This window comes from Streptosporangium sp. NPDC020145, assembly GCF_040631275.1.
Taxonomy (GTDB): Bacteria; Actinomycetota; Actinomycetes; order Streptosporangiales; family Streptosporangiaceae; genus Streptosporangium.
Window position 1 is genome coordinate 57431 of sequence record NZ_JBEXZT010000015.1, and the last position, 55751, is coordinate 113181.

At 70.6% G+C, this 55751-nt stretch carries 56 protein-coding genes and 4 pseudogenes (2 of these 60 running past the window's edge); 27 read left to right on the forward strand and 33 right to left on the reverse strand.

Annotated elements, in window-relative coordinates:
* A protein-coding gene (locus tag ABZ463_RS25290; protein WP_362779594.1) for an NAD(P)H-binding protein crosses the window boundary here: on the reverse strand, positions 1-299 show its 5' portion. It extends 529 nt beyond the left edge of the window; only the first 299 of its 828 coding nucleotides appear in the window; its start codon is at positions 297-299; the stop codon falls past the left edge of the window.
* A gap of 150 nt (positions 300-449) precedes the next feature.
* On the opposite strand from ABZ463_RS25290, the gene ABZ463_RS25295 reads away from it, so the two are divergent.
* Positions 450-1346, forward strand: a complete 897-nt coding sequence (locus tag ABZ463_RS25295) for a LysR family transcriptional regulator (RefSeq protein WP_352015026.1) — start codon at positions 450-452, stop codon at positions 1344-1346.
* Position 1347: 1 nt separating this feature from the next.
* Here the strand turns inward: ABZ463_RS25295 and ABZ463_RS25300 are convergent, their stop codons facing one another.
* Positions 1348-2028, reverse strand: coding sequence for an NAD(P)H-dependent oxidoreductase (locus ABZ463_RS25300; protein WP_362779597.1), 681 nt, complete (start codon positions 2026-2028; stop codon positions 1348-1350).
* 77 nt (positions 2029-2105) lie between these two features.
* Between ABZ463_RS25300 and ABZ463_RS25305 the strand changes: the two genes are divergently transcribed.
* The gene (locus ABZ463_RS25305; protein ID WP_362779599.1) at positions 2106-2996 is read left to right on the forward strand and encodes a sigma-70 family RNA polymerase sigma factor; all 891 of its coding nucleotides are present in this window, start codon (positions 2106-2108) and stop codon (positions 2994-2996) included.
* A gap of 434 nt (positions 2997-3430) precedes the next feature.
* A complete protein-coding gene (locus ABZ463_RS25310; RefSeq protein ID WP_362779602.1) occupies positions 3431-5026 on the forward strand; it encodes an RICIN domain-containing protein in 1596 nt (531 codons plus the stop codon).
* 155 nt (positions 5027-5181) lie between these two features.
* Here ABZ463_RS25310 and ABZ463_RS25315 read toward each other — a convergent pair whose 3' ends face one another.
* The 15 genes and pseudogenes from ABZ463_RS25315 to ABZ463_RS25385 all read right to left on the reverse strand — a co-directional run bounded on the left by ABZ463_RS25315 (position 5182) and on the right by ABZ463_RS25385 (position 23971).
* The gene (locus tag ABZ463_RS25315) at positions 5182-6285 is read right to left on the reverse strand and encodes a hypothetical protein (RefSeq protein ID WP_362779605.1); all 1104 of its coding nucleotides are present in this window, start codon (positions 6283-6285) and stop codon (positions 5182-5184) included.
* Positions 6286-6482: 197 nt separating this feature from the next.
* Entirely contained in the window at positions 6483-7661 is a 1179-nt protein-coding gene (locus ABZ463_RS25320) for an FAD-dependent monooxygenase (RefSeq protein WP_362779607.1), read from the reverse strand.
* Positions 7662-7892: 231 nt separating this feature from the next.
* Positions 7893-10895: a BTAD domain-containing putative transcriptional regulator gene (locus tag ABZ463_RS25325; protein ID WP_362779610.1), complete on the reverse strand. Its 3003-nt coding sequence runs from the start codon at positions 10893-10895 to the stop codon at positions 7893-7895.
* Between the two features lie 119 nt (positions 10896-11014).
* Positions 11015-11779 carry an SDR family oxidoreductase gene (locus ABZ463_RS25330; protein WP_362779612.1) on the reverse strand — a complete coding sequence of 255 codons (765 nt, stop codon included), beginning with the start codon at positions 11777-11779 and terminating at the stop codon, positions 11015-11017.
* 114 nt (positions 11780-11893) lie between these two features.
* The gene (locus ABZ463_RS25335) at positions 11894-13285 is read right to left on the reverse strand and encodes a hypothetical protein (protein WP_362779614.1); all 1392 of its coding nucleotides are present in this window, start codon (positions 13283-13285) and stop codon (positions 11894-11896) included.
* A gap of 76 nt (positions 13286-13361) precedes the next feature.
* On the reverse strand, positions 13362-14102 hold the full coding sequence (locus ABZ463_RS25340) for an alpha/beta hydrolase (protein WP_362779617.1): 741 nt from the start codon (positions 14100-14102) through the stop codon (positions 13362-13364).
* Positions 14103-14228: 126 nt separating this feature from the next.
* Positions 14229-15185 (reverse strand): UDP-glucuronic acid decarboxylase family protein, encoded by a 957-nt coding sequence (locus tag ABZ463_RS25345; protein ID WP_362779620.1) that lies wholly within the window; start codon positions 15183-15185, stop codon positions 14229-14231.
* Positions 15182-16204, reverse strand: a complete 1023-nt coding sequence (locus ABZ463_RS25350; protein ID WP_362779622.1) for a glycosyltransferase family 9 protein — start codon at positions 16202-16204, stop codon at positions 15182-15184. The genes ABZ463_RS25345 and ABZ463_RS25350 overlap by 4 nt, the downstream gene beginning before the upstream one ends.
* A 104-nt stretch (positions 16205-16308) precedes the next feature.
* The gene (locus tag ABZ463_RS25355) at positions 16309-16989 is read right to left on the reverse strand and encodes an SDR family oxidoreductase (RefSeq protein WP_352015014.1); all 681 of its coding nucleotides are present in this window, start codon (positions 16987-16989) and stop codon (positions 16309-16311) included.
* Positions 16990-17007: 18 nt separating this feature from the next.
* A complete protein-coding gene (rfaE2, locus tag ABZ463_RS25360) occupies positions 17008-18390 on the reverse strand; it encodes a D-glycero-beta-D-manno-heptose 1-phosphate adenylyltransferase (RefSeq protein WP_362779625.1) in 1383 nt (460 codons plus the stop codon).
* Positions 18387-18938, reverse strand: coding sequence for an SIS domain-containing protein (locus ABZ463_RS25365; RefSeq protein WP_352015012.1), 552 nt, complete (start codon positions 18936-18938; stop codon positions 18387-18389). Before ABZ463_RS25365 ends, rfaE2 begins: the two co-directional genes overlap by 4 nt.
* Before the next feature lie 6 nt (positions 18939-18944).
* Positions 18945-20138, reverse strand: a complete 1194-nt coding sequence (locus ABZ463_RS25370) for a glycosyltransferase (protein ID WP_352015011.1) — start codon at positions 20136-20138, stop codon at positions 18945-18947.
* Positions 20135-21280, reverse strand: a complete 1146-nt coding sequence (locus tag ABZ463_RS25375) for a glycosyltransferase family 9 protein (protein ID WP_362779628.1) — start codon at positions 21278-21280, stop codon at positions 20135-20137. Before ABZ463_RS25375 ends, ABZ463_RS25370 begins: the two co-directional genes overlap by 4 nt.
* A complete protein-coding gene (locus ABZ463_RS25380; protein ID WP_362779630.1) occupies positions 21277-22335 on the reverse strand; it encodes a glycosyltransferase in 1059 nt (352 codons plus the stop codon). Before ABZ463_RS25380 ends, ABZ463_RS25375 begins: the two co-directional genes overlap by 4 nt.
* Positions 22332-23971 (reverse strand): annotated as a pseudogene (locus tag ABZ463_RS25385) (carbamoyltransferase C-terminal domain-containing protein). The gene ABZ463_RS25380 and the pseudogene ABZ463_RS25385 overlap by 4 nt, the downstream one beginning before the upstream one ends.
* 252 nt (positions 23972-24223) lie before the next feature.
* Here ABZ463_RS25385 and ABZ463_RS25390 point away from each other — a divergent pair.
* The gene (locus ABZ463_RS25390) at positions 24224-24613 is read left to right on the forward strand and encodes a hypothetical protein (RefSeq protein WP_352015007.1); all 390 of its coding nucleotides are present in this window, start codon (positions 24224-24226) and stop codon (positions 24611-24613) included.
* Between the two features lie 93 nt (positions 24614-24706).
* Positions 24707-25381 (forward strand): DUF6766 family protein, encoded by a 675-nt coding sequence (locus tag ABZ463_RS25395; RefSeq protein ID WP_352015006.1) that lies wholly within the window; start codon positions 24707-24709, stop codon positions 25379-25381.
* Between the two features lie 5 nt (positions 25382-25386).
* On the opposite strand, the gene ABZ463_RS25400 is transcribed toward ABZ463_RS25395, so the two are convergent.
* From ABZ463_RS25400 to ABZ463_RS25410, 3 genes are all read right to left on the reverse strand, one after another.
* Entirely contained in the window at positions 25387-25545 is a 159-nt protein-coding gene (locus tag ABZ463_RS25400) for a hypothetical protein (RefSeq protein WP_352015005.1), read from the reverse strand.
* A 157-nt stretch (positions 25546-25702) separates the two neighbouring features.
* Positions 25703-26155: a DUF6789 family protein gene (locus tag ABZ463_RS25405; RefSeq protein WP_352015004.1), complete on the reverse strand. Its 453-nt coding sequence runs from the start codon at positions 26153-26155 to the stop codon at positions 25703-25705.
* The gene (locus tag ABZ463_RS25410; RefSeq protein ID WP_352015003.1) at positions 26152-27105 is read right to left on the reverse strand and encodes an LLM class F420-dependent oxidoreductase; all 954 of its coding nucleotides are present in this window, start codon (positions 27103-27105) and stop codon (positions 26152-26154) included. Before ABZ463_RS25410 ends, ABZ463_RS25405 begins: the two co-directional genes overlap by 4 nt.
* Before the next feature lie 85 nt (positions 27106-27190).
* On the opposite strand from ABZ463_RS25410, the pseudogene ABZ463_RS25415 reads away from it, so the two are divergent.
* The 3 genes and pseudogenes from ABZ463_RS25415 to ABZ463_RS25425 form a co-directional block, all read left to right on the forward strand.
* Positions 27191-27496: pseudogene (locus tag ABZ463_RS25415) on the forward strand (transcriptional regulator); the annotation flags it as partial.
* A gap of 31 nt (positions 27497-27527) precedes the next feature.
* Positions 27528-28084 (forward strand): annotated as a pseudogene (locus ABZ463_RS25420) (hypothetical protein).
* 111 nt (positions 28085-28195) lie between these two features.
* On the forward strand, positions 28196-28402 hold the full coding sequence (locus tag ABZ463_RS25425) for a cold-shock protein (RefSeq protein ID WP_352015001.1): 207 nt from the start codon (positions 28196-28198) through the stop codon (positions 28400-28402).
* An 85-nt stretch (positions 28403-28487) separates the two neighbouring features.
* Here the strand turns inward: ABZ463_RS25425 and ABZ463_RS25430 are convergent, their stop codons facing one another.
* The gene (locus tag ABZ463_RS25430) at positions 28488-29084 is read right to left on the reverse strand and encodes a CGNR zinc finger domain-containing protein (protein ID WP_362779636.1); all 597 of its coding nucleotides are present in this window, start codon (positions 29082-29084) and stop codon (positions 28488-28490) included.
* Between the two features lie 62 nt (positions 29085-29146).
* On the opposite strand from ABZ463_RS25430, the gene ABZ463_RS25435 reads away from it, so the two are divergent.
* Positions 29147-29536, forward strand: a complete 390-nt coding sequence (locus ABZ463_RS25435; protein ID WP_352014999.1) for a RidA family protein — start codon at positions 29147-29149, stop codon at positions 29534-29536.
* 6 nt (positions 29537-29542) lie between these two features.
* On the opposite strand, the gene ABZ463_RS25440 is transcribed toward ABZ463_RS25435, so the two are convergent.
* On the reverse strand, positions 29543-30310 hold the full coding sequence (locus ABZ463_RS25440) for a helix-turn-helix transcriptional regulator (protein WP_362779639.1): 768 nt from the start codon (positions 30308-30310) through the stop codon (positions 29543-29545).
* 89 nt (positions 30311-30399) lie between these two features.
* Here ABZ463_RS25440 and ABZ463_RS25445 point away from each other — a divergent pair, with 89 nt between their 5' ends.
* Complete coding sequence (locus tag ABZ463_RS25445) at positions 30400-30789, forward strand: nuclear transport factor 2 family protein (RefSeq protein ID WP_352014997.1); 390 nt, start codon at positions 30400-30402, stop codon at positions 30787-30789.
* Between the two features lie 159 nt (positions 30790-30948).
* On the opposite strand, the gene ABZ463_RS25450 is transcribed toward ABZ463_RS25445, so the two are convergent.
* Positions 30949-31788: an SAM-dependent methyltransferase gene (locus ABZ463_RS25450; RefSeq protein WP_352014996.1), complete on the reverse strand. Its 840-nt coding sequence runs from the start codon at positions 31786-31788 to the stop codon at positions 30949-30951.
* 293 nt (positions 31789-32081) lie between these two features.
* A complete protein-coding gene (locus ABZ463_RS25455) occupies positions 32082-32564 on the reverse strand; it encodes a cupin domain-containing protein (RefSeq protein ID WP_362779642.1) in 483 nt (160 codons plus the stop codon).
* Between the two features lie 131 nt (positions 32565-32695).
* Here ABZ463_RS25455 and ABZ463_RS25460 point away from each other — a divergent pair, with 131 nt between their 5' ends.
* Complete coding sequence (locus ABZ463_RS25460) at positions 32696-33595, forward strand: LysR family transcriptional regulator (protein ID WP_362779644.1); 900 nt, start codon at positions 32696-32698, stop codon at positions 33593-33595.
* 5 nt (positions 33596-33600) lie between these two features.
* Here ABZ463_RS25460 and ABZ463_RS25465 read toward each other — a convergent pair whose 3' ends face one another.
* The 8 genes from ABZ463_RS25465 to ABZ463_RS25500 form a co-directional block, all read right to left on the reverse strand.
* Positions 33601-34356, reverse strand: a complete 756-nt coding sequence (locus ABZ463_RS25465) for a PIG-L family deacetylase (RefSeq protein ID WP_362779646.1) — start codon at positions 34354-34356, stop codon at positions 33601-33603.
* 3 nt (positions 34357-34359) lie between these two features.
* Entirely contained in the window at positions 34360-35547 is a 1188-nt protein-coding gene (locus ABZ463_RS25470; protein WP_362779648.1) for an ROK family transcriptional regulator, read from the reverse strand.
* Entirely contained in the window at positions 35547-36377 is an 831-nt protein-coding gene (locus ABZ463_RS25475; protein ID WP_352014991.1) for a carbohydrate ABC transporter permease, read from the reverse strand. The genes ABZ463_RS25470 and ABZ463_RS25475 overlap by 1 nt, the downstream gene beginning before the upstream one ends.
* A 1-nt stretch (position 36378) precedes the next feature.
* On the reverse strand, positions 36379-37284 hold the full coding sequence (locus ABZ463_RS25480) for a sugar ABC transporter permease (RefSeq protein ID WP_362779651.1): 906 nt from the start codon (positions 37282-37284) through the stop codon (positions 36379-36381).
* Positions 37285-37287: 3 nt separating this feature from the next.
* Entirely contained in the window at positions 37288-38697 is a 1410-nt protein-coding gene (ngcE, locus tag ABZ463_RS25485; RefSeq protein WP_362779654.1) for an N-acetylglucosamine/diacetylchitobiose ABC transporter substrate-binding protein, read from the reverse strand.
* 85 nt (positions 38698-38782) lie between these two features.
* Complete coding sequence (locus ABZ463_RS25490; protein WP_362779656.1) at positions 38783-39733, reverse strand: BadF/BadG/BcrA/BcrD ATPase family protein; 951 nt, start codon at positions 39731-39733, stop codon at positions 38783-38785.
* Positions 39727-40986 carry a 6-phospho-beta-glucosidase gene (locus ABZ463_RS25495; protein WP_362779659.1) on the reverse strand — a complete coding sequence of 420 codons (1260 nt, stop codon included), beginning with the start codon at positions 40984-40986 and terminating at the stop codon, positions 39727-39729. Before ABZ463_RS25495 ends, ABZ463_RS25490 begins: the two co-directional genes overlap by 7 nt.
* Before the next feature lie 525 nt (positions 40987-41511).
* Complete coding sequence (locus ABZ463_RS25500; protein WP_362779661.1) at positions 41512-42039, reverse strand: SgcJ/EcaC family oxidoreductase; 528 nt, start codon at positions 42037-42039, stop codon at positions 41512-41514.
* Between the two features lie 66 nt (positions 42040-42105).
* Here ABZ463_RS25500 and ABZ463_RS25505 point away from each other — a divergent pair, with 66 nt between their 5' ends.
* The 12 genes and pseudogenes from ABZ463_RS25505 (at position 42106) to ABZ463_RS25560 (ending at position 52081) form a co-directional block, all read left to right on the forward strand.
* Positions 42106-42564, forward strand: coding sequence for a MarR family transcriptional regulator (locus ABZ463_RS25505; protein ID WP_362779664.1), 459 nt, complete (start codon positions 42106-42108; stop codon positions 42562-42564).
* A 138-nt stretch (positions 42565-42702) separates the two neighbouring features.
* Positions 42703-43266: a hypothetical protein gene (locus ABZ463_RS25510; RefSeq protein WP_352014984.1), complete on the forward strand. Its 564-nt coding sequence runs from the start codon at positions 42703-42705 to the stop codon at positions 43264-43266.
* Positions 43267-43506: 240 nt separating this feature from the next.
* Complete coding sequence (locus tag ABZ463_RS25515) at positions 43507-44082, forward strand: TetR/AcrR family transcriptional regulator (RefSeq protein ID WP_362779667.1); 576 nt, start codon at positions 43507-43509, stop codon at positions 44080-44082.
* A complete protein-coding gene (locus ABZ463_RS25520; protein WP_362779670.1) occupies positions 44082-45260 on the forward strand; it encodes an FAD-dependent oxidoreductase in 1179 nt (392 codons plus the stop codon). Before ABZ463_RS25515 ends, ABZ463_RS25520 begins: the two co-directional genes overlap by 1 nt.
* A 298-nt stretch (positions 45261-45558) precedes the next feature.
* Complete coding sequence (locus ABZ463_RS25525; RefSeq protein WP_362779673.1) at positions 45559-46476, forward strand: urea transporter; 918 nt, start codon at positions 45559-45561, stop codon at positions 46474-46476.
* A 28-nt stretch (positions 46477-46504) separates the two neighbouring features.
* Positions 46505-46813: an urease subunit gamma gene (gene ureA / locus ABZ463_RS25530; protein ID WP_362779676.1), complete on the forward strand. Its 309-nt coding sequence runs from the start codon at positions 46505-46507 to the stop codon at positions 46811-46813.
* Complete coding sequence (locus ABZ463_RS25535) at positions 46810-47562, forward strand: hypothetical protein (RefSeq protein ID WP_362779679.1); 753 nt, start codon at positions 46810-46812, stop codon at positions 47560-47562. Before ureA ends, ABZ463_RS25535 begins: the two co-directional genes overlap by 4 nt.
* Positions 47552-47854, forward strand: a pseudogene (gene ureB, locus ABZ463_RS25540) (urease subunit beta); the annotation flags it as partial. The gene ABZ463_RS25535 and the pseudogene ureB, both read left to right, overlap by 11 nt.
* A gap of 176 nt (positions 47855-48030) precedes the next feature.
* Positions 48031-49749 carry an urease subunit alpha gene (ureC, locus tag ABZ463_RS25545; RefSeq protein WP_362779682.1) on the forward strand — a complete coding sequence of 573 codons (1719 nt, stop codon included), beginning with the start codon at positions 48031-48033 and terminating at the stop codon, positions 49747-49749.
* Positions 49746-50468, forward strand: a complete 723-nt coding sequence (locus tag ABZ463_RS25550) for an urease accessory UreF family protein (protein ID WP_362779684.1) — start codon at positions 49746-49748, stop codon at positions 50466-50468. The genes ureC and ABZ463_RS25550 overlap by 4 nt, the downstream gene beginning before the upstream one ends.
* 24 nt (positions 50469-50492) lie before the next feature.
* Positions 50493-51128, forward strand: a complete 636-nt coding sequence (gene ureG / locus ABZ463_RS25555) for an urease accessory protein UreG (protein WP_362779687.1) — start codon at positions 50493-50495, stop codon at positions 51126-51128.
* Positions 51110-52081, forward strand: coding sequence for an urease accessory protein UreD (locus ABZ463_RS25560; RefSeq protein WP_362779689.1), 972 nt, complete (start codon positions 51110-51112; stop codon positions 52079-52081). Before ureG ends, ABZ463_RS25560 begins: the two co-directional genes overlap by 19 nt.
* A gap of 19 nt (positions 52082-52100) precedes the next feature.
* On the opposite strand, the gene ABZ463_RS25565 is transcribed toward ABZ463_RS25560, so the two are convergent.
* Positions 52101-53312 carry an ammonium transporter gene (locus ABZ463_RS25565; protein WP_362779692.1) on the reverse strand — a complete coding sequence of 404 codons (1212 nt, stop codon included), beginning with the start codon at positions 53310-53312 and terminating at the stop codon, positions 52101-52103.
* A gap of 666 nt (positions 53313-53978) precedes the next feature.
* On the opposite strand from ABZ463_RS25565, the gene ABZ463_RS25570 reads away from it, so the two are divergent.
* The 4 genes in view from ABZ463_RS25570 to ABZ463_RS25585 are tightly spaced (at most 9 nt apart) and all read left to right on the forward strand, a layout consistent with a single transcriptional unit that may run on beyond the window.
* A complete protein-coding gene (locus ABZ463_RS25570; RefSeq protein WP_352014981.1) occupies positions 53979-54308 on the forward strand; it encodes a PadR family transcriptional regulator in 330 nt (109 codons plus the stop codon).
* Positions 54309-54310: 2 nt separating this feature from the next.
* Positions 54311-54712 (forward strand): DUF1048 domain-containing protein, encoded by a 402-nt coding sequence (locus ABZ463_RS25575; RefSeq protein WP_362779694.1) that lies wholly within the window; start codon positions 54311-54313, stop codon positions 54710-54712.
* Entirely contained in the window at positions 54712-55476 is a 765-nt protein-coding gene (locus tag ABZ463_RS25580) for an ABC transporter ATP-binding protein (protein WP_352014979.1), read from the forward strand. Before ABZ463_RS25575 ends, ABZ463_RS25580 begins: the two co-directional genes overlap by 1 nt.
* A 9-nt stretch (positions 55477-55485) precedes the next feature.
* Positions 55486-55751, forward strand: partial view of an ABC transporter permease gene (locus tag ABZ463_RS25585; protein WP_352014978.1) — the 5' portion only. Its footprint extends 496 nt past the window's final position; the window shows 266 of its 762 coding nt (coding positions 1-266); it begins with the start codon at positions 55486-55488; its stop codon lies beyond the right edge, outside the window.

The following is a 55751-nucleotide window of genomic DNA, read 5'->3' on the forward strand; positions in this document are numbered from 1 at the left end:
TCGCCCCTGCCGGACAGCAGCACCAGCCGCCGCGCGCCCTGGGCGACCGCCAGTTCGGCGAAGGCGCCGACCGCCTCGGGCGCGCCTGGGGCCGCCAGGTCCGGGTGGTAGGACACGTAGACCGCCCGCACTCCCTGGAGCGCGGGAGCCCAGGTCTCCCGGTTCTCCCAGTCGAAGGGAACCCCACCGGAGCGGGAGCCGATCCGCACGGGCAGGTGGCGTTCCGTCAGCCGCCGCACGACGCGGCTGCCCGTCTTGCCCGTGCCGCCCAGCACCAGTGTCGGCGTGTGCTCTCCCATGTTCCCCGTCTCCCCGTGGTCTTTTCGGTCTTCCGAAACGTGCTGACCTCTTAAGGATCATTCACTCTGAAACCTGGAACAATGCCGTGTTACGCAACGTTCGTTAACACACAGGTTCACGAACGGGGGTTCGCGGTGGAGCGGCGGGACATGGAGATCTTCCTGGAGCTCGGCAGGGAGCTGCACTTCGGGCGGACGGCCGAGAACCTGCGGGTGTCCACGGCCAGGGTCAGTCAGACGATCAGGCAGCTGGAACGCCGCATCGGGGTCCGGCTGTTCGAACGGACCAGCCGCAGGGTCGAGCTGACCCCGGTCGGCCGTCGCCTGCACGAGGACCTGGCCCCCGCCTACCAGCAGATCCTGGACGGCGTGGCCAGGGCGGTCGCCGCGGGCCGGGGCCTCGACGGAGTGCTGACCGTCGGGTTCATCGGCACCGCCGTCGGCCGGTTCGTCTACGAGGTCGCCGACGTCTTCCACACCCGCAACCCCACCTGCCAGGTCCAGGTCAGGGAGAACGCCTACAGCGACGGCACGACCCTCCTCGACGAGGGGAGGATCGACCTCCTGGTCGCCGTGCTCTCGCCTCAGGAGGGCTCGGGGCTCAGCGCCAGCCCGGTCCTGTTCCGGGAGGAACCGCTGCTCGCGGTCTCCGCCCGCCATCCCCTCGCCCGCCGCGACGCGGTCACGCTCGACGACCTCGCCCACGAGAACGTCCTGCGTCCCCGCCTGCTGCCCGACTTCGCCGACGAGGCCCTGGTGCCGCGCCGTACACCCGGTGGCGCGCTCATCGAGCGCGGACCGGATTTCAGCACCATCCAGGAGATGTGCGCGCTCGTCGGCGCGGGCAAGGGCGTCTTCCCCGTCCCCACCCACGCCGCGGAGTACGACGCGCGACCGGACGTCGCCTACGTTCCGCTCACCGACGGGGCCGTCTTCGAGTGGCGGCTGCTGTGGCGTACCGGGGCGGAGACCAACCGCGTCCGCGCCTTCGTCCAGGCGGCCCAGGAGTACGTGGCCGGCAGGCGGGACCCGCTCATCAACCGGTGACTCAACCGGTGAGCAGGGTGGTCAGTGCGGCCGTGGCCCCGGCCAGGGACTTCTCCGCGAACGGCTGGAAGCGGGCCAGTTCCGGGAGCCTGTCCGCCAGCGTCATCTCGGCGCGGACGAGGTGCAGGTGCTCCCCGGCCACTCCGAGGTCGCCGAAATAGGCCCGCAGGTAGGGCTCCTGGAAGTCGAAGGCCTCCCTGGGCGTGCCCGGCCCGTAGGCGCCGCCCCGCGCGAGGACCACGACCACCCTCGTCCCTGCCAGGCTTCCCTCGGGGAAGGCGCCGGGGAAGGTGACCCGGTCGATCCACGCCTTCAGCGCGGCGGGAACGGCGAAGTTGTACATCGGCACGCCGAACAGCACCGTGTCGGCCGCCAGCACCTCGGTGATCAGCGGCAGCGTCAGCGCCCACTCCCGTTCCTCCTCCGCGTTCTCCACCAGGGCGCCGACCTCGGAGGGCGGGACGAGCCCCTTGACCTCGACCCGCCTGCCCAGGACGCAGTAGGCCGAGGAGATCGGCGGCACCGGCTCGACGGCCAGGTCCCGGTGGCGGTACCCGGCGGTGCCGTGCCGTTCGCACCACAGGTCGGTGAACAGCGTGGTCAGCCGCCTGCTGACGGACTCGCCGGAGTCGTCGGCACTTGAGTCGATCCGCAGCAGGGACGGTCGCGTGTTGACGGTCATCGGTTCTCCCCGTGTCACCTTGTTCGTGTCGTGTTCGTCATGGAACTGACGAGGGGGAGCGAGCGAAGGTGACCGGGATGGACAGGAACGACGAACTCGCGGAGCGGTTCGAGGCACACCGGGACCACCTGAGGGCCGTCGCCTACCGGATGCTCGGTTCGTCCGCGGAGGCGGACGACGCCGTCCAGGAGGCGTGGCTACGGCTCGTCCGTGTCGACGCCGGGGAGATCGGCAACCTCGCCGGATGGCTGACGACGGTCGTCTCCCGCGTCTGTCTCGACATGCTGCGCTCCCGCGCGGCCCGCAGGGAGGACCCGCTCGGACAGCCGGTTCTCGGACAGCCGGACGACGGGGGGAACGACCCCGAGCGGGAGGCTCTGCTGGCCGAGTCGGTCGGCCGGGCGCTGCTGGTGGTGCTGGACACCCTGGCCCCCGCGGAACGCGTCGCGTTCGTGCTCCACGACCTGTTCGCCGTGCCGTTCGACCGGATCGCGCCGGTCGTCGGGCGCACCACGGTCACCACGAAGAAGCTCGCCAGCCGGGCCCGCCACAAGGTTGCGCCGCCCAGGGCCTCCGGTTCGGCCTCTTCCGCCGACCGGCGGGTCGTCGAGGCGTTCCTGGCCGCCTCCCGTGAGGGGGACATGGAGGCGCTCCTTGCGGTGCTCGCCCCCGGGGTGGTGCGCCGCGCCGATCCCGCCACCCTGCCGCCGGGCGTCCCGGCCGTCTCCCGGGGCGCGCGGGCCGTCGCGGGGGAGGTCCTCGTCCTCGGCGGACGGGCCAGGTACGCCGAACCGGCCCTCGTGGACGGGACCGTGGGCGCGGTGGTCGCCCCGTACGGCCGTCTCCTGCTCGTTCTCACGTTCACGATCGAGGAAGAAATGATCACCGAATACGAGGTGATCACCGATCCCGCCCGTCTCCGCGCCCTGTCCCTCTCTCCATTTTTTTCGCAGAAACATGAAAAATAGAAGAAGGAAAGGTTTGCCCGATGGGAACAGTTCGTTTCGTACGTTGTGCGGTCGCGGTGGCTCACTTTCCCGATGCGCAGCGTGTTCAGGGGCGAAAAACGTTCTCTCGCGCCGCTGGATGTCCGGGATCAGGAGACTTTTGGCAGCTTGTTCGCTTGACAGTCTGAGGAGCCTGTGAATCGGGTCGCGTTTACCGTCCGTCACATTTTCCTCAGTTGTAAAGTTTCTTTTCCGTTACCGTTTGACGGTTCCCCAACGATCGGACGCGGGTTATCGTGGCGATCGCGCCAACAGGGCGAAATCCACCACAAAACGCGACCGGTGCGTCCGGCCAGGCGTCGATTTCATTCGCCATGGACACACGGGTGTCTTCGGCGTGCGCGAGGAACCACCGGAAGCCGCGGAGAGATTGAGGTCCGATGTCATCGAAGCGTGTGAGGCGAGGTTTATGGGCACGGGCGGTCGCCGTCGTGGTGCCCGCCCTCGTCATGGTAGGCCTGGCCCCCGCGACGCCCGCCGCGGCGAGCGTCCCCGTCATCTCGCAGGTGCACTGCGTCGGCGACGGAACCAGTGGTCACCGCGTCAAGCTGATCTACGCCTACGAGTCGGGTTCCAACCGGTTCACCGAGAAGGAACCGCTGATCCGGCAGGCCGCGTGGGTCACGCAGGAGAACGTGAACGACAGCGCCCGCCGGGACGGCGCCGAGCGCTGGGTCCGCTTCGAGACCACCGGCTCGACCGGCTGTGACGTGGACATCGACTCCGTCGAGGTTCCCACCGGCTCGTCCGACGGCGACTGGACCGGGGCCCTGAAGACCCTCGGGTACACCGACACCGACCACATCTACATCGCCTACTTCGAGAACAGCACCGGCTGCGGCGGCACGGTCAGCGACGGCCGGATCAACGACGACAACACCGCGGGAACCGGGAACCTCCACAACTCCTACGCCACCTGGATCAGCCTGTCGCCGGGCTGCTCCACCGGGCACGAGATGACCCACGAACTCGCGCACGCCCTGGGCGGAACCCTGCTGGGCTCCCCCAACCACACCTCCGGGGGTCACTGCACCGACTCCAACGAGACCCTCTGCCAGGGCGGCTCGACCGTGGTCTGCTCCGACCCGCTGGACGTCCGGCTGCTGGACTGCGGCAAGGATGACTACTTCGGCGTCGTCCCCGTGGGCACCTACCTGTCCACCCACTGGAACGCCGCCAAGGACAGCTCCTACCTGGAGCACGGCTCCACCGTCCCGGCCATCACCACGGTCCCGCCGCTGGCACCACAGTTGTTCTCGGCCGTGGACGTGGAGGGCACCGAGATCGTCTTCACCTACGTGCCGAGCACCCCGGTCTACGGTTCCGGCGTCACCCGTGAGGCCCAGGTGCTGCGCAACGGCACCGTGGTCGCCACCGTCCCGATCTGGCAGCGTTCGGTCCGGGTGACGGGTCTGCTGGCCAACACCAGCGCGACCTACACGATCCGGGAGAAGATCACCTACGGCGGCGTCTCCCGCACCTCCGCGCCGTCCGACGGGCTGATCGTCCTGACCGGTTCCGGCAGCAACCCCGCGGGCGCCGTCGACAACGGGATCACCACGGTCTTCACCAACGACGTCGTCGACTCCACCGGCCCGAACCAGGCCATGGACCTGTACTCCTTCAGCACCGCGGACAACGCCGCCATCGTGGAGTGGCCGCAGAACAGCCTGAAGAACCAGCAGTGGAAGCTGGACGCGGCGGGCGGCGGCTCCTACACGATCACCAGCGCGCACAGCGCCAAGTGCCTGAGCCCGCTGGCCGGCAGCGGCACCGCGGGGACGGCCATCGTCCAGGTCCCCTGCACCGGCGCGACCGCGCAGAAGTGGACGTTCCCCTCGATCTCCGGGATCACCTACCAGATCAAGGCGAGCGTCGGCACCAACCAGTGCGTCGCGGCGAGCGGCACCAGCGGCGGAACCGCCCTGGTCCTGGCCACCTGCAACACCTCCGACGCGACCCAGCGCTGGACCAGCAACCAGGTCGGCTGACCCTCCCCGACCGCTTCTCCCCGATCACCGAGCCGTACGACCAGCCCCCCGGTCGTACGGCTCGGCCATGCACACCTCGTCGAACCTGTGTACGAACCTGTGGAAACTGGGGATAACTCGTTCGAGGGCCAAGGTCCGTACGGACTTCGGACCTGTCAGGCGGCCCGCCTGAACCCGAAAGCATGGAGGTTGTGCCAGATCAGCGCGTAGCCATCGGTGCTGACCCCCAACGGCGCCGCGGGCAGGTCGCCGCCGAGCACCTTGCCGGTCCTGTCGTCCAGGGCCAGGTAGAGAGGCTCGGCTCCCGGCTCCTGCTTGACCTTGAGGTAGGCGATTCCGCCGAAGGCCGACTCGACCGACACCTCACGCTGGTTTTCCACAGCGGGGACGCGGAGCTCACCGGTCCTGGAGTCGATCAGCGTCAGTGGCCCGTCGCACAGCACGGTATCGCTGTCGGCGTCGAAGGCGGACGTCGCGCATCGCACACCCACCGAGTTCGAAACCTCGAACCCGCCCAACCGCTCACCCGTCATCAGGTCGTACAGCGAGTGCGTGGAGGACATCCCGTCCGACTGCCAGGTGAACAGGGAGTCGCCGACGACGGTTCTGCCCTGCACATCTCGCGGTAGCCGCCAGAGCAGGCTCCCGCCCTTGGACAGGTCGAAGCCGTGGACGACCGCCGCCTCATCGTCCAGGAGCGTCCCCCTCGGCCAGTACACCGCCTTGTCCTCGATGACGCCGAGCAGGGAGTTCTCCTCCTCGGCACCGATCGGCAGGGCGACAGCCTGCTCGCCCGCGAGGGTGGACAGCTTGGACACGTTGACAAGACCGGCTCCGTCCGCCTCGCCTTCGGCGACGTAGCCACCGACGAAGAAGGTGCCGCCCTCCGGCGAGCGCCAAACCTCCGCCCCCGTCTCGTCAACCACCAGGTCGGACATCTGGATGGACTCGGCGGTCAGCCCCGACGCGGCCAGTTGCCGCTTGTGCCGTACCACTGCCACCGGTTTGCCGTGATCGGTGTCCACGCGCAGGGTCGCGTCCTCGTCTTCGATCGGGATGCTCTTGAGCTCTTTGCCCGTGGCGGCGTCGATCACCTGGAGGGCGAGGGCGTCGGCGGCCCGCCCGAGTACGGCGAAGGACTTGCCGACGGCGACGGCGTCACGGATGGAGCCGAGGGGTATCGTCCACGCCTGCTCCGTCGCGAGGCCCGGCAGGGCGGGGCCCTCGTAGGCGGGTCCTGCCGGTGCGGGTTCCGCCACGGCCGGAGCGGATCCTTCCGGCGTGGGCGCTGAGCACGAACAGAGCAGGAGGACGAGCAGTGGAGCCAGTAATCGACTGGACATTCCTGGAACGTATGTCCAAGATCATCCCTTGTCAACGAGGTCAAGCCAGTTTGTCGGGTACGGAGTTCGGATCTTCGGGCCGGTCAAGGCGGCGCCGCGCAGGTGAGGACCGCCTAGTTCCCATAGTCACGGAGGACGACGTTCTCGGCGACCCTGCGCGTCTTCTTGACCATCATCTGCTTGCCCGGCAGGTACGGCATGACCTTGTAGTACCGGTGGAGGAACGCGGTCAGAAGGCGGCTCTCCGGGACCATGTACCCGGCCACGCCCTCTCCCATCTTCTGGCAGCCCTTGGCGTACTCCCGCATCGTCTCCTCGTAGCGGGCGAAGGCCGTCCTGTGGTCGCCGCGCGCGGCGGCCAGCTCACCGGCCAGGACGTACGCGCCGACGAGGGCGAGCCCGGAGCCCATGCCCGAGAGCGAGGAGGGGCAGTAGGCGGCGTCACCGACCAGGGCGACCCGGCTCTTGGTCCAGCGGTCCATGTGGACCTGGCCGACCGAGTCGAAGTAGAAGTCGGGAGCGTGACGCATCTCCCGCAGCAGCCGGTCACTCTCCCAGCCGTTGCCCGCGAAACGCTCGGCCAGCACGGCCTGCTGCCGCTCCACGTTCCTGCGGACGCCCTCCAGCAGCGGTGAGGCGAAGTAGAAGACGGCCCTGGCCTCGGCGTTGCCGTTGGAGCTGTACATCGCCACCAGCTTGCCCGAGGTCAGGTAGGCGTGCCCGGTGCGGTCGAGGCCCAGGTGGTTGCCGGTGGTGAAGATCGCGCAGTAGACGCCCAGGTGCTTGACGTAGTCCTCCTCCGGCCCGAAGGCCAGGCGGCGGGTGTTCGAGTGCAGCCCGTCGGCGCCGATGACCAGGTCGAACCTGCGCGGCGCGCCACGCTCGAAGGTCACGTCGACCCCGTGGCCGTTCTCGGTCAGCGAGGTGATGGAGTCCCCGAAGACGTACTCGGCCCGGTCCCTGGTCGCCTCGTAGAGGATGCGGGCCAGGTCACCGCGGAGGATCTCGACGTCCCCGGAGAACAGGTCGTCGGGCATCCTGGTCTGCGGCCTGCCCGTGCCGTCGACGTACCACGTGGAGGTGATGTCGGTCTGGACGGCTTCGAGGTCGGTGAGCACCCCCATCCGGCGCAGGATCGACAGGTGCGCCTTCCCGCGGAAGTCAACGGCGTAACCCCCCTCACGCAGCGCCGGGGCACGCTCGACGATCGTGACCTTGAAACCGTGGTGGGAGAGCCAGTAGGCGAGCGCGGGACCGGCGACCGAGGCGCCGGAGACCAGGACGTTTCTCATGCCGCACAGCTTCACGCGACACGCTCACCGCGGGCTCACCGCGAACTCACCGCCTCCGTCCCGAGGCTCACACGACGTTTCCGGGAGCCGCCTTGGCCCCGGGTCATGCGGTGTCCGTCTTCGCTCCGGGAGCCGCCATGGGTTCTTCGGAGCCCACACGGTGTTCGTCCTCGTTCCGGGAGCCGTCCTGAGCCTGCCGGCCTGGTTCCGAGGCCCGCATGACCACAGAGGTCACACCGCCCTGGCCCCGGAGCTCACCGCTTCGACAAGGCTCTCCGGCAGGCCGATCAGGCGCAGCGCGTCCGCCCCGGGGGCCCCGGTCACGGCCGTCGCGGACTCGGCGGCCTGCCGGAAACGCGCCCTGGCCGTGGCCCGGTCGCCACGCGTCTCGGCGAGGCTGCCGAGTCCGGCGAGCAGCCGTACCCGGTTGCCCACGCTCCTGATCCAGAGCGGGTCGATCAGCTCAAGCGCCTCGGTGTAGTGGCTCTCCGCCTCGGCGAGGTGGCCGTCCCGCAGGGCGATGTCCCCAAGCCCGCGCAGGGCGGCCCCGACGTAGTTCGAACTGCCCGCCCTCCGGGCCAGGGCGGCGGCCCTGTCGTAGTCGGCGCGGGCCGCGGCCAGGTCGGTCTCGACGAGCTGGTCACCCCGGTTGACCAGCAGGTCGGCGGCGTCCTCCAGGGCTCCGAGCTGGTCGGTGAGGTCGAGTGCCTCGTCGATCAACGCGACCGCCCGGGTACGGTCGCCACGCGCGACCGCCAGACCGGCGAGCGCGTCCAGGGCCAGCGCGGTACCCCACCGGTCGCCGAACGCGCGGAACTCCTCGACGGCCCCCTCCCAGACACGCGCGGCCTCCGCCATACCGGGCAGGCCGCTCTCCCCGAGGGAGTCGCCCTCGCCGAAGAACTCCCCCAGAGCCCCGAACCCCAGCACGTACCGGGCGACCGCCCGCGCCCACCCGTGAGGGCAGTCACGTTGGGCGGTGACCAGCGCGAACGTCTCCAGCGCGCCCTCCCCGCCCGTGTTGTGCATCATCCACAGCAGCAGGACGGCCGGATACCGCCCCGGCCGGTCGCCCGGCCACGCGGCGGCCAGCGCCCGCCCCGCCGCGGCGCGGTGCCGCCGCCACACCTCCCGGCCCCCGGGACCGGAGGCGGCCAGCAGCACGCACACCGCGTACTCCTCGCCGAGCCCGGCGGGCGGCCGTTCACCCATCACGTCGAGCAGCGCGACGGCGTACGGCGCGACCGAGAGGGAGACGCCGCGAATCCACAGGTAGGCCGAGGCCGTGGCGAGCAGCTCAAGGCCCACGGCCGTGTCCGAGGACTCGACGGCCCAGCGCACCGCCGCGGGCAGGTCGCCGTGCTCACGCGCCAGGACTCCCAGCCACTCCAGCTGCCGTGTCCGCAGCAGGTGCGGGGCGGCGGTCCTGAACAGGTCGAGGACGGCACGCGCGTGGGCACGCCGTACGGGCTCGGCCTCCCCGGCCGCGTCGAGCTGTTCCGCACCGTAGGCGCGGATGGTCTCCAACATCCGGTAACGCCCGCCGACGACCTCAAGAAGAGACTTGTCGACCAGGGATTCCAGCGTCTCGCCGTCGATGCCGCACACCCGTGACGCGGCCTCGGCGCTCGCACCCCCGGTGAAGACGGTGAAACGCCGCGCGGCCCGCTGTTCGGCCTCCGGCAGCAGGTCCCAGCTCCACGCCACCACCGACCGCAGGGTCCTGTGCCGCTCCTGGGCGGTACGGCTGCCGCGTGCCGCGACGGCGAGCCGGTCGTCGAGCCGCCCCGCGAGGTCGTCGAGTTCCAGGGTGCGCAGCCTGGCCGCCGTGAGCTCGATGGCCAACGGCAGATTGTCGAGGGCCGCGCAGATCCGCCGCACGACCCGTTCGGTACCACCGTCGGCGGTGCCGACGGCCGGGGCGACGGCGAAGCCACGCCGTACGGCACGGGCCCGGTCGGTGAACAGCCGCACGGCCGCCTCGTCGTCGAGGGGCCGTACCTGCCACAGGTGCTCCCCGGTGATCCCGAGCGGTTCCCTGCTCGTCGCCAGCACCCGCAGCCGGGGGCAGGCGGCCAGCAGCCGGGCCGCCAGCGGAGCCACCTCCTCCACGAGGTGCTCGCAGTTGTCCAGGACGAGCAGGAGCACCCGGTCGGCGAGCGCCGCGATCAGGCGGTCGACCGGCCGTCGCTCACCGACCTCCAGACGCAGGCCGTTCTCCCGCAGGCCGAGCGCGCCCAGCAACGCCTGCGGCAGCTCGGCGCCGTCCCGCAGCGCGGCGAGCTCGACGAAGCACACGTCGTCGGCGGCCCTCCCCGAGGACCTGGCGTCCGCGGCGGGTCCGGCGACCCCCGGAGCCCCGGCGACCTCGACCGAGAGCCGTGTCTTGCCGACGCCGCCGGGACCGACCAGGGTGACCAGCCGGGCCGTCCGCAGCAGCTCGGCGACCTCGGCCACCTCCCTGGCCCGGCCGACGAAGGACGTCAGCTGGGCGGGCGGCGCGACGGGCGGGGGAGACGGGTCGGCGGCCAGCAGTTCCCGGTGCAGCGCGAGAAGTTCGGCCGAGGGGTCGGCGCCCAGCTCGTCGGCCAGGTGCCTCCTGGTCTCCTCGAACGCCGCCAGCGCCGCGGCCTGCCCGCCCTCGGTGAACAGCGCGCGCATCAGCAGCCCCGCCAGCCGTTCCCGCAGCGGGTGACGGCCGACCAGTTCCCGCAGCTCGGGCACGAGCGCGCGGTGCCCGCCGAGCCGCAGCTCGCCCTCCATCCGGTCCTCAAGCGCCGTGAGCCGTAGCTCCTCAAGACGGACGGCGGCCGGACCGCCGGTGAGGTCGGCCAGCGCGGGCCCCCGCCACAGCGCCAGCGCCTCCCGAAGGAGTGCCACCGCGCGTTCGGCGTCCTCCTCCCGCAGCGCGGCCCGCCCCTCACGTGCCAGCCGTTCGAACCGGAAGGCGTCCACGTCGTCGTGGGGAACCACGATCCGGTAGCCCGCCCCGGCCCGTTCGATGGTCGCCGCCGTGCCGAGAGCCGTACGCAACCGGGACATCTGCGACTGCAGGGCGTGCGCGGACAGCGCCTCGTCGGGGTTGACCTCGTCGGCCAGCCGATCGGCGGAGACCACCTCACCGGGGTTCACCAGCAACAGCGCGAGCAACCCGCGACGGGCGGGACCTCCGAGCGGAATCTCACTCCCGTCATCGCGCCACGCACAGGTCTGCCCAAGGAGCCCAAACCGCATATAAGCGATTATCCCCGTTGCCGGTCTCCCGATCACGCGGGACCACGGCTGGAGAACAGGCCGGTCATCACGGTGCCTCCTGGGAGACGACCCGGGCCGCGACCGGCGCCGAAGGACGGTCACCCGATGGGACCGAGGTAGGTCCCTCCGGAGACGTCGATGGTCTGCCCGGTCACCCAGCGGCCCTGGGGGCTCGCCAGGAAGGCGACGACGTCGGCGACGTCCTCGGGCTCGCCGAGCCGTCCCAGCGCGGTGATGGCCTCGAACGCGGTGACCACCTCGGGGATGGACGTGTGACCCGCGGTCATGTCGGTCCGCACCACACCGGGCGCGACCGTGTTCACCGTGATCCCGCGCCCGCCCAGCTCGTTGGCCAGGGACGGCGCCATCGCCTCGATCGCCGCCTTGCTGACGGTGTAGCCGATCTGCATGGGGACCGCGATCCTGGTGGCCGTCGAACCCATGTTGACGACGCGGCCCCCGTCGTTCAGCAGCGGCAGCGCGCGCTGGATCACGAAGAACGGCGTGCTCACGTTGATCGCGAGCAGCCGTTCGAACTCCTCGGGGGTGACCTGGGAGATCGGGTTGATCGACGCGATGCCCGCGTTGTTGACCAGGATGTCGAGGCCACGCCCGGCCAGCCCCTCGGTCAGCCCCTCGAAGAGCAGGTCGATCGCGCCCGGCTCACCGAACCTGGCCCGTACGGCGAACGCCCGGCCGCCCTCCTTCTCGATCCGCGCCACCGTCTCGCGGGCCGCCGCGTCGTCACCGCCGTAGTGGACGGCGACCAGGGCCCCCTCGGCCGCCAGCCGTACCGCGACCGCCCTGCCGATGCCCCGCGAACCACCCGTGACCAGCGCAGTCTTGTCGGCGAGAACACCCATCAGAACTCCTCGATCTCGGCCGGCCCTCGGTGTGGCCCGGCGACCCCCCAACCATGAAGCCCGCCCCTCACCGCGCCCTCACCACGGGCTCACCGCTCCTCCCCTGATACCGGGTCACTCATCGTCCTGGAGGGATCCCAGCCGGGCTGTCAGGAAGGCCTCGGCGTCGGGCCAGGGGAGGGGTGGGGGGATCGGGTACGTCGTCCTGATTCTGCTGAGTTCCCGGTGGGCGCGGGCCAGGCCGGCGAAGTCGCGTGGGTGGGCCCGGGGGTCGCCGCCGGTGAACACGCCCACCTTCTCCGCCCGTGCCAGGACCTGACGCCACTGCTCGATCGAGGCCAGCCCGACGGACTCGACCCCGTGGGAGAACAGCAACAGCCTGATCTCGGCGAAGGGGTCGGAGCGGTCGAGATAGCCGGTCAGGCTCGCGAGTGAGGGCTCGGTGTTGAAGACCATCCAGTACGGCACCGACCCGCTGCGCAGCGTCCACCACGGTTCGAGGAGCAGGAAGCACTCGGCGAGCAGCCGGTCGGCGGGCAGGTCACGCCGTCGGTACCGGTCCCGGTAGAGGTCGGCGACCACGGGGCTGAGCTCCTCCGGCTCCGTGAAACGCAGCCGCAGCAGCCGCCAGCCGTTGCGGGCGGCCAGCTCCCGCAGGTCGGGAAGCAGTGAGGGCTCGAACCCCCATTCGGCCTCCGGGCTCTCCTCGTCAACCGGCGGGTAGTCCCACCCGCGATGCGGAGAGCCGTAGCGGCGTAGGTAGTCGGCGACGCGGGGGCCGCCCTCCTCGTACTCCCGTGGCGTCGCCCCGCCGAGCGCGCCGTGCTGGAAGACATGGCGGGGGCCGACCCGTGTCACCGGCCTGCGCAGGCCGCATTCGACGACCACCAGGGTCGCGCCGGGCTCCAGGCTCGCCTCAAGGAAACGCCGGTAGGCCTCGGGCAGACGCCGCCACTTGACCCGGAAGTAGGTCATCCCCGCGATCATCAGCCGGTCCTGGTTGGCGTCGTGCATCTGGTGCAGGACGAGGTCCGGGTTCGCGCTGGTCAGAGCGTTTCCGGCCTCCTGGGTGGCGAGGAGGTCCCGGCGGGGTTCGTCCGGATGGACGCCGCGACGCCGTACCGGGATCAGGAGGGTCTGCGGCAGCCAGGGGGCGGCCACGGCGGCGGCCAGGTGGACCAGGGCGCCGTTGGACGACCCGACGAAGGCCACCTGGCCACGGCGCCGGGGGTAGTGGCCGGTGACCCACCGCGCCAGGTCGTCCGACCTGATGTCGCCGACCCGGTTGGGTGGTACGGCCTCGGCCCAACCACTGGCGGCGTAGGCCTTTTCCTGGAGCGGACGCGGAAGCCTGTTGGCCAGGCCGAGTACGGCGGAGGCCCACGGCTCCGCCCACGCGGGCCCCTGCCCGATGAGCGGCACGTCACGGCCGTGCAGGAAACGGGAGAGCGCGCGCAGCATGCCGGTCGCCGAGTCGAACGACGCCACGACCTTGCCCGGTTTCACGGCCCGACCTCCCTCGGAAGGTTCGTCACGGCCCGGCCGGGGAGAGGGCTGACAGGCGTCAGCCGGTGGGGCGCTCTCACGTTCGCACCTCCGCCAGGAAGTCCGTCACGATCCGGGCGAGACCCCGAGGGTCGCGGTAGGGCGTCATGTGGGGCAGCCCTTCCATGATCACCAGGCGTCCCCGTGGCAGCAGCCTGGTCGCCTCCTCCGCCCAGGGCTGGGGCACGAGCCTGTCGTACTCTCCCCGCACGACCAGGGTGGGAACGGTGACGAGGGGCAGTTTGTCCTCGATCCGGTCGCGGATCGACTCACCGAACGTCCCCAGCACCCGTCGTAGCCCCGCGTCGCGGTAGTCGGCCACGTTCAACGGCACCATCCGAGGGTCCTCCCGTACGGAGTTGCGCAGCCACTGACCGGCGAGCCGTACCGGGGAGCGGGAGTGCGGATCGACCGTGGGACCGGCCAGCACCAGGGCCGAGACCAGCTCGGGATGACGGACGGCGATGTCGACCACCACCTGGCAGCCGAAGGAGCCACCGAGCAGGCAGGGCCGTTCCAGTCCCGTCTCGGTGACCCAGGCGGCGACGACGTCGGCCAGAGTGGGCAGGGTCAGCGGGCGGGACGGCTTGGTGCTCGCCCCGAAACCGGGCAGGTCGAGGGCCCACGTGTCGTGCCGCTCCCCGAGCGCGTCGACGAAGGGCAGCAGTTCCCTGCTGGACACCCCGGCCCCGTGGACACAGACGACGGCACCACCGGGACCCCGCCGACGGTGACCGGCGACGGTGAGCCCGTCGACGACGAGGTCCCGCCGGTTCACCCGCACCCGCACTCCCCTCCCCGAACCTTGTGGGCCCCAAGGGCCTTCGAGCCTTTGTGAGTCCCGAGTTCCCGAGGCACTACCCCCGGTTCCGGCGGTGAATCGGTGGGACGCAGGCCCCGGAGCCTAGCTACGGGTGAGTTCCTCGGGGCGGTGGAGTTGGGCGGTGAACCAGTCGATGGTCCGGCGTAGTCCCTCGGCCGCCGGGACGGTGGCCTGCCAGCCCAGCCGGGCGGCGGCCAGGCCGGTGTCCGGGCGGCGCACGGCCGGGTCGTCGGTCGGGCGGGGGACGAAGACGATCGGTGAGGACGACCCGGCCAGGTCACGGATGGTGTGGGCCAGTTCGAGCATGGTCACCTCGGCGGGGTTGCCGATGTTGACCGGGCCCGCGAAGTCACTGTCGGCCAGGGCCAGGATGCCGGCGACGGTGTCGTCGACGTAGCAGATGGAGCGGGTCTGGGAGCCGTCGCCGGTCACGGTGATCGGCTCGCCGTGCAGGGCCTGGCGGATGAAGGTGGGGATGGCGCGGCCGTCGTACGGACGCATCCGGGGACCGTAGGTGTTGAAGATCCGCACGATCGCGGTGTCGGTGCCCGCGGCGTTGCGGTAGGCGGTGGCCAGGGACTCGGCGAAACGTTTGGCCTCGTCGTAGACACTGCGCGGGCCGACGGGGTTGACGTTGCCCCAGTAGGTCTCGCTCTGCGGGTGTTGCAGGGGGTCGCCGTAGACCTCGCTGGTTGAGGTCAGCACGAAACGGGCGTGCTTCTCCTTGGCCAGGCCCAGGGCGTGCAGGGTGCCCAGGCTGCCGACCTTGAGGGTGTCGATGGGGTGGCGCAGGTAGTCGACGGGGGAGGCGGCCGAGGCCAGGTGAAGGACGAGGTCCACGGCACCGGGAACATGGACAAAGCCGGTCAGATCGGTCTCGATGAGCCGGAAGGCGGGCCGGCCCATGAGGTGTTCGACGTTGCCGGGCGATCCGGTCAGGAAGTTGTCCATGCAGATCACCTCGTTGCCACGGGCCAGGAGGCGTTCGCACAGGTGGGAGCCGAGGAATCCGGCTCCTCCGGTGACCAGGACTCTCATGATGGGCTCCTTTCCTCTGCGGTCGGCAGGGTGGCGATGGCGGCCAGGACGTCGGCGGGGCTGATGGTCAGCAGACCGGGGTCGGGCCGGGTCGCGAAGGGGTCGCCGGTGCGGCCGCGCCAGAGCACCACGTGGTGCCCTCTCCCGGGCGGGGGACCCCAGCGGGCGGGCGGGGTGGGGCCGAAGAGCACGACAGAGGGGGTGGACAGCGCGGTGGCCAGGTGCGCGACCCCGGTGTCCCCGCACACCACCAGCCGTGCCGTCCCGACCAGCGCCGCCAGCCGCTCCAGTCCGGTACGGCCCGCGAGCACGGCTTCGCGGGGCAGCCCGGCGAGGGCGGCCACGGTGTGGGCGAGGTCGCGTTCGGCGGCGTCCCCGGTGATGAGAACGCGGTGGCCGTCACCGGCGAGGGCGGCGGCGACCTGGGCGAACCGGTCGGGGGGCCAGCGGCGGGCGGGAAAGGCCGCCCCGGGGTGAACGATCACATGCCCCGGCCTTTCGGCCTCCCCGGCCCATCCGGCGTTCACGGCCGTGCCCGCCGACCCGGCGACTTCGACGCCTCCGGTGAGCCCGGCCGGTTCGGCCTCCCCGGTCGTCTCGACGGACGGAACGGGCAGTGCCAGGTCGGTGGGGTCGGCGGCGATGCCGTACCACTCAAGCAGGGCGCACCAGCGCCCCACCTCGTGCCGGTCGTCCCGCCAGGCGGGGCCGGACACCTCCGGCAGGGCGGGATGGGAGTGGGTGAGCAACCGGCCGGGGGCGGTGCGCAGCAGCGCCGTGGTGCTCTGCGGTCCCGCGCCGTGCAGGTTGACCGCCACCTCGGCTCCGAGGAAGGGGACGGGCCCGGGGCCGTGGACGTTCAGGACCTCGTCGACGGCGCCGGTCAGCCGGGCCAGCCCGGCCAGTACGGCGGGCGCGGCCAGCACGATCCGGTGCCGGGGCCAGGCACGGCGCAGGCCGCGCAACGCCGGTACGGCGGTCAGCAGGTCGCCAAGGCCCAGGCCCCGCAGCACCAGCACCGTCGGCTCCCCCGCGTGCCGCGGCCCGGGAACCCCGGTGCCCGAAGGTCCCGGGACGGACGGCGGTGCGCCTGCCGGGAGCCGGCTCCGGGGATCGGGGGCGGTCACGGCCAGGAGGCCTCGGTCGAGGGGCACACGACCAGTTCCCTGACCTCGCATCCCGGCGGCTGGGACAGCGCGAACAGCACGGTGGCGGCCACGTCCTCCGGCGGGTTGAGCAGGGTGTCGGGACCCGGTTTGTACTGCTCGGTGCGGCCGTCGAAGAACGGGGTGCGCATCCCGCCGGGCACCAGCAGCGTCACCCCGACCCGTCCGGCCAGTTCCGCGGCCAGGGCGCGGGTGAACCCGACCACCCCGAACTTGGAGGCGCAGTAGGCGGTCGCGTCGCTGAGCGCCCGCAGCCCCAGCGTGGAGGCGCAGGTCACCACCCGTCCCCGGGAGGCGGTCAGGTACGGCAGCGCGGCCCGGACGACCGTGGCGGTGCCGATCAGGTTGACCTGGACGACCCGTTCCCAGGCGTCGGCGGGCACGTCCTCCAGCCGCCCGCAGGCGTCGATCCCGGCGGCGGTGACGACCCCGTCCAGACCTCCGGCGTGGTCGGCCAGCTCGGCCACGGCCCGTTCGGTCTGGGCGCGGTCGGTCAGGTCGGCGATCACGTGGTCGAAGCCGTTCTCCGGCGGGTTGACGTCCACGACCAGAGGACTGCCGCCCTCCTTGGCGACCGCGACGGCCACCGCCCGACCAAGCCCGGACGCTCCACCGGTTATCAGGATATTTCCAAGCATGTGAACCTCTTCTCAATGTCAGGAACGAGTGGTGCGCAGGGCGGTGATCAGCCCGGTGGTCGAGTAGCCGGGCACGGTCGGCAGGATCACGACGTCGCCGCCGCAGCGTCGTACGGTGTCGGCCTCGGGAAGGTCGGCCTCGGTGTAGTCGCCGCCCTTGACCCACACCTCGGGCCGGAGCCGTTCGACGACGGCGGAGGGCGTGTCCTCGTCGAAGACGACGACCGCGTCGACGCACTCCAGCGCCCGCAGCACCTCGACACGGTCCTGCTGGGCGATGACGGGACGGCCGGAGCCCTTCAGACGCCGTACCGACGCGTCGGAGTTGACGCACACGACCAGCGCGTCCCCGAGGGCCCTGGCACGGCGGAGCAGGCTGACGTGACCGGCGTGCAGCAGGTCGAAGCACCCCCCGGTCGCCACGAGCCTGCCACCGGAGGCCCGGACGAGGGCGGCCGCGTCCGCGCCGTTCGCCGACACGCGGGGTGGGGGGACGCCGGCGGGGGAGACGGACCGGACCGCCGCCGCCCCTCCGGCCTTCACGAACCGGGTGGCCTCGCCGACCGCCGCGGTGACCGCCTCCTCGACGGGCACGCCGCCCGCCAGGGCGAGGGTCGCGGAGACGGCGAACCTGTCGCCCGCGCCGCACGGGTCACGCCCGCAGGCCACGTCGGGCGGGGCGATACGGACGTGCCTGCCGTCCCGGCGCGCCAGCACGGCTCCCCGGTCTCCCAGGGTGACGGCCACCGCCCCCACCCCGAGTTCACCGGCCAGCCGCAGGGCGACGTCCTCCGGCGTCGCGTACGGCCGCCCGCACAGCCTGGTGGCCTCGGCCTCGTTCGGCGTGGTGAGGGCGCAGCCCGGCAGCGGGACGGCGCCGCGCGGATGCGGATCCCACACGATCGGGGCGTGGAGACCCTCAAGAAGGAGGTCCTCCAGCAGGGGACGGCACACCTCGGCGACACCGCGCCCGTAGTCGGAGACCAGGACCGCCCGCGCGCCGCGCAGCACCGCCGACAGGCGCCGCCGGAGCACCCGGTCCGTTCCGATCCTGGCCAGGCCGTCGCCCGAGTCGATCCTGACCAGGGTCTGGCCACCCGCCCTGACCCGGGTCTTGCGGACGGTGGCGCCCCGCAGCGGCAGCCGTACCACCCGAACGCCCTCGGGGAGCAGACCCGTCAGGTGACGGCCCGAGGTGTCGTCCGCGAGGGCGGTGACCAGGGTCACCTCGGCGCCGTCGCGGGCGGCGAGCAGCGCGGCGAGCCCGGCCCCGCCAGGACGCCGGTGCTCCACACGCACGTCGACGACGGGAGCCGGAGCCTCAGGGCAGAGCCGTTCCGCGCTGCCCTCGATGTCCACGTCGAGCAGGCAGTCGCCGACGATCACGATCGGGCCCGTCACGAGTGGTCCTCCTCGATCACGTCGCAGAGCATGTGGATCACCGCGAGGTGCACCTCCTGCACGGTGGCCACGTCCTGGACCGGGACCGCCAGCGTCTCGTCGCACAGCTCGGCCAGCGGGTTGGGGGCCGGGCCCGTCAGCGCCCACGTGGTCAGCCCGCACTCCCGCCCGGCCTGCGCCGCGGCCAGCACGTTGCCGCTGGCGCCGCTGGTCGACAGGCACATCAGCACGTCCCCCGGCCTGCCGTGCGCGCGCACCTGGCGGGCGTAGGCCTCCTGGGTGCCGAAGTCGTTGGCGATCGCGGTGAGGCTTGAGGTGTCGGCGTGCAGCGGGATCGCCGCGTACGGCCGCCGGTCGGCGCGGTAGCGGCCGACCAGTTCGGCGCTCAGATGCTGCGCCTCCGCGGCGGAACCGCCGTTTCCGCAGGTCAGCAACCGGCCTCCGCCGTTGAGCACCGCGGCGAGCTTGCTGCCCCACGCCTGGATTCTGGAGGTCTCCCGGTCGACGGAGACCAGGGTCGTGCTCAGCCGGAACAGATGAGGATGCATGTCCGCTCAACCTTCCGCGACGGCGAGCCGGTCGAGCCGGCCGCTGATCAGAGCCTGGTAGACCGACTCGGTCTGGGCCGCGATCCGCGGCCATCCGTACCGCTCCCTGGCCCGCCGTACCCCGGCGGCGGCGAGCCGTTCGCGCAGGCCCTGGCGGGCCAGCAGGTCGTTCAGGGCACGGGCCAGGGCGTACGGCCTGCGCGGCGGCACCAGCAGCCCGCATCCGGCCACCGTGTCCAGGTGTCCGCCGACCGCCGAGGCGATCACCGGAACCCCGCACGCCATCGCCTCGACCGGCACGATGCCGAACGGCTCGTACCACGGCACGGTCACCAGCACGTCGGCCGAGCGCAGCAGCGCGGGCACCTCTCCCCGGCTCACGCTGCCGACCAGGCGGACCCGCCCGGCCAGCCCGTACCCGGCGACCAGGAGCCGCAGCCGCCCGACCTCCTCGTCGTCGGGGGAGCCGCCGACGATCACCAGTTCGGCGTCGGGCACCCGGCGCAGCGCGCGGATGACCGTGTCGACGCCCTTGCGGGCGACCATCCGGCCGATGCTCAGCACGCGTGGACGCCCACCGGCCGGGGCGGCGGGACCGTCGGGGTGGAAGCGTTCCAGATCGACCCCGCACGGTACGACCGTGACCTTCCTGTCCGGGATCCCCATCGCCCGCAGTTCGGTGACCTCGTCGGAACAGGTGGCCACGATCGCCGCGGCCCGCCGTCCGATGTCGGTCTCCGTCGCGATCCGCTCGGGCGGGCTGGTGTCGGCGGCGCCCTGCCAGCGTCGCTTGACGGTGCCCAGCGCGTGGAAGGTCTGCACCACGGGAACCCCGGCCTCACCGGCGGCCGTCAGCGTGGCCATGCCGCTCATCCAGAAGTGCGCGTGCGCCACGTCCGGCGGTTCGGCGGTCCAGCGGCGCGTCAGGTGGGCCGCGAAGGCGGGCATGTGCGGTGGCAGGTCGTCCTTGGGGATCGGCCTGGCCGGTCCGGCGCTCACGTGTTCGACACTCACCCCGGGCGCCATGACCACCGTTTCCGGCAGGCCGGGGGCGTCCCGGCGGGTGTAGACGACGACCTCGTGGCCGCGACCGGCCAGGGCGGTGGCCAGGGCCGCGACGTGGACGTTCTGCCCACCGGCGTCCACGCCGCCGATCGTCGCCAGTGGGCTGGCGTGCTCGGAGACCAGGGCGATCCTCATGACGCCTCCTCCTTCACCGTCAGACGGCGTGCCGTGTACTCGTCGTCCTCTTCGTCCTCGCCCTCCTCCACCCAGTCCTGCGGCGCCGCCAACCGGCGTACCGCGTCGACGACCTGGGCCGGGGTCACCGAGGACAGGCACGGGTGCCCGGCGACCGGGCAGACCTGGGCCCGGCTGCCCCGGCAGGGCGCGTGCTGGTCCCCGAGCAGGGTCACCGCCACCCCGTAGGGCGCCCACCGGGCGGCGGGGACGGTCGGGGCGAACAGGCTGACCACCGGGGTCGCGACCGCGGCGGCCAGGTGCGCGGGCCCGGTGTTGGCGACCACCACCGCCTCCGCCCCGGCCAGCACCCCGGCGAGCTCCGCCAGCGAGGTCCTGCCGCCCAGGTCCACGGCGTGCGATCCGGCGACCCGCGCGGTGAGCGCCGTCTCACCGGGGGTTCCGGTGACCACGACCCGGTACCCGGCCGCGGCCAGGTGCCGCACCGCCCGCTCGCAGTGGTCGGCCGGCCAGGCGCGGGCCGGTACCGAGGCCCCCGGGTGCACGACCACGTACCCGGCGGGCCCGGTCAGGTGCCCGACCGGGGGCAGCGGATGCCGTACGGCCAGCCGCCCGTCGTCGCCGGGAGGCAGCTCGAACCCGGCGGCACGGGCCAGGGCGAGCATCCGTTCGGCCTCGGGGACGTCCACCTCCTCGTCGACCGTGTGCCGCACGTCCAGCAGGGAGCCGGGGTAGTCGTTGCTGATCGCGGCGATCCTGGGCACCCCGGCCAGTCGCAGCAGCGCCGCCAGCGGCAGCGCCGACTGGTGGAAGGAGGTGAGGATCAACGCCTGCCGCGGCGCCACCCGCCGGACGGCCTCGATCAGCCGGGCGGCGTGCTCGCCGGTCAGGGGCGGCGGGGCCGGGTCGATCCACGGGGTGCGCCACCGGATCACCTGGTCGACCCCGGGCAGCAGTTCGGCCGCGGCCTGCCCGTTCGGTCCGGCCAGCATGACCACCCTGGCGGCGTGGTTGGCCACCGTCCGGATCGCGGGACCGGCCAGCAGCACGTCCCCCGCGTTGTCCGTCCGCGCCACCAGGACCGTCCCGGTCCGCGACCACGGAGCCGAGAGCGCCTTCGCGGCGGAGGACGAGGCGGTCATCGGCGCACCCGCCGTTCACCGTGGACCCGCTGTCCACCGGGCGCCTGTCGTTCGCCGTGGACCCGTCCTTCGCGGCGCACCCGCCATTCACCGCGCAGCCGATGGGCGCACGCGGCCGGCGGGATGAGCACGCTCGTGACCGTCATCCGCCTGATCTCCTCGCCGGTGCGCGGCCCCGGGGCGATCCGCGCCCAGGCGAACTCGGCGGTCAACGCCAGCCACCCGGCCCCGGCCAGTACCGCGCCGCCCCGCAGGGCGCGGGCGGCGCGGCCGTCGCTCCCCAGGGCGAGCGCGCCCGCCAGCAGGCCCACCAGTCCGAGGCCGGTGGTCAGCGCGTGCCTGCCGAGCCGTCCCCCGCCCTCGCCGACGGCCGTCCGCCAGCCGGGGCCGTGCACCCGGCGCATCAACGCGTCGTCGGCGTTGCCCCGCTGACGGCGCAGGCTGGCCCACGGCCCGTCGTCACGGACCGGGTGCCGCACCAGCCGTTCGCCCCGCACCAGCAGCCAGCCCGCCGTACGCAGCCGCAACGCCAGGTCGGCGTCCTCGCGGTAGGCCCGTGGGAAGCGTTCGTCGAAGCCGTTGACCTTCTCCAGCGCCGCCCGCCGGTAGGCCATGTCGGCGGTGATCCACGCGGCCCCCGCCAGGCCGGCGGTGTTGCGTTCGTCGTCGGTCGGCGCCCTGCCCTGCGGCAACGGCACCTCGACCCGGCCCTGGCTGCCGGCCGCCTCCTCGGGCAGACCGGCCAGGTCGGCCGTCACCGCCCGCGCCCAGCCGGGCGCCGGGACCACGTCGTCGTCGAGGAACACCACCCACGGCGTCCCGGCCGCCCGCCACCCGGCGTTGCGCGCCGCCGCGGGGCCCCGGCCTCCCGAACGCACCACCCGCACCCGGTTCGACCCGACCCCCGGCAGTTCGCCCATGGCCGTAGGGGGACGGTCGTCGACCACGACGACCGCCACGTCCGCGTCAAGCGCGGCCAGTGTCGTGGCCAGGCTGGGACGGCCGATCGTGGGAATCACCACCGTGAATTCGCCGGGAGTCTCCGAAGCGCTCATGTGGCGAACACCGCCTCCCTGCGCACGAGGTACGGCCCCAGCACCAGCACGTCCACCGGCGCCGAGCCGAAGCACTCAAGGGCGTCGCGGGGATCGTCGACCATCGGCCTGCCCGCGGTGTTCAGGCTCGTGTTCACCACCACCGGCACCCCGGTCCGGTTCGCGAACTCCTCAAGCATCCGCGCGAGCAGCGGTTCGGTCTCCCGCTCCACGGTCTGCACCCGGGCCGTGCCGTCCACGTGCACGACCGCCGGGATCCGCTCCCGCCACACCGGGTCCACGTCGTGCACGAACAGCATGTACGGACTCGGCAGCGGCCCCCGGGTGAAGATCTCCCCGGCTCGTTCGGCCAGCACCATCGGCGCCACGGGCCGGAACTGCTCACGGCCCTTGACCTCGTTCAACCGTTCGGTGTTGCCCGCCCTGCCCGGGTGCGCCAGCAGCGAGCGCCGTCCCAGCGCCCGTGGGCCGTACTCGCTGCGGCCCTGGAACCACGCCACGATCCGGTCGGCGGCCAGCTCGGCCGCGACCGTCGCCGCCACGTCCGCCGGCTCCTCGTACGGCACGTGCGCCGCCCGCAGCCAGGCCGCCAGCTCCGCGTCCGACCACTCGCGGCCCAGGTCCGCCCCCGGCATCGGCGCGGCCGGTTCGCCGAACTCCCGCGCCAGGTGCAACGCCCCGCCCAGGGCGGTTCCCGCGTCCCCGGCGGCGGGCTGCACCCACACCCGTTCGAACGGGCCCCGTTCGGCCAGGTAGGTGTTGGCCACGCAGTTCAGCGCCACCCCACCGGCCATCGTCAGCACGCGCCGCCCGGTCCGTTCGTGCAGCCAGCAGGCCAGTTCGAGCAGCACCTCCTCAAGCCGGGTCTGCACACTGGCCGCCAGGTCCGCGTGCTCCTCGCCCCAGTCGTGTCCCGGCCGCAACGCCTTGGCGTACGCCGCCCAGTCGATCGGCTCGACGCGGAACCCGCCGTCCCCGGTGGTGTAGATCAGCTCCCGCAGCTCGTCCAGGAAACGGGGCGCGCCGTAGGAGGCGAGCGCCATCACCTTGTACTCGTCGCTGGAGCGCATGAACCCCAGGTGCTCGGTGACCGCCTCGTACATCAGCCCCAGCGAGTGCGGCAGTTCCTGGGCGGCGAGCACCCGCAGCCGCCCGTCCTCGTACACTCCGGCCAGGTGCGAGAGGGCCTCTCCCCGCCCGTCGCACACCAGCACCGCCGCGTCCTCGTACGGCGCGGCCAGCCCGGCGGAGGCCGCATGCGCCACGTGGTGGGGCACGTACCGCACCTGTGCCGCGTCCAGTCCCGGCAGCACTCCCGCCAGGAACGCCGGGGCCCGCCGCGCGTACGTGGTGCGCAGTTCCTCCCACCGCTCGTCCAGTCCGGCCTGACCCGGCCGTACCAGGTTCGGGTCGTAGGAGTGGCGACCGCGTCCAGGTCCTCCGGGCGCAGCCCCGCCCGTTCCAGGCACCAGGCCGCCGCCTTTTCGGGCAGCTCCCACGCCGAGAACGGCACCGGCCGTTTACCGTGTTTGCGCCGGCTGAACCGTTCCTCCTCCGCCGCGGCGACCACCTCACCGTCGACGATCAACGCCGCCGCCGGATCATGAAAGATCGCATTGATCCCGAGAAATCTCATAGGTCCACCTCTCCTACGCACCGGATAACTACCGACGAAGTCCTCCTCAAAACCGGCAAATCAAGAAAAATCATGAAAATGATCGGATATTAGATATATGTGGATTTCTATAGTTAATCGAGGTTTACTGTCGGAAATGGCGAACGACAAGGCGTTCTTCGGGAAAGCATCGGGAATGATCACCCGCGTCGGACGGTGATCGCAGCCGGGGGCGACGGGTGAGGTACGGGAAAGCTCGGGTAGGGGGGTCGGGTGAACGTCCGAGCCGTACCGGTGATCGCGCTGGCCCTCACGCTGGGCCTGTCGGGATGCGCCACAGAGGGAAAGAGCGCCGCGGAGCGGACCGTCGAGCGCTTCTACACCGCCGTCCGCGACCACGACGGGCAGCGCGCCTGCACCCTGCTGGCCCCCGAGGCGGTCGAGGGGCTGCGCACCGGCGGTGAGGTCTGCGCCAAGGCCGTCCTCGGCCTCGACCTGCCCGGCGGGCAGGTGCGCGAGACCGCCGTCTGGGGAGACGAGGCCCAGGTACGGCTCACGCACGACACCGTCTTCCTGCACCGCTTCCCCCTGGGCTGGCTGGTGCGGGCGGCCGGGTGCAGGTCACGGGGTGACCTGCCGTACAGCTGTGAGGTGAAGACCTGAGATGCGCGCCATGTTCGTCGTCACGATGACCGTCATCACGGCCGGGCTGGTCTACTTCTTCGCCATCGGCCTGCTGCAGCGTTAGGGGGCGCCGTGAGACGTTTCGTGCGGGACAACGCGTTGAGCCTGTTCTTCCTGGTGGCCTTCCTGCTGGCGGTCGTCGGGCAGTCCGTCGCGGGGGTGGCGGACGCCAACGCCGACCAGCTCGCCAACGGCGGGTCGGCCGTCTCCTGGTGGCAGTACGTCACCTCCTCCGACTTCGCCGTCGACGTGGCGGAGAACTGGCAGTCGGAGTACCTCCAGTTCCTGCTGTTCATCGTCATCACCGTCTGGCTGGTGCAGCGGGGCTCACCCGAGTCGAAGAAACCGGGTGAGGAGGGCACGGGAAGCGACGCCGAGCAGAAGGTCGGGCGGCACACCGTGCCCGGCAGTCCCGAATGGGCCGGGGCGACCGGGCTGCGCCAGACGCTGTACGGGAACTCCCTCGGCCTGCTGATGGGGGCGATCTTCGTGCTGTCCTGGCTGGCCCAGGCGGTCGCGGGCACCGCGAGTTACAACCGCCGCCAGTTGTCACAGCTGCAGGACCCGGTGAGCCTGGGAGGGTACGTCGCCTCCCCGGACTTCTGGAACCGTACGCTGCAGAACTGGCAGTCGGAGCTGCTGGCCGTACTGTCGATGGTGGTGCTCTCGATCTACCTGCGTCAGCGTGGCTCACCGGAGTCCAAGCCCGTCGGCACCCCGCACGAGGAGACCTCAACGGAGAACTGAGCGTCTCAGGGCTTGGGCGTGTCCTTCCGGTCGTCGGGGACGTTCGGCTCGGGGCCTTCTGGGTCGATGCCGACGGGGGCGTCCGCTCCCGCGGCGTTCTCCCGGTCGTCCGGCACCTGGGCCGGAGGCTGTGGCGAGGTGTCCTCGGGGTCCGTCTCGGTCATCGTGATTTCTCCGTTCCGCTTTGCGGCCTTCCATTGCCGGGCGATCGAAATTTTGTCCGGTGGTCGATCTCCGGAATTGTCGATGGTGCGGCCCAGCCATCGATACCCCGACATATACGCATTTCGCATATGCCGCTATGAAATAATGGGAAAAGTTCTACCGATCGTGTCGGTCACGGAACCTGTTCAGCACCGCCGCGAGGGTGATGCCGTAGACCACGTGCCCGACGGCCATGACCGCCGGACGCCCCGGCCGGTCCGCGGAGATCGGCGGCAGGGCCGTCACCCCCGGTACCCACCCCTGGTAACTGGCCAGCCAGATCGCCAGGCCGTACCCGATCCCGACCGGCACCGGAGTCCGGTGCCCCCTGCTGACCAGGCGGAACAGCGCCCCCGCCGTCATCCCGAAGCCGAAGTGGGCCAGGGCGCCCAGCACGCCCTCACCCGGTTTCCTGCGGTGCGGGTGGCCGGGCAGGACGGCGCGGGCGATGTGCTTGGGCGGCTGGTCCGCCATCAGCCCCGCCCGGCTCCCCGCCAGCATCACCGCGCTCATCGCGGCGGTGGCCAGCGCGCCGCCGACCCCGCCTTCGAGCAGCCCCCGCCCGTTCATGTCAGCTCCGGCAGGACCTGGGCGGCGTAGAAGTCGAAGAAGGCGTCCTGGTCGGGGCCGATCTGGTTGACGTAGACCTCGTCGAACCCGGCGTCGACGTACTGGCGGATGGCGGCCAGATGCCGCCGCGGGTCGGGACCGCAGGGGGAGGAGGCGACCGCGTCGTCCTCCCCGACCATCTCGGCGAGCTGCGCGAAGTGCCGGGGCAGCGGCAACAGCTGCGACGCCTCCCCCTTGATGCCCTGCGTCGGCCACAGCCGGTGCACGTGCGAGCGCGCCTGCGCCTCGTCGGAGGCGTAACAGACCTTCAGCCCGCCCTGCGTCGTCTTGCCCGCGCCACCCGACTTGTGGAACGTCTCCACCAGTTCGGCGCTGGGACCGGTGGTGATGAAGCCGTCACCGATCCGCCCGGCCAGCTCGGCGGAGTGCTCGCCGAGACCGGACACGTAGATCTCGGGGGGCTCGTCGGGCAGGGTGTAGAGCCTGGCGGTGTCCACCTCGTAGTACTGGCCGCGATGGGTGACCAGCTCGCCGCTCCACAGCCACCGCATGAGCTCGACGGCCTCGGCGAGCATCTCCATCCGTACGGCCGCCGGCGGCCACCGGTCGCCGAGGATGTGCTCGTTGAGCGCCTCGCCGGTCCCCACCCCGAGCCGGAACCGGCCCTCGGTGAGCACGGCGCTGGTGGCGGCGGCCTGGGCGACGACCGCCGGGTGGATCCGCACCAGGGGACAGGTGACGGCGGTGGTGATGGGCAGCGAGACGGCCTGGGAGAGGGCGCCGATCACGCTCCACACGAACGGGCTCTGACCTTGCTCGTCGAGCCACGGGTGATAGTGGTCGGAGATCCACAGGGCCTGGAACCCGGCCTGTTCGGCCAGCTTGGCCTGCCGTACCAGCTCCTTCGGATCGTGTTCCTCACAGCTCAGGAAATAGCCGAACCTGGTCATCGTCGGCTCCCTTCGACGGGGTGGTCCTTCCCCTACCCCGCCCGTCGGGGTGAAACAGATCAGCCGGTGAATAGCCTCTGGAGGCATGTACCCGAGTTCCGCTCTTGGTGAGTTCCTCCGTTCACGTCGGGCCAGGCTCAGGCCGCAGGACGTGGGGCTGAGCGCCGGAGTGAGGAACCGGCGGGTCGAGGGGCTGCGCAGCGAGGAGGTCGCCCACCTGCACCGGCTGGCCAGGGCCTCCCGGGGCGGGGAGCGGGCCGGGCCGGAACGGCTGCGCCCCGGGGTGCGGCTCATGGTGGACTCCCTCACCGAGATGCCCGCCATCGCGGTGGGCAGGCGGGGCGACACCCTGGCGTGGAACCGCCTGGCGCACGCCCTGCTCGCGCCGCACCGGCCGTTCGAGGGGAGGAGAAGTCATCGACTTGCTGGAGACCGAGTTCTCCCGTGGGCTCTACGTCGGCTGGGAGCAGAAGGCCCGCGACGACATCGCCTATCTGCAGGGGGCGCTGAGCAGGTTCCCCGGCGACGAGGGGTTGATCGCGCTGATCGAGGAGCTGACGGCGGTCAGCCCGGAGTTCCGCGCCCTGTGGGCCGAGCTCCGGTGAGCCACTGCGCCTCCGTCACCCGCGACTACCGTCACCCCGAGGTGGGCGTGCTGACCCTCACCGCCGGGCTGCTGCGCACGCCCGACGACGAGGGCCAGGGGGTGACGATCTTCCAGGCCGAGGCCGGTTCCCCGTCGCGGGAACGGCTGCGCCGCCTGGCCGGTCGGGCCGGACGACGACGGCCGACCGGTGGTCCAGATCCCCGTCCCCAGCGGCCCGAGGGCCGCGGCCGGGGGACGCGGACCGTCCGCTGCTCGACACCCGGGGATCGTGTCCACCCCGAGTACGCGGACCATCCCCACGGCTGTGATACGTTGATGGTAGTTGCAGTTTTGGTACCCATGACGAACTTGTGTGCACCTGACGGTTTGTAGCGTCGGGTGCATTTTTTGTTTACCGGTCTTCTCCGGTGTGGGCTTATCACGGCGACGCGAAATTCGTGTCAGTACGGATTTCGGCTCTACACCTACCAAGAGGAGATCAATATGGCTTCCGGCACCGTGAAGTGGTTCAACGCGGAAAAGGGCTTCGGCTTCATCGAGCAGGACGGCGGCGGCGCCGACGTCTTCGCCCACTACTCCAACATCGTCGGCCAGGGCGGCTACCGCGAGCTGCGCGAGGGCCAGAAGGTGACCTTCGACGTCACGCAGGGCCAGAAGGGCCCGCAGGCCGAGAACATCGTCGCCTCCTGACGACGAACACCGGGATCAGGGCCCGCGCCTTCACGGCGCGGGCCCTTTTTCCTTTTCACCAACGGAATCGCGTCTCCCACCGAGGTCACGGGGTACGGCGGGCACGCAGGGCCCGGACCTTGTGGCGGTTGCCACAGCGCTCCATCGAGCACCAGCGCCGGGCACCGGGCCGGGAGGAGTCGACGAAGACCAGCGGGCAGGTCTCGCTGGCGCACTCACGGAAGCGCTCGGCCAGCGGCCCGGACAGCAGCTCGATCATCTCCCGGGCCATCGTGGACAGCGCCTGGGACGCCAGAACCGGCGCCGCCCACTCGGTGGCCGTGCCGTTCCCGGTGAGTTCGGGGACCAGCGGCGGTGAGGCGGCGGCCCGGTTGACGGCCGCGACCGCCTCGGTGGGCAGCGGGCGGTACGCCGCCCTGGCCCGTGCCGCCTCCCAGATCGCCTGGCGGAGGGTCTTGGCCGCGACCAGGTCGTCGGCTGTCACGGGGGCCGTGACGACCGCGTCCAACGGCGGCTGGGCCAGCCATTCGACCAGGTCGGTCGGCTCATGGAGGGTCTCGAACACCGCGTAGCGGCCTTCGCCCCCGGTGTAGGCGAAATCCAGGCAGACGGCGCCCGCGTCGAAGCGGAAGGAGCCGCCCTTGGGGTCGTGGAGCACCCGTCCGGTTGCGTTCGTGCGCATGTAACCACTATAACTGGTGTCAGTCGAAACCGGTATTACCGGTGTCATGCAGGAGGAAACACATGGGCGTCCGGCACATCAACCCCGAGGGTCTCCACCGCAGCCCGGCCTTCAGCCAGGCCGTCGTGGTCGAGCAGCCGACGAAGACCATCTACATCGGCGGCCAGAACGGCGTCGGCCCCGACGGCAAGGTCGTCGGCCCCACGGTCGGGGAGCAGGCCGCGCAGATCTTCCACAACCTCTCGACCATCCTGGAGAGCGAGGGGGCGACCCTGGCGAACATCGTGCACTGGACCATCGCCGTGGTCGACGGCCACTCCTTCGACGAGGGCGTGGCGGCCTTCCGTCAGGTCTGGAACTTCGCCGCCCCGCCGCCCGCCATCACGCTCCACATCGTCGCCGGTCTCAACCCCGGATGCCTCGTGGAGATCGACGCCGTCGCCGTCGTGTGACCCCGGTCAGAGGTCGAGCCCGGTGAAGTAGGCGGCGGTCTCCGCGTCCGCCGGGTAGTACGACTCGATCGAGACCTCCTCCAGTGTGATGTCCAGCGGGGTGCCGAACGTGGTGACGGTCGAGAACAGCCGCAGCTCCCGGCCGTCGAAACGGAAGATCATCGGAGTCGCGACCTCGGACCCGGCCCGATGGACCACCTCCGCACCCCCGGGGGCCAGCAGTTCCTCGTGGAGCGCGGCCAACCCGGGGTCGGGGGCGACCGCGAGCTGACGGGAGATCCGGACACGCAGCAGCGAGCGCACCTCCGCCAGGTTCACGATAAACGGGGCGAGTCCACGCGGATCAAGCCCCAGCCGCACCATGTTGACCGGCGGGCGGAGCAGCTCGGGGGCGACGCGCGCGAGAAACGGGGCGACGGCGCGGTTGGTCAGCACGATGTCCCACCGGCGGTCGACGACCAGCGCGGGGTACGGCTCGTGCGCGCGCAACACCCTTTCGATCGCCTCCCGGGCCGCGGGCAGCGCGTCCCCGTCGAGCGGCCGTTCCGGGTAACGGGGGGCGAAACCGGCGGCGAGCAGTAGCCGGTTGCGCTCACGCAACGGCACGTCGAGCTGCTCGGCGAGCCGGATGACCATGTCGGCGCTCGGGCGGGACCTCCCGGTCTCCACCAGACTGACGTGCCGGGCCGAGACGTCGGCGGCGATCGACAGATCGAGCTGGCTGAGCCCGCGGCGGTGCCGCCACCGCCGCAACAGTTCCCCGACCGTGCGCATGGCCGCCGACACTAGCCCTCCTGCGGGCCGTACGCCATGAAACGGCATTTCATCGACAACCCCGGCGGGGGTGGGAACACTGGCGACCCATGACCACAGGGAACAAAGGTGTCGTGGAACGGGCGCTGACGGCCCTGGTCGCGACCGGAGACGTCGACGCGCTCGCGCCACTGCTGAGCGACGGCTTCGTCCACCACCGGCCGGACGCGACCTCGAAGAACAAGACGGAGTGGCTCGCCGCAGTCGGCGCCGCGCTCGGCCCGCTCACCGGCATGCGGGTCGAGGTACGGCACCTGCTGGAATCCGGCGACCACGTCGTGATGCACTCGCTGCGCCGGCTTCCCGGAACCGGGCCGGAGATCGCCGTCGTCGACATCTGGCGCCTCGACGACGGGCTGATCGCCGAGGCGTGGGAGATCATCGAACCGGTGTCCCAGGCTGCGGCCAACCTGACCTGGTGGGCGCCGACCGGCCGCTGACCCGGCCTACGCGGGCTGCCGGGCCGTACAGCAGGCGGTATGGGGAGCGCCGGGCCGTACGCGGGGGCCAGGGGAGCGCCGGGTGGACCGGAGAACGGAGTCGCGAGTTCGCACGGCGAGCCGTCGCCGTACGAGTCGGCACCGTCAGCCGGTGTCCGGTCAGGGCTTGCGGCCCACCGCGGCGTACATGTTGGTCGCGGTGTCCGGGAGGGGCTGCTCGCCGGGGGTGGGGTGCCAGCGCGGCATCGGGACGATCCCCGGGTCGAGCAGTTCAAGGCCGGAGAACAACCGTTCGACCTCGGCGCGGCCGCGCAGATACATGGGGATGCCGCGCTCGGTGTACTCGCGGGCGAGCCGTTCGGACTCGGGGGCCAGCTCGCCGGTCGGGATGGTGATGGCGAGGTGGCTGCCCGGGGCGAGCGGTTCGAGGAGCGACTCCACCACCCCCTGGGCGTCCTCGACGAACTGGAGCATCGCGATCAGGGTGAGCGCGACCGGCTGGGAGAAGTCGATCACCTCGTGGAGTGTGGCGTCACCGAGAAGCGCCTCGGGGGTGCGCATGTCGGCCTGGATGTAGGCGATGCGCCCCTCGGGCGTGCCGGTCAGCAGGGCACGCGCGTGCAACAGCACGATGAGGTCGTTGTCGACGTAGACGACACGCGCGTCCGGCGCGGTCTCCTGGACCACCTGGTGCAGGTTCGGCGAGGAGGGGATGCCGGTGCCGATGTCGACGAACTGCCGTACGCCCAGGCCGGTGAGGTGACGGGCCATCCGGTGCATGCAGGCCCGGTTGGCCAGCATCGAGGTGCGCAGCCCGGGCCAGTCGGCCAGCACCTTGGCCGCGGTCTCCCGGTCAGGGGCGAAGTTGTCCTTGCCTCCCATGATGTAGTCGTAGACCCGGGCCGAGTGCGGCCGGTTGGTCTGCAGATCGACCGAGGCGATCCGGTCCTGGGGGGCGTCCGACATCTGTGACCACTGCCTTCCACTCGCTCCTGCCATAGTGTCATGATCGCGCACGCAAGATCGTCTTTCGTCCACGAATCACGGTTCACCCCTTCGTATCCCACCTTTCCCTCCCCCTGGGAAGGGGAATTCGGGTGAAGATCGAATGACGAAGGCCAGAGCCGCGGCGACCAGTGGAAAGACCGCGACGGCCACCAGCGCGCCGCCTGCCCTCCGGCCGCGAGCACGAAAACCACCGCGAGCGCGGCGACGGCGGGGGCCGGGGTGCCGACCTCCGAGCCGGAGAGCCGTCGACAGCGTCCCGAACCGCGGCCCGGCCACGAGGGTGCTCATCGGACGTCCCTGCCGGTTTCGTCGACGAAGTGGACGTCGTAGCGTTCCTGCTCGGACAACAGGCCGTCGAAGGGTTCCAGCCCGTGCTGGACGCGGCCCAGCCGCCGGAAGTATCCGAAGCGTTCGACCCCCGGCGTCAGAACGGACAGCACGTCGGCCTCGGAGCCGGGCGCCGCGCCGAACGCGTGGGGCAGCCACGGCGGCACGACGACCAGCCCGCCCGCGGAGACCGTCACCCGCTCATCCCCCAGGAGGAACTCCATGTCCCCGGCCAGGACGTGGAACAGCTCGGTGGAGCGGGAGTGGAAATGGAGGCGGGCGCCGTCGCGTCCCCTCCCCAGCCTCAGCCGGTTGGCGCCGAGCGCGCCCGCGGTGTGACTCGCGTCGGCGAGCAGCGTGAACGCGCCACCCGCGGGGAGGTCGACGACCTCCGCGGCGTCGGCGGGCATGACGAAGGCGGGTGAACCGGTGACGGTCATGTGGACTCCTGATGAGTTCTCCCGGAAACAGGGACCGGGATCGGAACCCATTGGAGTCCAGGAAGAAGCCGTGAACCAGAAGCGGTTATGACGTGCAGTGATCACCGATCGAGATGAATCAGAGGGCACGGATGGAGCTGCGGCAGCTGGAGTACTTCGTTGCGGTCGCTGAGGAGGGCGGGTTCGGCCGGGCGGCCGAACGGCTCAGCATCGTGCAGTCGGCGGTCAGCCAGCAGATCCGCCGCCTCGAACGCGAACTCGGTGTGCCGCTGTTCGACCGCTCGACCCGGCACGTGCACCTGTCCGGCGCCGGTGAACGCCTGCTGCCCGAGGCGCGCGCCGTACTCGCCGCCGTGCGCCGCACACGTCAGGTGGCCGCCGACATCGGCGCGGGCATCGACGGCGTCCTGCGCCTCGGGATCGTGCAGGGCCCCGGCGACCGGGTCTTCCGCACCCTGAACGAGCTGGCCGCCGTCGCGCCGCGGCTACAGGTCCGGCTGCGCCGGCTCCCCCTGCTCGCCCGTCTGTCCGCGGTCCGCACCGGCGAGCTCGACGCCGCCCTGGTCAGGGCGCTCACCGAGGCGCCCGGCCTCGAACTGCTTCCCGTCTGGACGGATCCGCTGTACGTGGCGCTGCCCGCCGCGCATCGGCTGGCGCGCTCGGCCGAGCCGAGGCTCCAGGACCTGGCGAGACTTCCGCTCCGGCTCGCCGCGCGTGAGGAAAATCCGCCCTTCCACGACCTGGTCACCGGAGCCTGCCGGGACGCCGGGGTGGCACCGCCGCCGGGACCGCCGTTCACCACCCTCCAGGAGACCCTCGCCCACATCGGAGCCGGAGCCCCGTCCTGGACCGTCTTCTACGAGGTGGCGGGGCTGCCGGAGTTCCCCAGGGTCGCCATCCGCCCGCTGGCCGGACCACGGCTGACCACCTCGCTGGCCGTCCCCCCTGGCTCACCGACTCCCGCCCTGCGCCACCTGCTGCACAGCCTGACCCGCGTCGCACACGACGAGAGGCCGGACGACGCCGGTTGAACGGGTCAGAGGTTCTGGACGAACGGCAGCAACCGCCGCAGTTCGGCCGCGTCGGCCCGCCTGCCGTACGGGGCGAACTGGAAGGTCTCCGTCGACAGGTGGCCCGGCCAGTACTCGCCGACGAAGGCCCGGCAGGCGTCCACGTCGTCGGCCGGAGGAACCCGGTCCAGAAGACCGCGCTGGAACGGGCCGAACTCCAGGAACTGGGAGGCGTGCGCGAGGCAGGCGTCCACCTTGGCCTGCGCGACCGGCGTCACGCCCACCACCACGTCGTCCCGGTGCACCGGGTCGGAGGCGTAGTCGGTCATCAGCAGGCAGACCGGCTGCCGCTCAAGCGGGGGCTTGCCGCACTCGACGTTGCGCACGGTGACAAGTTCGACGGCCTGCTCGACCAGCTTCCCGGCGGCCCGGTTGTCCGGGTGGCCGGAGCCGTCGGCGTGCAGGGCGATCACCAGGTCGGGCCGCCAGGCACGGATCTCCCGCATCACCTGAAGGCGCAGCTCAACGGTCGGCTCAAGAAGGCCGTCATGCACGTCGAAGATCTCGTAGTTGACCACGCCGAGGGCGTCGGCCGCACGCCAGCCCTCCTCCGCCCTGCGGCGGGCCAGCGGAGCCCGTTCGAGCTCGTGGTGTCCGGCGTCGCCGTTGGTGAGCGTCAGGAACTTCACCGCGTGCCCGGCCTTGGACAGCAGTGCGGAGATGCCACCGGCGTAGAGCTCGGGTTCGTCGGGGTGGGCGGCGATCACCAGGGTGCGCAACATTTCTCAGCTTTCGTTGACGGGTCCGGTACGGCCTGCCGTACCGGCGTGGAAGACCTGCTCACGAGCCAGGTCGAGGGCGTGACGGACGGCGCCTTCCAGTACGGCGTTGCCGCTGACGCGGCTGACGGCGACGGTGACGGGCGCCAGACCGGTGGGGACCAGGAGGTCGGCGACGCGGGAGCGCAGCGCTTCCCCGGCCGCCGTGCAGACAGGGCCGCCGAGGACGACGTAGCCGGGGTCGAGTACGCCGACGGCCGCGGTCACGCCGAGCGCGACCCGCCTGGCGACGTCGTCGAGGAATTCGGCGGGGGGTTCGGCGCGGAGCAGCTCGGTGACCGCGCGCAGGGTGGGTTCGACCTCAAGCCCGTGCGCTGCGGCCAGTTCGGCGAGCGGGGCCGTACCGAGCAGCGCGCCGAGCGGGCCGCCGTCGGGGCCGTAGAGCCGCCCGCGGCTGACCGGGTCGGGCACGGTCACCGAGCCGACCTCACCGCCGCGCCCGGTGACGCCGCGCCACAGGACGTCGTTGAGCACGACTCCGGCGCCGACTCCGCTTCCCACCCAGAACAGGACGAAGCTACTGCCCTTGTGCTCCTCAAGCTCGCGGATCGCGACCAGGTTGACGTCGTTCTCCAGCCGGAAGCGTTCGGTGCCCAGCTGTTCGCGCAGGTCACCGAGGTCGTCGAGGTGCGACCAGCCGGACAGCTGCACCGCCTGGCTCAGCCGGTGGCCCCCGGCCTCGACGACGCCGGGGACACCCAGCACGATCTGGTCGAGGTCGTCAAGGGTGACCCCGGCGTCGTGGGCCGCGGCCTGCACGGCCTCGGTCAGGAACGCCACCGCGTCGGTGCCCTCGCCGGGGGCCTCGGCCTGGTGGCCGCCCCGGACCTCACCCGTGAGGTCCGAGACCGACACCTCGACGGCGCGTGCCGTCAGGTCCAGGCCCGCGACCCAGGAGGCCGAGCCGTTCAGCTCCCAGAGCTGGGCGGCGGGGCCCGCGTTGCCGGGCTTGGTGCCGGCCTTGCGCGCCAGGCGCCCGTTCTCCAGGCGGCGCAGCACCTCGGCGGCGGAGGCCTTGGAGAGCCCGGTGTGGAACTCCAGCTCGGCGCGGGTGAGGGAGCCGTGCCGCAGCAGCAGCTCCAGGGCCGCCCGTTCGTTGAGGGTTCTGAAGACGGTGGGGTTCCCGGTGGACACTACTTCACTGCTCCTGACGTCAGCCCGGACTGGATGTGCCGCTGGAAGACGATATAGGCCACGACCACCGGCAGAACGGTCATGCTGAGCGCCGCGAACAGGGCCGGCCAGTCCGCCTCATATCCGGCGATGGTGGAGATGTCGGCGATGCCCTGGGTGATGACCCAGTTGCTCTTGTCTCCGGGAAGCAGCACCAGGGGTAGGAGGTACTGGTTCCACTGGCCGAGCACGTTGAAGATGGTCAGGCTGACCATCCCCGGCTTGGCCATCGGCAGCATGACCTGGAAGAAGGTCCGGGTGTAGGAGGCGCCGTCGATCATCGCCGCCTCGGCGACCGCGTCGGGCAGCCCTCGGAAGAAGGAGGTGAGGAAGAAGATCGTGAAGGGCAGCGAGTAGGCGATGTAGACCAGGACCAGCCCGACGTGCGTGTTGAGCAGCCCGAGCCCGTCGACCACGAAGAACAGCGGCACCAGGGCGAGGAAGACCGGGAAGGCCATGCCCGAAACGAACAGGAAGTAGATCAGCCGGTTGCCGGGGAACTTGAACCTCGCCAGCACGTAGGCGGCCATGGAGCTGAGCAACATGGTGCCCGCGACGCCGAAGAAGACGACGATCACCGTGTTGAGCAGGTACCGGCCGACGTTGGCCCGCTCCCAGGCCCGCGCCCAGTTGTCCCAGCGCAGCTCGCCCGGCAGTTGGAGGGCGTCGCCGAAGATCTCGCCGTTGCTCTTGAAGGAGGCCAGCAGCGTCCAGATCAGCGGAGCGATGATGAGCAGGGCCCACACCGCGAGGATGGCCTGCGAAAGACCTCCGAAGAGTTTGCGGCCCATGTCAGTAGACGATCCTCTCGCGCCTGGTGACCCGCATCGTCAGTGCGGCGAAGGTGAGGGTCAGGAAGAACAGCGCCACACCGAGCGCCGAGGCGTAGCCGAACCGCGAGTAGCCGAAGGCGTTCTTGTAGATCTCCGTGGCCAGCACCGTGGTCGCGCCGTCCGGCCCGCCCTGCTCGATGGAGAGCACGTTGACCAGGGCGAAGCCGTCGAAGGCCGCGATCCCGAGATAGATCCAGCCGACCTGGACGGTGTCCCAGAGCAGCGGCAGGGTGATGGAGAAGAACAGCCGGGTACGGCTGGCGCCGTCCAGGGAGGCCGCCTCGAAGACGTCCTTCGGGATGGCGGCCATCCCCGCCGAGAAGAGGACGACGTAGAAACCGACCGCCTGCCAGACCATCACGGCGATGATCGACCAGAGCGCGAGTCTCTGGTCGGTCAGCCACCCGATCGGTTCCATGCCCAGCTTGACGAGGGCGCCGTTGACCACGCCACTGGCGTCGGGGCGGTAGACGGCCTTGAACAGCACGCCGACCACCGCCACCGCGAGCACCTGCGGCAGGAAGAAGACGACCCGGTAGAAACCGGAGCCCTTGACCCCGGTCATCGTGCCGCCGCGTGAGCCACCCGCCACGTTCAGCAGGTAGGCGAACAGCAGCGCGAGGAGAACCGTGACCAGCGGCATGGCGACGAGCAGGACCGCGTGGTTGCGGATCGCCTGCCAGAAGGTCTCGTTGCCGAACATCCGCCGGAAGTTGTCCAGCCCGACGAAGTTGAGCTTGGCCGAGACTCCCCGCCAGTCGGTCAGCGCGATCTGGAACGCCTGCACGTACGGGCTGATGACGAAGATGCCGTAGAGAACGACGGGAAGGAGCAGGAATCCCGCGACGAAGCCGTGCCGCCTCATCGGTCAGACGGTCCGGTTCTGCTTGGCGATGGAGGAGTCGGCCTTGAGCTCGTCCGCCTTCTTCTGCATGTTCTCGCAGAACTGGTCGGCGGTGATGCGACCGGCCATGACCGAGTTGGTCTGGGTCTGGCCGTGGTCGAACAGCTCCTTGTACCAGGTCTCGAAGCGGGCGTCGGTGATGGTGTTCTTCCCGGCGGCCTCCTGGGCCTTGGCGGCGCTGTTGACCGCCGAGGTGAGCTGCAGACCGTCCACCAGGCCGTTGACGATGGTGAGGTTCTTGGTCATCTCGGTGTAGCCGCGCGCGCCCTCCCTGGAGAGCATCATGCGCAGGTAGTCCAGGCCGCCCTGCGGGTTCTTGCCCTTGGCCGCGACGAAGAAGGCCTCGGAGACCCCGATCATGATCGCCTCGTACGGCAGGGCGTCCGCGGCGGTGATGCTCGGCACCGGGGCGATGGCGTACTCGAAGGTGTCCGGCTTGTCCTTGGCCATCTCGTTCTCCAGCCAGGAGCCGCACGGGTAGAACAGGACCTTGTCCTGCAGGTGCTTGATCTGGGTCTGGGTGTGGTCGAGACCGAAGTAGGCCTTGTCGCCGTAGTCCTTCTGGATCTGCGCCCAGGCGGCGACGGCCTGCCGGACCGGCTCGGCGGTCCAGGCGCCGTCGGCCAGGTTGTCGATGTCGATGATGACCTTGTTGCCGCCGACCTTGGCGGCGCTGTAGACGAGGTTCCACAGCTGGTAGAACGGGCCGACCTGGCCGGGGTAGGCGAACAGGGTGATCCCGGCCTTCTTCGCCTCCTCGCCGAGGGTGTTGAACTCCGCCCAGGTCTTGGGAACGGTCCAGCCCTTGGACTCGAAGAGCTTGGCGTTGTACCACAGGGCGCGGTGGGCCACGGTGTACTGCAGGACCCTCGGCACGCCGTCGATCAGCGAGTTCTCGTAGGCGCCGCCGACGAGGGTGTCCTTGACCTTCTTGTCGGGGAAGGCCAGGGAGGGGGCCTCGAAGAGCGGGGTGAGGTCGGCCAGGTGTCCCTCCTGGACCAGCGACTGCAGGTCGAGCGCCTCGGGGCCCGAGTTGTTGACCACGTCGGGCACGTCACCGGCGATGAAGCGGGGGCGCAGCTGGGTGCCGACCTTCTGCGTGGCGACGTGCTTGAGCTCGGCCTTCGGGTACGCCTTGCGGTAGGCGGCCTCGTGCAGGTCCACGGCGTACTTGTCGCCGTTGCCGCCGCTGAAGATGACGACTTCCAGCCGCCGGGTGGCGTCCACGCCGAGCGGGTTGTTCGTTGAGGTCGCGGCGGCGGAGGCGGTGGGGCTGGGGGCGGCTTCGCGACCGGCGGTCGCGCAGGCGGCGAGAGGGGTGGCGAGCGCGGCGAGACCGAGCCCGCGCAGGACTTCGCGGCGGCTGAGGGACATGCTTCCTCCTGGCGCTAACCGTCCGGATACCTTCCAGACGGTTAGCGGCCGACTATAGGTCGCCTCTCCTCAACCCGTCAAGAGTTCAGAACCGCCCGAGCAGCCGGGCTTTCGCGTCCTCACCTGCGCCGATGTGATCCAGGGCGCTCAACGCCGCGCCCACGACGGGCGGCAGTTCGGCGACGACCCGCTCCGCCAGCGGCATGCGGGCCGCGAACCGTTCGTCGAGCAGCGTGGTGAGCAGCGGATCGCGGGCCCGCAGCACGCCCCCGCCCAGGACCACCTCGGTCGGCGTACCGAGCAGGTCGAGCCGGGTGAGGCAGACCTGGGCCATCGTGGCGATCTCGTCGGCCAGCCGCGAGACCAGCCCACGGGCGATCTCGTCGCCGTCCGCGGCCACCCTGAACAGCCCCGGCGTCAGCTCAAGCAGCCGTTCCCGTCCCAGGACGCCGAGGTGCAGGTCGATCACCACCCGCTCGACCGTGTCCGCGCCGAAGTGCGACCTGACCAGCTCGGCGAGCCCGGTCGGGGCTCCCCTGCCGTCCTCGGCGCGGGCCGCGTGCCAGAGCGTCTCCGACGACAGGCCGAGACCGCCGCCCCAGTCGCCGCTGATCGCCCCCAGGGACAGGAACCGGGCGACCCGCCCCGACGGCGCGACGCCGACCGCGTTGATCCCCGCGCCGCAGACCACCGCGACCCCCCACGGGCCGGACGCCCCCGACCGCAGGAGGGCGAAGGTGTCGTTGCGCACCACGACGTCCCTGGCCAGCGCGCGCCCCGAGATCTCGGCCTCGATCGCCCGCTCCTCCTCGGGCAGGTCAACCCCGGCCAGGAAGGTGACCAGGTGGTCGGCCCGGCCGGTGAACCCGATCTCCTGCCGTACCACCCTCTCGATGACGTCGGTCGCGGGCCCGACCCCCTCGCTCTGCGGCGCGAAGGGGCCACCCCGGCCACGGGCGAGGATCTCGCCGAGCTCGTTCAGCAGCACCACGTCGGTCTTGCTGTTGCCGCCGTCGACGGCCAGCACGTTCACCACGACAGGTACCCGCTGTTCTTCTCCAGCAGCAGCTCGGTCAGTTCGGCGGCGATCGCCTCCTGCCCGACCAGCGGGTGCGCGAGAAGCGCGTTGCGCACCCGGTCCGCCCCGCCGTACAGCGCCGCCTGCAGGGCCAGCTCCTCGTAGGCGGACACGCCCGCGATCAGGCCCGCGTAGAGCGGCTCGACCGGCTCGACCGGCTCGACCGGCAACGGTACGGCTCCCGCCGCGGTGACCTTCGCGGGCACCTCGACGACCGCGTCGTCGGACAGGAAGGGCAGCGTGCCGTTGTTGCGGGTGTTGACCACCTGCACGTCACCGCGGTCGCCGAGCAGCGAGGCGATGAGCGCCACGGCCGCCTCGGAGTAGAAGGCCCCGCCGCGCTTGGCCAGCTGCTCGGGCTTGGTGTCGACGGAGGGGTCGGCGTAGAGCCTGAGCAGCTGCTCCTCAAGCGCCGCGACCTCCGAGGCCCGGGAGGGCCGGGTCCGCTGCTCCTCGACCACCAGGTCGTGGGCGTAGAAGTAACGCAGGTAGTAGGAGGGCACGACCTGGAGACGCTCGATGAGCTCCAGCGGCAGGCGCAGGTCGTCGGCGATGGCCTGCCCGTGCTCGGCGATCAACCTGGGCAGCACGTTCTCGCCGTCCACGTACACCGCGCGCTCCCAGGTCAGGTGGTTGAGCCCGACATGGCCGAGCCGGACCCGCTCGGGGGCCAGGCCGAGGTGGTCGGCGAAGCGGCGCTGGAAGCCGATCGCCACGTTGCACAGCCCGATCGCACGGTGCCCGTCGTCCAGCAGCGCCCTGGTCACGATGCCGACGGGGTTGGTGAAGTCGACGATCCAGGCCTCCGGGGCGTGCTCCCTGACCGTGGCCGCCAAGCCGCGCACGACCGGCACCGTGCGCAGGGCCTTGGCCAGGCCTCCGGCGCCGGTGGTCTCCTGTCCGACACAGCCGCACGCCAGCGGGAACGTCTCGTCGACGTCGCGTGCCGCCTGGCCGCCCACCCTGAGCTGGAAGAGTACGGCCTGCGCGCCCTCGACACCCCGCTGGAGGTCGGAGGTGGCGACGACCTCGGCGGGGTGCCCGGCCCGGGCCAGCATGCGGCGGGAGACCCCCGCGACCAGCTCAAGACGGGAGGCGTCGGGATCGACGAGCGCGATCTCGGTCAACGGGAGCTCGTCACGCAGGCGGGCGAACCCGTCGATCAGCTCCGGCGTGTAGGTCGAACCGCCTCCGACAACGGCGAGTTTCACTGGCGTCCTTCCGATCTTCTGGTCCGCAGGTTAGGAAACTTTCCTAACTTTTGGACAAATCTAGAAAGAAGGGGAGCATCCAGTCAATACATGACATTGGCTTGCGGCGCGCCGGGAGCGTCGGCGGTGATCCACATCCTGGGACGTCGCGCCGGGGCCGGTGGTCCGCGTCCTGGGGTGCTGCGCCGGGAGGCCGGTGGTCCACGTCCTGGAGCCGTCGCGCTGGGAGGCCGGTGGTCCACGTCCTGGAGCCGTCGCGCTGGGAGGCCGGTGGTCCACGTCCCGGGCCGTCGCGTCATGGGAGAAAGCCGGTCCGTCCTTTTCCCTTCGCGGGACGAGGGCGTGATCGACGACCGGGAGAATTCCGCCGAGGGCGTCTTCGCCGAGCCCTCTCCGAGCTTTTTCCGGGATCTTCTCCGGGCTTTCCCCAGGGGTTTCCCCGCGTTTCCCGCACTCGGTGCGCGTTCGCCGACGATCCTCGGGCACCTGCTCTGAGTAGCGGAAACGCAGCGGAAACAATGTCCTTTAGCGGGATCGGTTCTGGCCGACGCCGAATCGGCGCGCGACACGTGACATCAGCCGGGACATCCTCGAAGGAAACGCGTCGGGCTCGGGAACGGCGATGGGGCGGACGCGGCCGTTGTGAATGGCGCCGATTCTCCAGCCGGTTTCCGTCCGCACCACGACGACGGTCTGCCGCGACAGCCGCCGCCTGGGGAGGGTGGACCGCCACGGCATCAGGACGGAGGCCGTACCGTGCACGACCGCCACGTCCGGGGTGAGGTATCGGATCGACTCCAGGTCGCCGACCAGCGCGGAGTCGGCCAGGACGCCGCGGAAGAGCTTGTCATGGTTGTGCTGGTGGGCCCGGCGGCCACGGGCGACGGTCCCGTCGTAGGAGACGTAGTCGGAGTCGTCGGTGAACAGCGCGCCGAACGCCTGGGCGTCACCCGCCGTCCAGGCCGCGAGGAAGTCGGCGAAGAGCCTCTCGATCTCGGCGGTGTCGTCGGTTCGCGGGCTGGAAGCGGTGCCGGTGAGGATGGTCGAGCGCATGGGGATCCCTCCGTACGTGATATCGTCGTTTCGACGAACGAAATGTACGATATCAGAAAGCTTCGAATGTCGAAACAAGCTGTCATCGGAGAGATCGCGACGGAGCTGCGGCGGCTGCAGCAGAGCTTCGACGCCTTCGACGAGGCGGCCGCCGCCCGGCTGCGCCTCAACCGCACCGACCTGCGCTGCCTCGACGTGGTGCTCGCCGAGGGCCCGGTGCCCGCGGGCGTGCTCAGTCTCGCGCTGAAGCTCAGTCCGGCGGCCACCACCACGGTCATCGACCGGCTGGAGCGCGCCGGAATGGTGGTCCGCTCCACGGATCCGGAGAACCGTCGCCGGGTCCTGGTCTCCGCGACCGACGCCGCCCGCTCGGCCGAGGCTGAGATCTTCGTCCCGGTCGGCCGGGCGGGTGCCCAGGCGCTGGGGGAGTACGGGCCGGACCAGCTGGCCGTCATCCTCGATTTCCTGCGTACCGCCCGAAGAGTCCAGGAGGATCAGGCCGCCCGGGTCAGGGCCCTCTCCTGAGCCGGGCCTCACCTTCCGGTGAGTCATGCCTGCCCGTGGGGGATCAGTCCTCTGCTCCGACGGGCCCGTTGTGACCGGCCCGTCGTTGTTGGAACGATGTCACCCTCCGAAGTTGATCGACTACAGAGAGGGAGTGGCATGGGAAGGACCTACCGGACCCGTGGCGGGCGTGGCCTCGCAAGGATGGCGGTGGCCGCGATGCTGCTGCTCGGCTCCTGGGCGATGAGCAGCCTGGGCGCAACCGCCAACGCCGCCGCGGACGGCACCCAGCCCCTGGCCGCCGCCGCGAACGTCTACCGGATCGTCAACACGGCCTCCCACAGCTCGCTGCGGGCATACAACGAGGGCAACGCGGTCTTCGTCTCCAGCACCCGGGAGAATCCGGGACCGTTCGAGCTGTGGGAGATCACCCCGGTCCAGGGCGGGTTCACGATCAAGAACGTCGGCCTGAGCCTCACCCGCGGTGCCGCCGTCTACGCCTCGGTGTCACGGTCGGAGGAGGGGGAGCCGGTCATCACCGACCGTCAGCCGACCACCTGGTCCGTGGAGTCGGCGGGCGGCGGCACCTTCGTCGTCAAGGCGCCCAACGAGGACCTGCTGTGGAACGTCGAGCCCCCGGTGGTTCCACGCGGCGATGTGGCGCTGCGCGGCGCGAACGGGTCCGACACCCAGCGCTGGCAGTTCGTGCCCGTGAACGAGTAAGACCCGTAGGACTCCCCTCCTGAGGAGGGTGAAACGGCCCGCTTCCTGATTTTCCGCAGCGCATCACACGCGTGAGCGAGGAGGCGGGCCGTTTTTGTTTGGCCGGCTCCGGTGAACCCCGTCTGATCGACCTCGCTCCTCTCCGCCACGCCGACGGCTTGGGGGGTATATTTTGGGCAACTGTCCAAGTCGATTGTCCAAGGCATATGTCCAGAGGAGCGGGAGACGGTGGAGAAATCGGTGGAACGAGGTCGGGCGACCAGGCAGCGGTTGTTCGACGCCGCGGTGGCGTTGATCGGCGAGGTCGGTTGGGGCGGCGTCACCACACGGATGGTCGCCGAACGCGCGGGGGTGGCTCCGGGTGTGGTGCACTACCACTTCGCGTCGGTGACGGACCTGCTGGTCGAGGCCTCGACCGCGTTCGCCGGCGCGTTGTTCGGTGAGGTCGCGCACCGGCTGGCCGAACAGCCGGACATCGAGAGCGGCCTCGACTGGCTGCTGGGCGAACTGTCCGGCTACACCGGCACGGACCCCGCCTCCCTGTTGATCGTGGAGACGCACCTGGCCTCCGGCAGGCTCCCCGAGCTCCGCGCCCGGCTCCGCGACATGATCGACGACTTCCGTGCGTGCGTGGTCTCGTGGCTGCGCGCCCGCGGCCACACCGGTGACGCCGAGGCCGCCGCCGTCCTGCTCGCGGCGACCCTGGACGGCCTGGTGCTGCACCACAGCCTCGATCCCGCCATGGACGTCGCCGCGCTCGCCGGTCCCCTGCGGGCCATGCTGCGGGCGGACGGGCACGCGGGGAGTGAGGGGTGATGAGGGCGCTCATCTGCGGCGCGGGAATCGCCGGGCTCACCCTGGCCTGGCACCTGGAGCGCATGGGGTGGCAGGTCGAGGTGGTCGAACGCGCCCCCACCCTCCGGGACGGCGGATACATGATCGACTTCTACGGGCCGGGATACGAGGTGGCCGAGCGGATGGGCCTGGCCCCCCGCCTGCTTGAGGCCCGCTACCCGGTCAACGAACTCGGCTACGTCGACCGTGTCGGGCGGCGGACCAGCCGCCTGGTCATGCCCGAGTCCTTCAACCGGGTGGTGAGCCTGCTGCGCACCGACCTGGTCCGTGCCGTCCACGACGGCGTGCGCGCCCCGGTGACGTACGGCACCAGCGTCGCGGGCATCGAGCAGGACGGCGAAGGCGTCACCGTGGAGCTGACCGACGGCACGCGGCGCGAGGTCGACCTCCTCGTGGGCGCGGACGGAGCACATTCCCAGGTCAGGAAGCTGGCCTTCGGCGCCGAGAGCGGATTCGTGCGTTACCTCGGTCACCGGGTCGCCGCCTATGTCATCGACGACGAGGCGCTCAGCAGGAAGATCGGCACGCGCTACCAGATGCTGACCGTGCCGGGGCGGATGGCCGGTGCCTACGCGCTGCGCGGAGACCGGCTCGCGCTGCTGTTCCTGTGCCGCGAGCCCGACCCCACCCTGCCCGAAGACCCGGCCGCCTGGCTGCGGCACACCTACGGCGACCTCGGCTGGATCCTGCCGGAGGCGCTCTCCCGCTGCCCGGACCCCGCCGAGATCTACTGCGACCAGGTGACCCAGATCGACATGGAGCACTGGAGCACCGGACGGGTCGCCCTGCTCGGGGACGCCTGCCAGGCGGTGTCCCTCTTCGCCGGGCACGGCGCGTCCATGGCGATGGCCGGGGCGTGGGTGCTCGCCGACGAACTGGCGACGGCCGGAGCGGCCCGTGTCCCGGACGCGCTGGCCGCCTACCAGAGGCGGGTACGGCCGGCCATCGAGGAGGTGCAGGCGTTCGGTCGCCGGTTCATCCAGTGGATGGCGCCCTCCAGCGGGCTGCGCATCGCCGCACGTGACTGGATGCTCCGTCTGGCCTCCCTGCCGGGCGCTGACCGGCTGTTTCTCAACTCGCTCACCGCCGGTGGACACGGGCTCATCGTCACCCGCTCCGGAGGCGGTCTGCGGGGGTGATGGCCGGCCCGATGGCCGGTCACGTTCGGCGTCGGCGCTCGCTGGAGAGGACGGCCGGGTGAACGCGGACGAGGGGCAGATCGCCGCGTCAATGGTGATCTAGATGGCTTTATCCACTTGATGGTTGTCGTTGGTCTTTTCTCGCGTCGGCCATGGATACATGCCCATGTGTCGCGTCCTTCGGCCGGACAGGCGAGAGCTCTGACGGCGTCATCCGACAGCGGTGGAAACGGCTGGGTTCATGTCATCGGCGATGCCCCAGGCCTCTGGGCCTGCTTCACGCTCGCCCAGTGCGAACGTGTCCGGCGGGCTGCCGGTGATCCTGAAAGGCGTCGCGCAGGTCATCTTCCAGGCCAATCCGTGGACCGGACTGGCGTTCCTGATCGCGCTGTTCGTGGGCGGCTGGCGGTTCGGCCTGTTCGGACTGCTGGGCACGGTCGTCGCCACACTCACCGCGTACCTGCTGGGCGTCTCGTGGGCCGACCGGGTCGCGCTCGGGCTGGAGGGCTTCAGCGGCACGCTGACCGGGATCGGACTGGTCCTCTACCTTGACGCCAGATGGATCACCGTCCTACTGGTGGTCTTCGGCGCGGTCGCCGGGAGCGTCCTCACCTCAGCCTTGAACGTCCTGCTGAAGCCGTACAGCCTGCCCGCGTCCACCGCGCCGTTCTGTGTGATCACCACGGTGATGGTGGTCGGGGGGCCCGCGTTCGGCAGAGTCTGGAACCGGCACGCGGGCGCGGCTCCCCCGTCCGTGAAGGCACCTGGCATCGAGATGGACTGGACCCACCTGTGGCAGGGCACGCTCAGCGGTGTCGGTCAGGTGATGTTCCAGGGCCAGTGGTACGTCGGCCTGATCTTCCTCGTGGGCCTGGTGATCGCCGGATGGCGGCTGGGCCTGGTGGCCCTCATGTCCAGCCTGGCCGGTCTGCTCACCGGCTGGCTCCTGGGTGCTCAGGCCGCAGACCTGGGAGCCGGGCTCTACGGCTACAACTCGGTGCTGACGGGCATCGCCCTGTTCGGCACATTCGTCGTGGCCACGCCGGTCAGCGCCGTGTACGCGCTGATCGGCGTCGTCGCCGCGGCGGGTTTCACGGCGGGGGTCGGCAACCTGCTCACGGTGACCGGAGGACACACCCTGACCTGGCCGTTCGTGCTGGTGACGTGGGCGTTCCTGGCAGCGGTGCCGATGTTCTCCAGGCTTGAGTACGCGTGACGCGTGATCCGTTCAGAAAGGAACTCTCATGAACCTCACCCCCAGGGAGACGAGCAAGCTGCTGCTCTTCACCGCCGGCCAACTGGCGCGGCAGCGCAAGGACCGCGGTCTGAAACTCAACTATCCGGAGACGGTCGCGCTGATCAGTTGTGCGGTCGTCGAGGCCGCGCGGGACGGCAAGTCCGTCGCCGAGTGCATGGAGCTGGGCAAGAAGATCGTCGGCCCGGACGACGTCCTGCCGGGCGTACGCGGGATGCTGACGTTGTTGCAGGTCGAGGCGGTGTTCGACGACGGGACCAAGCTGGTCTCCTGCCACGATCCGGTCGGCGGGAAATGACGTCGCCCCGCTACGGAACCCTGCTCGCGGGCGGCGCCGAGAGCCTGGGCGGTTCCTGCCTGCCGTCGCTGCTGGGTCCGGACGCCCCGGCGGTGTGCGGGGCGGGCCGCGCGCTGTTGTCGGCGATCCCGCCGGATCCGACCGTGGTGGTGCCGATGACGCTGGGCCGGGAGCCGGAACTGCCGGATGTGACCGCCCAGGCGCTGCGGTGGGCGGCCCGTGGCCGTACGACAGGCGACCTGCTCCTCGCACGGCCGTTGGCCGACTCCGGCCACATGGTCGGCTGGCTGCGGGGAGCGATCGTGCACGCGAGGTTCGACACGCCGGCCACCACGGCCGTCCTGCTGGTGGCGCCCGCGATCGGGCCCGAGCCTGACGCCGAACTGTTCAGGGTCGCCCGGCTCGTCCGGCAGTACACGCCGGTCCGCTGGGTCGAGGTCGCGCTGACCGGAGGAGACCCGGACGTGGACGAGGGCGTCGAACGCTGCCGTGCGCTCGGCGCCGAGGAGGTCGTTCTGCTGCCCGCCTCGTTCGCCCCGGCGCCCGCGCACGCGGAGGCGCGCACGCTGGGAACCGTGCTCGGGCGGGCCTCGCTCACCACGCTCATCGACCGGCGCGCCGCCGAGGCCGTGTGTCGCTGGAGCAGCCACCGCGACGACGGCCTGGCGCGGCGGACACCGCACACCCACACCCACGAGCCCCGCCGGTCGGCGGAACGTCTGAAGGAGAGACACACCCATGTCGGATGATCCGTACATCTACGGCGAGGGCGACCTCAAGCTGAACGTCGGTCAGCCACGCGTGACACTCACCGTGCACAACACCGGCGACCGCGCCGTCCAGATCGGCTCGCACTTCCACTTCTTCGAGGTGAACCGGGCCATGAACTTCGACCGGAAACAGGCCTTCGGCATGCGCCTGGACATTCCCGCGGGCACCGCCGTCCGCTTCGAGGCCGGCGACACCAAGCAGGTCACCCTCGTGGAGTACGGCGGAGGCAAACGCCTCGTGGGATTCGGTGGCCTGCTCAACGGCAGCATCCGAAGCCTTCAGGCCCGCCGCGACGCGTTCAAGCGCATGCACGAACGCGATTACCTCGACGAGCCGGAACCACAGGCGGCCAACCAGCCCAACCAGCCCAAGCAGGTCAAGCAGTCCAAACAAACCAGACAGGCCAAGAAACCGGGCACCGGCACGAAGCAGAAGGGCTGACCCGGATGACCAGCATCAGCCGCCAGCGGTACGCCCAGATGTACGGCCCGACGGTCGGTGACAGGATCCGGCTCGGCGACACCAACCTCGTCGTCGAGGTCGAGAAGGACCACACCGAGGGCCACTACGGCGACGAGACCCAGTACGGCGGCGGCAAGACCGCCAGGGACGGCATGGCCGCCGACCCGGCCTCGGACGGAACCGTCGCCCTCGACCTGGTCATCACCAACGCCGTGGTCATCGACCCGATCCTCGGCGTCGTCAAGGGCGACATCGGCGTCAAGGACGGCAAGATCGTCGGAGTGGGCAAGGCCGGCAACCCGCACACCCAGAACGGCGTCGACCGGCGCCTGATCGTCAGCGCCGCCACCGAGGTGATCTCGGGGGAGAACCTCATCGCCACCCCCGGCGCCATCGACACCCACGTCCACCTCATCTCTCCCGCGCAGGTCGAGAACGCCCTCAGCAACGGGATCACCACCCTCGTCGCCGGTGGCACCGGACCCGCGGACGGCAGCCGCGGCTGCACCACCACTCCCGGAGCCTGGAACATCGGCCGCATGCTGCAGGCCTTCGAGGACCTCCCGATCAACATCGGCGTGCTCGGCAAGGGCAACAGCAGCCTGCCCGGCGCGCTGGAGCGGCAGATCCGGGCGGGTGCCTGTGGGCTGAAGGTGCACGAGGACTGGGGCGCCACCCCGGCGGTGATCGACTGTTCGCTGTCGGTCGCCGACGAGCTCGACATCCAGATCACCCTGCACACCGACACCCTCAATGAGGCCGGTTTCGTCGAGGACACCATCAGCGCCATCAACGGGCGCGCGATCCACACCTACCACTCCGAGGGCGCCGGTGGCGGCCACGCCCCCGACATCCTGCGGGTGACCGGCGAGCCGAACGTGCTGCCCGCCTCGACGAACCCGACGCTGCCGTACACGGTCAACTCGGTCGATGAACTGCTCGACATGACCATGGTCTGCCACCACCTCAGCTACGACGTGCCCGAGGACGTGGCCTTCGCCGAGAGCCGGGTGCGCGCGGAGACCATCTCCGCCGAGACCGTTCTGCACGACCTGGGCATCATCAGCATCGTCGGCTCCGACTCCCAGGCGATGGGCCGCATCGGCGAGTCGTTCACCCGCGCCTTCCAGATCGCCCACCACTGCAAGGACAAGCGGGGCCCGCTGCCGGAGGACTCGGCCCGCAGTGACAACTTCCGGGTGCTGCGTTTCATCGCCAAGCTGACGATCAATCCGGCACGGGTGTCGGGAGTGGACCACACGATCGGCTCACTGGAGGACGGGAAGCTCGCGGACATCGTGCTGTGGCCGGTCGCGTCCTTCGCCGCCAAGCCGAAGATGGTCATCAAGGGCGGCCTGATCGGCTGGGCCCAGATGGGTGACGCGAACGCCTCACTGCCGACCCCGCAGCCCGTCTGCTACCGCCCGATGTTCGCCGCGCACGGCAGGGCACTGGCCGAGACGTGCGTCACCTTCATGTCGGGCGCGGGCATCGAGGCCGGTGTGCCCGAACGACTGGGGCTGCGGCGCATGATCCGCCCGGTCAGGAACTGCCGCACCATCGACAAGCGGCAGATGGTGCGCAACTCGACACTGGGCAACATCCAGGTCGATCCGGAGACCTACAAGGTGTCCTTCAACGGCGAACACGTGCACATCGAACCCGCGAGGAAGCTCCCGCTCAACCGGCTGTTCTTCCTGTGACGAGCGTCGACCAGGCCCGGGGAGAGGAGACGGGCCTCGCCTCGCTCCTGGCCCAGCTCCAGCTGACCGACTCGGGCTTCCCCAGCGGGATGTACACGCTCTCGCACGGGCTGGAGGGGTACGCGCAGCTCGGCCTGGTCGAGCCGGACGGGCTGTACGGCCTCCTCACCGACCTGCTGCGCCACATGGCGGGCCCGGCGGACGCGTCCGCGCTCGTCCTGGCCCACCGCGCGGTCCGCGCCGGTGACTGGGAACGGCTCGGGGAGGTCGACCGGAGACTGCACGCGATCAAACTCGTGCGGGAACAGCGCACCGCGTCGGTGCGCACAGGACGCCAGGTCCTCGACACGGCGGCGTTCGCCTTCCCGGTCCCCGAGGTCGCCCGGCTCGCCGAGCTGGTCGCCCGCAAGGCCACGCCCGGCAATCACGCGGTCGTCATCGGTACCGTCCACGCCGGTCTCGGTGTCTCCGAGGCGCAGGCCGTCGCGGGCGACCTCTACGCCTTCGCGGCGAGTTTCACGACCGCGGCGGTCCGCCTGGGCCGTACCGACTTCCGGCGCGCGCAGGCGCTGCTGCGTGATGTCCGGCCTGTCCTTGAGGCCGTCGCGCTCGCGACGCTCGCCGTCGACGATCCACTGGACCTGCACAGCTCGGTCCCCGTCGCCGACGCCGTCGCGGCCGCACACGAGCGGGCTCCGGCCCGGCTGTTCATCACCTGACCGATCACCGGAGGAAACGGCACGATGAAAATGGAAAAAGTCTTCAAGGTCGGGATCGGCGGTCCCGTGGGTTCAGGCAAGACCGCGCTGATCGAGGCTCTCGTCCCCATCCTGCGGGACAGGGGCCGCAGCATCGGGGTCATCACCAACGACATCTACACGCAGGAGGACGCCGAGCACGTCCGCCGTACCCTCGCCGGAATCCTCGAACCCGAACGCGTCGTCGGCGTCGAGACCGGCGCCTGCCCGCACACCGCCGTCCGTGACGACCCGACGATGAACCTCGCCGCCGGAGCCGACCTGCTGGAACGCTTCCCCGACATCGACCTGCTGCTCTTCGAGAGCGGTGGTGACAACCTCACACTCACCTTCAGCCCGGTGCTGGCGGATCTGTACATCTTCGTGCTCGACACCGCAGAAGGCGAGAAGATGCCGCGCAAGCGCGGTCCCGGCACCACGAACTCCGACCTGCTGGTCATCAACAAGATAGACATAGCCCAGTACGTGCGCACCGACCTGGGGGTCATGGAACGCGACGCGCGGCTCGTGCGCGGCGACGGGCCGGTCATCCTCACCGACTGCCTCACCGGTGTCGGCGTCGGCGAGGTCGCCGACCTCATCCAGAACCGGGCCAGGACCGCATGTACCGCTCCGGCCTGATCACGCCCAACGGAGGGGGCTCCACCTTCGACCGGCTCGCACCCGAGCGCTACGAACCGCACTGGATTCCCGAACCGGTCCGGCGGCACTCCACCCAGCCCGACACCCTGCCGGTCGGTTGCCCCGGCAAGGTCGGTGTGCTGGAGCTGGAGTTCCAGCGGACAGACGAGCGGACCGAGCTCACCGGGCACTTCCAGAAGGCGCCGCTGCACATCACCCGTCCGCACTACTACGACCCGATGCTGCCCGGCATGCCGTACGTCATGCTCATGATGTCCGGCGGCGGGGTGCTCCAGGGGGACCGCTACCGCCTCGACGTCTCCTGCGGCGCCGGCGCGTCCGTGCACCTGACCACACAGGGCTTCACCCGGCTCCACCGGATGGAGCGGAACCACGCCACGCAACTCGTCGAACTGGACGTCGGGCCCGGCGGTTACCTGGAGTACCTGCCCGATCCCACGATCGCCTTCGGCGGCAGCCGCTACTACCAGCGGACCGTCGTCACCGCCGCACCCGACGCCACCGTCGTGTTCGGCGAGACGATGATGGCCGGGCGGCTGGCCCGCGGGGAACGGCACGCCTACACGGCGTACTGCACCGACACGGAGATGCGGGAGCCCAACGGTGAGCTGGTGTTCGCCGACCCGCTGCGGCTCGTCCCCGGCGACGGGCCGGTGGACGGGCCCGCGGTCATGGCCGGTTTCGGCGTCATGTCCACCCTGTACGTCGTCACCGGCAGCCGTCCTCCCCAGGAGGTCGCCGACACGATGCACGAGGCTCTGACCGGCACCGGGCTGCGTGCCGGGACGGGCGTGCTGCCCGGTGGCCGGGGCGCCTGGGCGCGTTTCTTCGGCGACCGTTCCCCCGAGGTCCTGGCCGCCTGCCACGGGGTCTGGGACACCGTCCGCCGCGCCCTGATCGGTGTGCCCGCCCCGGCGTCGCGCAAGCCGTGACCCTGGGGCGGCGGACGGGTCAGTCGATACGGAGCTCGCTGTCCAGTCCCTCGGTCTGCTCGTTCTCGGTCGCGCGGAGTCCGAACAGGCGGTCCACGGCCTTGCCGATGAGATACATGAGCACGAAGCTGTAGGCGCCGACGGCGAGAATCGCGACGAGCTGCTTGCCGAGCAGTGAGATCGACCCGCCGTAGAACACCCCGGCGGTCGTGCTGCCGTACCTGCCGGTGGCGAAGAGGCCCAGCAGCACGACGCCGACGATGCCGCCCGCTCCGTGGATGCCCACGACGTCCAGCGTGTCGTCGTAGCCGACGGTGGTCTTGATCTCCACGGCGTAGGCGCAGACCACGGCGGCCACGATGCCGATGATCGTCGCGCCGAGAAGGTTGACGTATCCGCACGCCGGGGTGATGGCCACCAGCCCGGCGAGCGCGCCGGTCGTGCCGCCGAGCCGGGAGAAGCGGCCGAACCGGTGGCGTTCGAGCATCATCCAGGTGATCATCGCGACGCAACCGCACATCATCGTGTTGGTCACCGCGTTGACCGCCAGCGCGCCGTCGGTCATGGCCGACCCGCCGTTGAAGCCGAACCAGCCGAACCACAGCAGCCCCATGCCGGTCATCACCATCGGGACGTTCCTCGGCTGCGGCGGCCCCTCCCGGCGGAACCGTACGGACGGGCCGAGCACCAGCGCCAGGGCCAGGCCGGAGATCCCGGAGTTGAGCTCGACGACCAGGCCCCCGGCGAAGTCGAGCACTCCCCAGCGGTGGAGCCATCCGCCTTCGGAGAACACCCAGTGTGCGATCGGCAGGTAGACCAGCGTGACCCAGACAACCCCGAGGATCATCCAGGGTCCGAGCCGGACCCGGTTGGCGACCGAACCGCTGATCAGCGCGAGGGTGATGATGGCGAAACTGAGCTGGAAGAGTGAGAAGACGTACAACGGCACCTTGCCGTACAGCGTGGACGGGGTGGTGCCGAACGACCAGTCGCTCCAGCCGAGCAGCCCGGCCCCGCCCACGTCTCTGCCGAAGGCCAGCCCGTAGCCGTACAGGAACCAGATCACCGTCACCACGGCGATGGCGACGAAGCTCATGTACAGGACGCTGATCAGGTTCTTCGCACGGACCATGCCGCCGTAGAAGAGCGCGAGACCCGGTGTCATGAGCAGCACCATCGTGAAGCTCACGAGCGCCCACGCGGAGTCCCCGGTATTCAGGCCAGATGGCATGTCAGAGCTCTTTCGGTATGCGGGCCGTGGAGTGATTTATGACCCTCGTCATGCCACGCGAAAACGCTTCGTGAAACCTTTCCATGTCCCGGCCTGATCCTGTGGAGATCCTTTGCCGATGGCGTGTGCGAATGAAATGGTGTCGCAGGTCACCGGCAGCCTGTGGCGTTCCTGACGTGGATGGATGCGGTTTCACGACCTTCTTGCACGACTGCGGTGATTCGCGGCCACAGCGAAACGGTCAGGGCGTTCGGCTTCTCGTCGCAGGATTTGACAATGGTCCGGGTCCAGTCAGAGAAACGCTGTGAACATTCCAGCCGTGGGCATTGGGCCGCACTGGAAAAGCTCATCGGACACGCTCGGGAAGAGCCGCGCATCCGCCGTCACCGAGGCCGGGGGAAGGCCGACCGCGCCGGCCACGGTCACGAGGCCGAACTCCTGACCTCCGCCCGCTGCCGGGCGCCTCACCGTCTGAGGCGACGGTCGTTGCGGAGCCGTACGGCCTGGGCCCTGGTCTTCGCGTCCCCCTGGCGCCCCCGCTCCCTCGTGGAGCGCTCGGAGGCTCACGGATCAAGGTCGCAGGTATTTGGTGTTGCTAAGTACCGGTAGTCAGTGTTACTTTCTACTGGTACTTAGCACTATCGAGTAGCTGAAAGGGGGCACTCCATGGGCAAACAGGCTACGGAGATGCTCAAGGGAACACTGGAGGGCATCGTCCTGGCGATCCTCTCCACCCGGGCCGCCTACGGCTACGAGATCACAGCATGGCTGCGTGAACAGGGCTTCTCCGACATCGCCGAGGGCACCATCTACGCACTGCTGGTCAGGATCGAACAGCGCGGCCTGGTCGATGTGGCGAAGGTCCCCTCGGAGAAGGGGCCGCCACGCAAGGTGTACTCCCTGAACGCCCAGGGGCGGGAGTACCTCGACGAGTTCTGGAGAACCTGGGCATTCCTCGCCGAAAGGCTTGAACAACTCCGCGAAGGGAGCAACTAGACATGACCAGAGAACCGGACGAGTCGAAGAGCCGCTACCTGAAGTACCTGGAGGTCGTCACCGGGTCGCTGGAGGAGAAGAAGCGCTACCGGCAGTACAAGGCACGGATCAAGCAGCTTCCCGAGAACTACCGCATCGCGGTCGAGGCGCTGGAGCGCTACCTGATGCACTTCGGCCCGGTCGACGGCGCGGGCGCGATGGAGATGTACGAGGACCTGGCCGACCTGTTCGAACAGAGCGTGTCGGACGGAACCCCGATCCGCGACGTCTTCGGCGACGACCCCGTGGAGTTCGTCGAGGCCTTCATCCAGAACTACCCGGCCGGGCAGTACCGGGCCCGCGAGCGCAACCGCTTCACCGACGCCATCGCCCGCGCCGCGGGGGAGAAGGACAGGACCGTCTGATGACGACACAACAAACCCCCGCCATCCAGGTGCGGGACCTGCGGAAGTCCTACAAGGACCTGCACGTCCTGCGCGGCGTGGACTTCGAGGTGGCGCGGGGCAGCGTCTTCGCGCTGCTCGGCTCCAACGGCGCGGGCAAGACCACCGCCGTGAGGATCATGTCCACCCTGCTCAAGCCCGACGCCGGAGTCGTCCGCGTCAACGGCTTCGACGTCACCACCCAGGCGGCGAACGTCCGTGAGTCGATCAGCCTGACCGGGCAGTTCGCCGCGGTCGACGAGATCCTCACCGGCAGGGAGAACCTCATGCTGGTCGCCCGCCTGCGCCACCTCGCCAACCCCGCCCAGGTCGCCGACGACCTGCTGCGCCGCTTCTCCCTGACCGACGCCGGGGGACGCAGGGCGGCCACCTACTCCGGCGGCATGCGCCGCCGCCTCGACATCGCGATGAGCCTCATCGGCGACCCGCCGATCATCTTCCTCGACGAACCCACCACCGGCCTGGACCCCCAGGCCCGCCTGGAGGTCTGGCAGACCGTCAGGGACCTCACCGCCCAGGGCACCACGGTCCTGCTCACCACCCAGTACCTCGACGAGGCCGAACACCTCGCCGACCGGATCGCGATCCTCCACCAGGGCCGCATCATCGTCGACGGCACCCTCGCCGACCTCAAGCGGCTGCTGCCGCCCGCCAAGGTCGAATACGTGGAGAAGCAGCCGTCCCTGGAGGAGATCTTCCTCACCCTCGTTGGCACGAACACCTAGGAACCCCCCATGACCAGGCACTTCCTCGGCGACACCGCCGTTCTGCTGGGACGATCCCTGCGCCACGTCACCCGAAGCGTGGACACCATCATCACCACCGCGATCATGCCGGTCGCCATGATGATCATGTTCGTCTACGTGTTCGGCGGCGCGATCAAGACCGGCACCGACTCCTACGTCAACTACCTGCTGCCCGGCATCCTGCTCATCACGGTAGCCTCGGGCATCGCCTACACCGCCTTCCGGATCTTCATGGACCTCAAGAGCGGCATCTT

Coding starts and splice junctions, on each gene's coding strand:
- ABZ463_RS25295 (WP_352015026.1), top strand. CDS start 450: ATGGAGATCTTCCTGGAGCTCGGCAGGGAGCTGCACTTCGGGCGGACG.
- ABZ463_RS25300 (WP_362779597.1), bottom strand. CDS start 2,028: ATGACCGTCAACACGCGACCGTCCCTGCTGCGGATCGACTCAAGTGCC.
- ABZ463_RS25305 (WP_362779599.1), top strand. CDS start 2,106: ATGGACAGGAACGACGAACTCGCGGAGCGGTTCGAGGCACACCGGGAC.
- ABZ463_RS25320 (WP_362779607.1), bottom strand. CDS start 7,661: ATGAGAAACGTCCTGGTCTCCGGCGCCTCGGTCGCCGGTCCCGCGCTC.
- ABZ463_RS25325 (WP_362779610.1), bottom strand. CDS start 10,895: ATGCGGTTTGGGCTCCTTGGGCAGACCTGTGCGTGGCGCGATGACGGG.
- ABZ463_RS25330 (WP_362779612.1), bottom strand. CDS start 11,779: ATGGGTGTTCTCGCCGACAAGACTGCGCTGGTCACGGGTGGTTCGCGG.
- ABZ463_RS25345 (WP_362779620.1), bottom strand. CDS start 15,185: ATGAGAGTCCTGGTCACCGGAGGAGCCGGATTCCTCGGCTCCCACCTG.
- ABZ463_RS25355 (WP_352015014.1), bottom strand. CDS start 16,989: ATGCTTGGAAATATCCTGATAACCGGTGGAGCGTCCGGGCTTGGTCGG.
- ABZ463_RS25365 (WP_352015012.1), bottom strand. CDS start 18,938: ATGCATCCTCATCTGTTCCGGCTGAGCACGACCCTGGTCTCCGTCGAC.
- ABZ463_RS25370 (WP_352015011.1), bottom strand. CDS start 20,138: ATGAGGATCGCCCTGGTCTCCGAGCACGCCAGCCCACTGGCGACGATC.
- ABZ463_RS25375 (WP_362779628.1), bottom strand. CDS start 21,280: ATGACCGCCTCGTCCTCCGCCGCGAAGGCGCTCTCGGCTCCGTGGTCG.
- ABZ463_RS25380 (WP_362779630.1), bottom strand. CDS start 22,335: ATGAGCGCTTCGGAGACTCCCGGCGAATTCACGGTGGTGATTCCCACG.
- ABZ463_RS25400 (WP_352015005.1), bottom strand. CDS start 25,545: ATGACCGAGACGGACCCCGAGGACACCTCGCCACAGCCTCCGGCCCAG.
- ABZ463_RS25405 (WP_352015004.1), bottom strand. CDS start 26,155: ATGAACGGGCGGGGGCTGCTCGAAGGCGGGGTCGGCGGCGCGCTGGCC.
- ABZ463_RS25410 (WP_352015003.1), bottom strand. CDS start 27,105: ATGACCAGGTTCGGCTATTTCCTGAGCTGTGAGGAACACGATCCGAAG.
- ABZ463_RS25425 (WP_352015001.1), top strand. CDS start 28,196: ATGGCTTCCGGCACCGTGAAGTGGTTCAACGCGGAAAAGGGCTTCGGC.
- ABZ463_RS25430 (WP_362779636.1), bottom strand. CDS start 29,084: ATGCGCACGAACGCAACCGGACGGGTGCTCCACGACCCCAAGGGCGGC.
- ABZ463_RS25435 (WP_352014999.1), top strand. CDS start 29,147: ATGGGCGTCCGGCACATCAACCCCGAGGGTCTCCACCGCAGCCCGGCC.
- ABZ463_RS25440 (WP_362779639.1), bottom strand. CDS start 30,310: ATGCGCACGGTCGGGGAACTGTTGCGGCGGTGGCGGCACCGCCGCGGG.
- ABZ463_RS25445 (WP_352014997.1), top strand. CDS start 30,400: ATGACCACAGGGAACAAAGGTGTCGTGGAACGGGCGCTGACGGCCCTG.
- ABZ463_RS25450 (WP_352014996.1), bottom strand. CDS start 31,788: ATGGCAGGAGCGAGTGGAAGGCAGTGGTCACAGATGTCGGACGCCCCC.
- ABZ463_RS25455 (WP_362779642.1), bottom strand. CDS start 32,564: ATGACCGTCACCGGTTCACCCGCCTTCGTCATGCCCGCCGACGCCGCG.
- ABZ463_RS25460 (WP_362779644.1), top strand. CDS start 32,696: ATGGAGCTGCGGCAGCTGGAGTACTTCGTTGCGGTCGCTGAGGAGGGC.
- ABZ463_RS25465 (WP_362779646.1), bottom strand. CDS start 34,356: ATGTTGCGCACCCTGGTGATCGCCGCCCACCCCGACGAACCCGAGCTC.
- ABZ463_RS25475 (WP_352014991.1), bottom strand. CDS start 36,377: ATGGGCCGCAAACTCTTCGGAGGTCTTTCGCAGGCCATCCTCGCGGTG.
- ABZ463_RS25480 (WP_362779651.1), bottom strand. CDS start 37,284: ATGAGGCGGCACGGCTTCGTCGCGGGATTCCTGCTCCTTCCCGTCGTT.
- ngcE (WP_362779654.1), bottom strand. CDS start 38,697: ATGTCCCTCAGCCGCCGCGAAGTCCTGCGCGGGCTCGGTCTCGCCGCG.
- ABZ463_RS25500 (WP_362779661.1), bottom strand. CDS start 42,039: ATGCGCTCGACCATCCTCACCGGCACCGCTTCCAGCCCGCGAACCGAC.
- ABZ463_RS25505 (WP_362779664.1), top strand. CDS start 42,106: ATGTCGAAACAAGCTGTCATCGGAGAGATCGCGACGGAGCTGCGGCGG.
- ABZ463_RS25510 (WP_352014984.1), top strand. CDS start 42,703: ATGGGAAGGACCTACCGGACCCGTGGCGGGCGTGGCCTCGCAAGGATG.
- ABZ463_RS25520 (WP_362779670.1), top strand. CDS start 44,082: ATGAGGGCGCTCATCTGCGGCGCGGGAATCGCCGGGCTCACCCTGGCC.
- ureA (WP_362779676.1), top strand. CDS start 46,505: ATGAACCTCACCCCCAGGGAGACGAGCAAGCTGCTGCTCTTCACCGCC.
- ABZ463_RS25535 (WP_362779679.1), top strand. CDS start 46,810: ATGACGTCGCCCCGCTACGGAACCCTGCTCGCGGGCGGCGCCGAGAGC.
- ureC (WP_362779682.1), top strand. CDS start 48,031: ATGACCAGCATCAGCCGCCAGCGGTACGCCCAGATGTACGGCCCGACG.
- ureG (WP_362779687.1), top strand. CDS start 50,493: ATGAAAATGGAAAAAGTCTTCAAGGTCGGGATCGGCGGTCCCGTGGGT.
- ABZ463_RS25560 (WP_362779689.1), top strand. CDS start 51,110: ATGTACCGCTCCGGCCTGATCACGCCCAACGGAGGGGGCTCCACCTTC.
- ABZ463_RS25565 (WP_362779692.1), bottom strand. CDS start 53,312: ATGCCATCTGGCCTGAATACCGGGGACTCCGCGTGGGCGCTCGTGAGC.
- ABZ463_RS25570 (WP_352014981.1), top strand. CDS start 53,979: ATGGGCAAACAGGCTACGGAGATGCTCAAGGGAACACTGGAGGGCATC.
- ABZ463_RS25575 (WP_362779694.1), top strand. CDS start 54,311: ATGACCAGAGAACCGGACGAGTCGAAGAGCCGCTACCTGAAGTACCTG.
- ABZ463_RS25580 (WP_352014979.1), top strand. CDS start 54,712: ATGACGACACAACAAACCCCCGCCATCCAGGTGCGGGACCTGCGGAAG.